Origin of the sequence: Geodermatophilus normandii (assembly GCF_003182485.1) — a bacterium.
GTDB classification, from domain to species: domain Bacteria; phylum Actinomycetota; class Actinomycetes; order Mycobacteriales; family Geodermatophilaceae; genus Geodermatophilus; species Geodermatophilus normandii.
On the sequence record NZ_QGTX01000001.1, the window covers coordinates 1,757,333 to 1,812,768 of the forward strand.

Here is a 55,436-nt window from a genome sequence, read left to right on the forward strand (position 1 = left end):
CGACGCGAGCCAGACGCCCGCGCCGCCGGACACGGAGTAAGGACCCCCCGCCGCTCGCACGCTCGCGACGGGACCCTGCAGGGGCCCAGCGGCTGACAGACTGCCTCCCGCCCGGCACCGGCCGGGCGGGAGGTGCCCGTGACGACGACGTCCCCGCGTTCGGCCCGGACCGTTCCGGGCGACGGCCCCGCGCGGCCGGGCCTGTTGCGGCCGGTGCGCACGGCCACCCGCTACGCGGTGCGTCACGGGCTGCCGGCGGTCTACCTGGCCCGCGCCGCCCGCCGGGGCGACCCGGTCGGCCGCCTGCTGCGCGAGCCGGAGTCGCGCGAGGACCCCTACGACCTCTACGAGCAGCTGCGAGCCCGCGGGCTGCTGTCACCCAGCGCGCTCGGCCCGGTGACCACCTCGCACGCCGTCGCCACCGAGGTGCTGCGCTCCGACGCCGCCGGCGTGGGCTGGGACCGCTCGCAGGCGCCGGCGCTCGTCCGGTGGGCGCTGCGCTTCGGCGACGAGCTGGACGCCACCGGGGTCGCGGAGCCGCCGTCGATGCTGGTCACCGACCCGCCCGACCACACTCGCCTCCGCCGGCTCGTGAGCCGGGCCTTCACGCCGCGCGCCACGCTGGCCGCCGAGCCGATGGTGCAGCGCACCGCCGAGACGCTGCTCGACCGGCTGGCCGGCCGCGACGACGTCGTCGACCTGGTCGGCGCCTACGCCGCGCAGCTGCCGGTGCTGGTCATCGCCGACCTGCTCGCCGTCCCCGCCGAGCGGCGCGAGGACTTCCTGCGCTGGGGCGCCGCGGCGGCCGCCACCCTCGACCCCGGGCTGCCACTGCGCCGATACGTGGCCGCCGAGCGCGCGCTGCGGGCCATGCACGCGTTCCTGCGCGGGCACTTCGCCCGGCTGCGTCGCGACCCCGGCGAGGACCTGGTCAGCCGGCTGGTCACCCTCCCCGGCGACGAGGCCCTGACCGAGCGCGAGCTGCACGCCACGGTCATGCTGCTGCTCGGCGCCGGCTTCGAGACCACCGTCAACCTGCTGGGCAACGCCGTCGTCCTGCTCGACGCCCACCGCGACCAGTGGGACGCGCTGCGCGCCGACCCCGCCGGCTGGGACGGCGCGGTGGAGGAGGTGCTGCGCTCCGACAGCCCGGTGCAGCTGACCGGCCGCAGCATCGTCCGCGACACCGAGGTCGCCGGGATCGGGCTGCCGGCCGGCACGCGGGTCACGCTGCTGCTCGGCGCGGCCAACCGCGACCCCGCGGTGTTCGACGACCCCGCCCGCTTCGACGTCACCCGCGCCAACGCCCGCGACCACCTGGCCTTCTCCGGCGGCATCCACTACTGCCTGGGCGCCGGCCTGGCCCGGCTCGAGGGCGCCGTCGGGCTGCGGGTGCTCAGCGAGCACTTCCCGCGGCTGCGCGTGGCCGGCCGCCCGGTCCGGCGGGACCTGCAGACCCTGCGTGGCTTCGAGACCCTCCCCGTCCGCCTGCGCTGACGGCCCCTCGCAGGCCCCGACGCGGGCTCGCGAGCGCCGGGGGGAAGGGGGGTCCTTCAGCGGTGGGGCGGGAGCATCCCGGCGCCGACCGTGGCGTTGGTGGCCTCGTCGACGAGGATGAACCGGCCGGTGACCCGGTTGCGGTTGTAGTCGTCGACGAACAGCGGCTGCGTGGTGCGCAGCTTCACGCGGCCGATGTCGTTGAGGCCGAGCTCGCCGGCCTCCAGGTCCCGGTGCAGCGTGTTGACGTCGAGCCGGTAGGTCAGCTCCTTGACCATCGCGCGCACCGTGCGGGTCGTGTGCTTGACCGCCAGCCGCTGCCGCGGGCGCAGCGGCTCGTCGGCCATCCAGCAGACGAGCGCGTCGAGGTCCTGCGTCGCCTGCGGCACGTTGCCCGGGCGGCAGAGCAGGTCGCCGCGGGAGACGTCGACGTCGTCGGCGAGGCGCACCGTCACCGCCATCGGCGCGAAGGCCTGCTCGACCGGGCCACGCGGGCCGTCGATGCCGGCGACCGTCGTGGTCAGCCCGCTGGGCAGGACCTGTACCTCGTCGCCGGGGCGGAGGACCCCGCTGGCCACGGTCCCGGCGTAGCCGCGGTAGTCGTGGAAGGCGTCGGACTGCGGCCGGATGACGTACTGGACGGGGAAGCGGACGTCGACGAGGTTGCGGTCGCTGGCCACGTGCACGTGCTCGAGGTGGTGCAGCAGCGAGGACCCCTGGTACCAGGGCGCCCGCTCCGAGCGGCTGACCACGTTGTCGCCGTGCAGCGCCGAGATCGGCACGACGGTCAGGTCGGGGACGTCGAGCCGGGCGGCGAAGGCGCTGAACTCGTCGCGGATGGTCTCGAAGACCTCCTGCGACCAGTCGACGAGGTCCATCTTGTTCACCGCGACCACGAGGTGCGGCACCCGCAGCAGCGAGGCGAGGAAGGCGTGCCGGCGGCTCTGCTCGAGCATCCCCTTGCGCGCGTCGACGAGCACGATCGCGAGGTCGGCGGTGGAGGCGCCGGTGACCATGTTCCGCGTGTACTGCACGTGCCCCGGGGTGTCGGCCAGGATGAACGTCCGCCGCGGGGTGCTGAAGTACCGGTAGGCGACGTCGATGGTGATGCCCTGCTCGCGCTCGGCGCGGAGGCCGTCGGTGAGCAGCGCCAGGTCGACGTAGTCGCCCTTGCTCGCCCGCTCGATCGCGGCGTACTGGTCCTCGTAGACGGCCTTGCTGTCGTAGAGCAGCCGGCCGATCAGCGTGCTCTTGCCGTCGTCGACCGACCCGGCCGTGGCGATGCGGAGGATGTCCTTGCGCGCCGTCGCCAGCTCGGCCGCCTGCTCGGCGGCGGGGGAGTGGACGTCGACGGCGGACTGCTCGGACATGGCCTCCATCCTCCCCCGCCCGTCGGGGCCGCGGCGGCCGGGGCCGGAACGGGGGACGCTGGTGTGAGCAGCGCCACCGGGCGCGGGGAGGAGCGGGCGTGGGCGGGTTCGTGTTCCTCGTGCCGGTGCTGCTGGTCGTCGTCGCCGGCTACGCGGTCGGCTACGTCGTCGCCGAGGCGCTCGGCGTCGCCGCGCCCGAGGCGGTGGCCTGGCCGGTCGGCTTCCTGCTGCTCGCCGTCACCGTCGTCGTGCTGCTCCGCCACCTCCGCCGCCGCCGGAGGGCTAGAAGTAGCCCTCCTTCTTCCGGTCCTCCATCGCGGCGTCGCTGACCTTGTCGTCGCCGCGGGTGGCGCCGCGCTCGGTCATCCGGGTCACCGCGATCTCGGCGATGACGTCGGCGACCGTCGTCGCCTGCGAGCGCACCGCGGCGGTGAGGTTGGCGTCGCCGACCGTGCGGTAGCGGACCGTCTCGCGGAACGTCGGCTCGCCCTCGCGCGGGCGGACGAACTCGTTGACGGCGTAGAGCATCCCCTGCCGCTCGACGACCTCCCGCTCCTGCGCCAGGTACAGCCCGGGGATCTCGATGCCCTCGCGGGCGATGTACTGCCAGATGTCGAGCTCGGTCCAGTTCGACAGCGGGAACACGCGGATCGACTCGCCGAGGTGGATCCGGCCGTTGTAGAGGTCCCACAGCTCGGGGCGCTGGTTCTTCGGGTCCCACTGGCCGAACTCGTCGCGGAAGGAGAACACCCGCTCCTTGGCCCGCGCCTTGTCCTCGTCGCGGCGGGCGCCGCCGAACAGCGCCGTGAAGCCGTGCTCCTCGACCGCGTCGAGGAGCACCGGCGTCTGGATCCGGTTGCGCGAGCCGTTGGGCTCCTCCTTGACCAGGCCGCGGGCCATCGCGTCGGGCACCGAGGCGACGACCAGCTCGACGCCGAGCTCGGCGACCCGCTTGTCGCGGAACTCGAGGACGTCGGGGAAGTTGAGCCCGGTGTCCACGTGCATCACCAGGAACGGGATGCGCGCCGGCGCGAACGCCTTGCGGGCCAGCTCCAGCATGACGATGGAGTCCTTGCCGCCGGAGAACAGCAGCACCGGGCGCTCGAGCTCGGCGGCCACCTCGCGGATGACGTGGATCGACTCGGCCTCGAGCGTCTCCAGCTGGGTGAGCCGGTAGTCGGGGGTCGTCACCGCTCCAGTGTCCGTCACGCCGGTCGGCGGACGGCGGCCAGGAGGTCACCGGCCAGCTCCGGGCGGCACACCAGCAGGTCCGGCAGGGAGGGGTCGGGTCCGTTGTAGCGCAGCGGCGACCCGTCCAGCCGCAGCGCCGTCAGCCCCGCGGCCAGGGCGACGGCGACCGGCGCGGCCGAGTCCCACTGGTACATCCCGCCGGCGTGCACGTAGGCGTCCACCTCCCCGCGCACCACCGCGGTCACCTTGAAGCCGGCCGAGCCCATCGGCACCAGCTCGCCGCCCACCGCCTCGGCGGCCGCACCGGCCTGCGCGGGCGGCCGGGTGCGGCTGACCGCGATCCGGGGCGACCGGGCGACCGCCGGCGGCAGCCCGGGAGCCGGGTCGGTCACCAGCACCTCGCCGACGGCCGGCAGGGCCACGGCGGCGGCGGTCACCGTGCCGCCGGCCCACAGGGCCACGTGCACGGCGAAGTCGGACCGGTCCGTCTCGCCGTACTCACGGGTGCCGTCGAGCGGGTCGACGATCCACACGCGCCCGGCCTCGAGCCGGCTGCGGTCGTCGGCGGCCTCCTCGCTGAAGACGACGTCGTCGGGACGCTCGCCGGCGAGGACGGCGGTGATCGCGTCCTGCGCCGCGGCGTCGCCGGCATCGCCCAGCGCGCGCCCGGTCAGGCCGCCGGCGCGCAGCGCCATCAGCACGTCCGCCGCCGCCCGCGCCGCGGCGGCGGCGACCTCGACGTCCCTCACTCGCCGGCCCCCGGCGCGGTCGCGTCGGTGGGCCGCGACGGCGGCGCGTGCCGGCCGGAGGCGTCGGTGACCCCCGCGAAGTACTCGGCGCGCAGCTCCTGGCGCGGCAGGACGAAGACCGCCCGCGCCTCGACCAGCGGCCGGTCCGGCGCGTCGGGCAGCGCGATCGTGCCGGTGACGACGGACTTGCGGCCGCCGGCCTCGGTCACCCGGGCCCGGCAGACGACGGGGGTGTCCAGCGGCACGGGGCGGCGGTAGTCCAGCTCCAGCCGGGCGGTCATGCCCCACAGGCCCGCGCGGATCGTCGCCGCGCCGAGCACCTGGTCCATCACCAGGCCGCTCATCCCGCCGTGCAGGAAGCCGGGCGGTCCCTCGTAGGCCAGGCCGAAGACCGCCTCGCCGACGACGCCGCCGGGCTCCTCCCGCAGCCGCAGCGGCGGGGCGAACGCGCTGCCGACCCCGGTCACCGGGTTGTAGACGCGGCGGAAGCGCACCGGGTCGTCGAGCGCCGACAGCTGTCCGGGCGGGCGGATCGATGCCGTGAGCCGGCCGGTGACCTCGCGCACGACCGCGGCGGCCGCGGTCAGGTCCGCGGCCGGGACCGACGTGCGCACCGAGGCGTCGACCAGGCCGCGCAGGGCCCCGCCGAGGTCGGCGACGGCGTCCATCAGCACGGCGTCGTACGGGGCTCCTCCGCTGTCAGTGCTCACCGGCGGACGGTAGCCCCGCCGGGGCGGGGGCACCGCCGGGGGCACCGCCGGGCAGACCCCACGGCGCGCCCGCCGGGTCACTGCCGGGGCCACCGCCGGGGGCGCTGCCCGGTGCGCTGCCCGGGCCCCGCCGGGCAGGTCGGGGCCGGAGCGGGGCAGCCGCACCGTGAAGGTCGCGCCGCGTCCGGGGCCGGTGTCGAGGTGCACGTCGCCACCGTGCGCGGCCACGAGCGAGGCAACGATGGACAGCCCGAGCCCGGTCCCCCCGGCCACGCGGCTGCGCGAGGCGTCGGCGCGGTAGAAGCGCTCGAACACCCGGGCGGCGTCCTCGGGCGCCATGCCGGGGCCCTCGTCGGTCACCCGGAGCACCACCCGGTCGCCGCCGTCGCTGGTGTCCTCGCCGATCGAGACCGTGACCGGGGCGGTGTCCGGTGTGTGCACCAGCGCGTTGGTCACGAGGTTGCCCACGACCTGGCGCAGCCGGGCCTCGTCGCCGAGGACCACCGGCACCTCGGTGAGGGAGTCGTCCAGGTGGAGGCTGACCGGCCGGTCGGGCTGCAGGACGCGCGCGTCGTGGACGCTGTCGCCGGCGACCTCGGCGAGGTCGACCGGGGCGATGCTCAGCGGCCGCTGCTGGTCGAGCCGGGCCAGCTGCAGCAGGTCCTCGACCAGCACGCCCATCCGGCCGCCCTCGCTCTCGATGCGCTCCATGAGGCGGGCGACCTCCTCGGGGCCGGCGACCGCGCCCTGCCGGTAGAGCTCGGCGAAGCCGCGGATGGAGGTCAGTGGGGTGCGCAGCTCGTGGCTGGCGTCGGCGATGAACCGGCGCATCCGCTCCTCGGAGGCCCGGGCCTGCTCCTCGGAGGCCTGCTGGGACCGGAAGGCGGTCTCGATCCGGGCGAGCATCCCGTTGAGCGCCTGCGACAGGCGGCCGACCTCCGTGCGGTCGTCGCCCGCGGGCACCCGCTGGGACAGGTCGCCGGCGGCGATCGCCTGGGCGGTGCGCTCCACGCCGGCCAGCGGGCGCAGGCTGCTGCGCACCAGCCAGTAGCCGGCCACGCCCAGCGCCACCAGCACGACCAGTCCGACGACGACCTCGATGGACACCAGGCGGGCGATGACCCGGTCGTCGCGGTCGAGGTCGCCGCCGACGACGATGGTCAGCCCGCCGGGCAGCTGCTCGGCCGTGACGAGCCACTTCGTGTCCCCGTCGCCGGAGGCCACCGTCCGGGCCGTCGACTCACCGGGGCGGCCGCCGCCCTCGCCCCGCGGGCCGCCGAACGCCACCGCGGCGTCGTCGGCGATCTCCTCCACGTCCTCGACGTCGAGGTCGGGCTGCTCGGCCGCCGTGAGCGGGCCGTTGAGCACGATGGGCGCCTCCTCGCCGGGCACCACGCAGGCCAGGTAGCTGTCGGGGTCCACGCCCCGCTGCCGGCCGCCCAGGTAGCAGCCGGCCAGGATGCGCTCGTCGGCCGTCGCGTCGCGGACGGTCTCCTCGAGCTGCTGGTCCAGCTGCGCGACCAGGTACCGCTTGAGCAGCGACGTCGCCGTGACCCCCGTGACGACCAGCGCCAGGGCCACCAGGACGAGCAGCAGCGCGACGAGCGTGATCCGCAGCGGCACCCGCGGGAGGCGGGGGCCGCTGCGGGCGGTCGCTCCGGGGAGCCCGGCGGGCCTGCTCACGCGCCGCGTGGCAGCCGCAGGGTGTAGCCCACCCCGCGGATGGTGTGCAGCAGGCGCGGCTCGGTGGTGTCCACCTTGCGCCGCAGGTAGGAGATGTAGGACTCGACGACGTTGGCCTCGCCGTTGAAGTCGTAGTTCCACACGTGGTCGAGGATCTGCGCCTTCGACAGCACGCGCCCGGCGTTGGCCATGAGGTAGCGCAGCAGCTTGAACTCGGTGGGGGAGAGGCTGACCACCTGGCCGGCCTTGACCACCTCGTGGGACTCCTCGTCGAGCTCGATGTCGGCGAAGGTCAGCCGGCTGGTCTCCACGGCGCGCTGCTGCCCGGCGCTGCGGCGCAGCACCGCCCGGATGCGGGCGAGGACCTCGTCGAGGCTGAACGGCTTGGTCACGTAGTCGTCGCCGCCGAGGGTGAGCCCGGAGACCTTGTCCTCGGCCGCGTCACGCGCGGTGAGGAACAGCACCGGCGTGTGCCGCCCGCTCTCGCGCAGCCGCCGCACGACGCCGAAGCCGTCCAGGCCCGGCATCATGACGTCGAGCACCAGCAGGTCGGGACGGAAGGTCGAGGCCAGGGCCAGCGCCTGCTGCCCGTCGGCCGCCGTCGCCACCTCGAAGCCGGCGTAGCGCAGGCTGGCGGAGAGCAGCTCGCGGATGTTGGGCTCGTCGTCGACCACCAGGAGCCGCGCCTCCGGAGCGGTGGGTCGAGCGCTGCGTGCTCCCGTCACGACAACTCCCGTCGGACGCCTGGCTGCTGTGGTCATGCCCTCAGGTTCTGCGTCGGGGCTGCGGTCGCACTGGACGCTACCTGTGAGTTGCCTGTGGGGAGCCGTTCCCGCGGGGAGGCTCAGGCGGGCGCCATGGCGCGGCCGCGGCGCCAGTAACCGATGGCGTGGTGCTGGGCGCGGGAGAGCCCCCACCGGCCGCGCAGGTCCGCGCGCACCGCCCGGACCGCGGCCGACTCGGCGGCCACCCAGGCGAAGACGTCGTCCCCGGCCGGCCGCTCGAGCGCGGCGACGGCGTCGGCGAGCAGCGTGCTCTCACCCGGCGCGGTGTCGCCGCGGTGCAGCCAGCGCACCTCCACCCCCGGCGGCGCGGCGAGCACCTGCTCCTCCTCGGGGCCGGCCACCTCGACCAGGGCGACGCCGCGGGCGGCCGGGTCGGCCGCGGCCAGGATGCGGCTGATCGCCGGCAGTGCCGTCTCGTCACCGGCGAGGAGCAGCGTGCCGGCGGGGCGGTCCCCCAGCGCGCCGCTGCCGGCCACGCCGAGCAGGGCGCCGGGAGCGGCGGCCCCGGCCCAGGCGGCGGCCGGCCCGTCGCCGTGCAGCACGAAGTCGACGTCCACCTCGCCCCGGGCGGGGTCCTGGCGGCGGGCGGTGTAGCTGCGCAGGCTGATGCCGTGCGACCCGGCGGGCCACACGATCCGCCCGTCCCGCGCCACCGCGGGCCAGCGCGGATCGGGATCGCCCACGCGCGGCACCAGGAGGTTGACGGTCGGCCCCGCCGCGGCGACGGCGTCCGGCGTCCCCGACAGCACGACGCGGCGCACGGACGGCGTGACGTCGGAGACCGAGACGACGGTGAGGACGTCGACGGGCCGGGGACTGCCCGGGAGGTGGGCCTCCCCCTCGGCGGGGCGCCCCACGGGAGGACCGCCCAGGGGCCGGCTGCCGGCGGGTTCTGTCACGGCGGCGAGCGTAGGGACCGGGCGGGCGACGGGCCGACCCGGCCGACCCCGGGGGAATGAGGTCGACCGGGCCGGCGATCGAGGACGGGAGATGTCACGGAGCGTGACCCCTGCTCGACTCTCAGCAGCAGGTTCGCCCCGAGGACCCCCGTCGACACGAACGCTACGTGACCGCGGTGGACCTGGCACTGCCCGATCGGGTGGTGGGCGTCGCCGCGAGGGTGATCTCCGTCGCCCGCGGGCCCGGTACCGACACCGCCCTCGCGGATGTGTGCTCCCTCGGCCGGGCGGGCACGGGGGGTGGACCACTGAGACCGCGGAGGACCGACACATGGCCGACGACTTCTCGAAGGGTGACCACGTCACCTGGAACAGCCACGGCAGCAAGGCCGAGGGCACGGTGAAGAAGGAGATCACCTCCGAGACCGAGGCCGGCGGCCGGAAGGTGAAGGCCAGCCCCGACGAGCCGCAGTACGAGGTGGAGAGCGACAAGAGCGGGAAGACGGCGGTGCACAAGCCGTCCGCGCTGGAGAAGAAGTGAGACGGACCCGTAGAGGAGACACAACGTGAGCGAGACCGACGACCGCTTCGCCGGGGCGTCCTCCCGCAGTGACAAGCACAGCCCCCGGGTCGACGAGGAGCTCGAGCACGAGATCCAGGGGATGCTCAAGTCCGGCCATGCCACCCGGTCCGAGGAGTTCCGCGAGGTGGAGCCGGTCGCCGAGGGTGAACCGGACACCGCGACCAGCCCGAACAGCACGCTCATCGGCGGTGTGCCGGTCGGCATGACCGAGGACGCCGTCGTGGCCCGTGCCGAGCTGGCCCGCTGGCTGGTGCGTGCCGACTTCCCCGCCGACGGGCCCGGTCTCGTCGAGGCCGCGCTCGACCACCGGGCGCCCGACGCCGTCGTCGAGGAGCTCCAGCGGCTCCCGGAGGGGCAGACCTACGAGCGGATCGGCGACGTCGCCCGGGCGCTGGGGTACCCGACCGAGACCTGACCACCGGGACCCGCAGGGGGCTCAGGAGCCGGTGCGCTCCTGGGCCCCCTCGTCGTTCCCGTCCTCGGCTATCTCCTCCCGGCCGCGCCGCCGGAACAGCTTCGAGCCGGGGAAGCCCTTCACCACCTCGCGGATGTCCTGCATCGTGTCGACCAGGTCGTGCACGTCGGTGCCGACGTCGCCGAGGGACTCGAGCACCGGCAGCATGCTCTCGTCCAGGTGGGTCACCAGGGTGGGCAGCCGGTCCACGAGGACGACCAGCGCCTCGACCTCGTGCGGATCGAGCGTCTCGGCCAGCCGGCGGACCGACGGCGCCAGGCGCGCCAGCGGCTCCTCGTAGCCCCCCAGCAGCGGGTCGATCCGCCCGACGAGCCCCTCGGCCCCGCCGACCGCGCCCTCGGCCCGCTCCACCGTCCCCCGCGCCCGGTCGGTGATGGCGGCCACGGCCGTGATCGCGGCGTCGGCCTTCTGCTGGGTCTGCTCGACGGCGCCGATGGCGGCGTCGGCCCGCTGCTGGGTCTGCTCGACGGCGCCGATGGCGGCGTCGGCCTTGTGCTGGGTCTGCTCGACGGCGCCGATGGCGGCGTCGGCCCGCTGCTGGGTCTGCTCGACGGCGCCGATGGCGGCGTCGGCCTTGTGCTGGGTCTGCTCGACGGCGCCGATGGCGGCGTCGGCCCGCTGCTGGGTCTGCTCGACGGCGCCGATGGCGGCGTCGGCCCGCTGCTGGGTCTGCTCGACGGCGCCGATGGCGGCGTCGGCCCGCTGCTGGGTCTGCTCGACGGCGCCGATGGCGGCGTCGGCCCGCTGCTGGGTCTGCTCGACGGCGCCGATGGCGGCGTCGGCCTTGTGCTGGGTCTGCTCGACGGCGCCGATGGCGGCGTCGGCCTTGTGCTGGGTCTGCTCGACGGCGCCGATGGCGGCGTCGGCCCGCTGCTGGGTCTGCTCGACGGCGCCGATGGCGGCGTCGGCCTTGTGCTGGGTCTGCTCGACGGCGCCGATGGCGGCGTCGGCCTTGTGCTGGGTCTGCTCGACGGCGCCGATGGCGGCGTCGGCCCGCTGCTGGGTCTGCTCGACGGCGCCGATGGCGGCGTCGGCCCGCTGCTGGGTCTGCTCGACGGCGCCGATGGCGGCGTCGGCCCGCTGCTGGGTCTGCTCGACGGCGCCGATGGCGGCGTCGGCCCGCTGCTGGGTCTGCTCGACGTTGCCGATGGCGGCGTCGGCCTTCTGCTGGGTCTGCTCGACGTTGCCGATGGCGGCGTCGGCCTTCTGCTGGGTCTGCTCGACGGCGCCGATGGCGGCGTCGGCCGCGTGGAGGGTGGCGCCCGCACCGGCGACCAGGTCGTCGGCCCGTTGGCGGGTGGAGTCCAGTGCGGTCACCGCGTCGTCGACCCGGTCGACGAGGCCCTCCGCCCGGTCCACCACGGCGTCGACCCGGTCCAGCAGCCCCTCGAGCCGGCCCACCGCCGCGGCCACCCGGGGCACCAGGGCCAGCGCCTCGGCGACCCCCTCGCGCAGGCTGTCGACGGCGGAGAAGACGTCGGACGGACCGGGGATCGACGGGAGTCTCACGGGCCGACGCTACGTCCCGACGGGGTGCCCTGCCTGGTCGGAGGGCCGGTGCGCGCCCGGACGGGGGGCTCCGGGACGTACTCGCCCGGCGGGTCCCGGCGCGTGTGACCGGGCGATGGGGCCTGGCGGCCGTATCGTTGAGTGCTGCCGCGCATGCGGGGCGCAACGACACGAACAGCACCACGTGCACGGCACGACACGGACAGCACGGCACGGACCACGACGATGGGATGTCGACACCGGTGGGGGACGAGCGCGGGCGGGACGGGCGGGCCGGGGACCGCGGCGCGCCCGGTCCCGTGACCGTCGAGCAGCTGCTGGCCCGCCAGGGCGGCGCCACGGGCCGCCGGGCCGCCCGGCGCACCGGCGAGGTACCCATCCCGCTCGAGCCCGGTGAGGCGCTGCCGCCGCACCGCGGCCCCCTCCCGCCCGTGCCGGGGTCACCGGCCGCGCCCGCGGTCCCCGGCCGGCGGTCCCCGGCCGACCCGCCCGCCGCGCCCGACGACTCCGCCGGCCCCGACGCGGACTGCCCCCGGTCCCGGGCGGCCCGGCCGGCGTCCAGCGCTCCGCCCCCGTCCCGCCGCTGCCCCCGCTCGGCGGCGTCCACCGGTCCCAGCCGGTGCCGCCGCTGCCCGGCGCTCCCCGGGAGCAGGCCGTCCAGCGCTCCCGGCCGGTGCCGCCGCTGCCGGCCGGGCACCGGTCGGGTCCGGTGCCGCCGCTGCCCGGGACCGCCGCGTCCGGCGTCCAGCACTCCCGGCCGGTCCCGCCGCTGCCCGGTACCCCGGCCTCCGGGATCCAGTACTCCCGTCCGGTACCGCCGCTGCCCGGCCGGCCCGCGCACCCGCCGATCCCCGGTCTCGACGGCCCGGCGATGTCCGGCGCCGGCAGCACCCGGCGCCCGCTCGCCGAACGTCCGCCGCGCAGCCCCGGACGGCGACGGCTCGTCCGCGCCGCCGTCGTCCTCGGCGTGCTGCTCGGCCTCGTCGTCGGCTACCACGCCGGGCTGTACGCCTACGTCGACCGCAGCATCGCCCGCGTCGCCGCGCTCGCCCCCGAGGGCCCGGAGGTCATCGCCCCGCAGCTGCAGGAGGGCGCGACCACCTACCTCGTCATCGGCACCGGCCTGCCCGGCACCGACGGCCCGGCATCGGTGACCACGATGCTGGTACACGTGGCCGCCGCCGAGGACCGCGCCGTCCTGGTCAGCGTGCCGCCGACCGCGCTGGTCGACACCCCCGGCTGCCGGGCCGACGACGGCTCGATGCGCGAGCCGGTGTCCGAGGCCTTCGCGACGTCGCTGCTGGCCGGCGGGCCGTCGTGCATGGTGCGCGCGGTCCAACAGCTGTCCGGGCTGCGCGTCGACCACTACCTCGCCGTCGACCTCGGCCGGCTGCCCGCCGTGGTGGACGCCGTCGGCGGCGTGAGCGTCTGCCTGCCCGCCGCCGGCCCGGCCGACGCCGCGTCCGCGACCCCGCTGCCGGCCGGCACCTCGGAGCTCACCGGCGCCCAGGCCACCCGCTACCTCGCGCCGGGGGACGTCGGTCCCGACGTCACCGGGGTCGCCGCCGCCGAGCGCACGCAACAACTGCTGTCGGCCACGATGCGCTCGGCGATGACCGTGGGGACGCTCGCCAACACCTACGAGCTGACCCGCTTCCTGACCCGCGCCGCCGACGCGCTCACCGTGGACGACCAGACGACGCTCGGCGACCTGCGCACCCTGGCCTCGGCACTCGCGGGCCTCGACGACGACGCCGTGCAGCACGCCGGCCTGCCCGTGGCGCAGGTCGACTACGTGCCGGCCGGCAGCGACCAGGCCTACGTGCTGCTCGACGGCGCGGCCACCCGCTCGCTGTTCGACGGCGTCATCGAGGACAGCTCGGTGCCCGCCGAGCTGGCCACCCCCGTCGCCGCTGCGGCCACCGCGCCCGTGGAGGACCCGGCGGCGGCCGCGTCGCCGGCCGCCGAGAGCGCCGCCGAGAGCCCCGCCGTGGACACCGGCGCGGAGCAGGCAACCGCCGGCGCGGCCGAGCAGCCGCTCACCGTCGCCCCGGCCTCCGTGACCGTCGACGTCCTCAACGGCACCGCCACCGGCGGGCTGGCCGGCACGGTGGGCGACCTGCTGCGCCAGCAGGGCTTCACGGTGGGCCAGGTCGGGAACGAGCGCGGCGCGGTCGACCGGACCGTCGTCCGGCACGGTCCCGGCGTCGTCGAGCAGGCGCGCACCGTGGCCGCCGCCGTCCCCGGCGCGGTCCTGCAGCCCAGCGACGCCATCGGCGACGCCGTGCAGCTGGTGCTCGGCCCCGGCTACTCCGGCGTCGTCCCGGTACAGGTCCCGGCCCCGGCCCCCGCTCCGGCCCCCGCCGCGGCGGTCGCACCGGCGCCGGCCGCGGAGACGACCCCGGCGGCTGCGCCCACGACGCGCGCGGGCCGGGTCGGCTGCGGCTGACCGGCGCGGGCACACAGCGCGCCGATCCGCCCGCACGACGGAGGTGCGTGCACACGACGAGGGCCGCCGCGGCCGTGCCGCGGCGGCCCTCGTCGGACGAGGTGGCTCAGCCGAAGCGGCCGGAGATGTAGTCCTCGGTCGCCTTCTGGTCGGGGTTGCTGAAGATCTTCTCGGTCGGGTTGAACTCGATCAGCCGGCCGGGCTGGCCCACGCCGTTGAGGTTGAAGAAGCCGGTGGAGGTGCTCACCCGTGCCGCCTGCTGCATGTTGTGCGTGACGATCACGATGGTGAACCGCTCCTTGAGCTCGGCCATGAGGTCCTCGATGGCCAGCGTGGAGATGGGGTCCAGGGCCGAGCAGGGCTCGTCCATCAGCAGCACGTCGGGCTCGACGGCGATCGCGCGGGCGATGCACAGCCGCTGCTGCTGGCCGCCGGACAGGCCCGACCCGGGACGGCCGAGCCGGTCCTTGACCTCGTTCCACAGGTTGGCGCCACGCAGCGCGCGCTCCACCAGCTCGTCGGTCTCGGCCTTCTTCATCTTCTTGCTGTTGAGCCGGTTGCCGGCGATGACGTTGTCGTAGATCGACATCGTGGGGAACGGGTTGGGCCGCTGGAAGACCATGCCGATCTGCCGGCGGACGTCGACCGGGTCGGTGTCGGCGCCGTAGAGGTCCTGGCCGTCCATGACGACCTTTCCCTCGACGCGGGCGCCGGGGATGACCTCGTGCATGCGGTTGAGCGAGCGCAGGAAGGTCGACTTCCCGCAGCCCGAGGGGCCGATCAGCGCCGTGATGCTGCGCGGCTCGATCGAGACGTTGACGCCCTCCACGGCCAGGAAGTTGCCGTAGTAGATGTTGAGGTCGGAGACCTCGATGCGCTTGGCCACGTGCAGATCCTCCGGGTCGGGTCGGTCAGCGACCGGTCTTGGGAGCGAAGAAGCGGCTGATCAGGCGGGCGACGACGTTGAGCGCCATGACCAGGATGATCAGTACGAGGGCTGCCGTCCAGGCCCGGTCGAGGAAGGCCTGCGTCGCCGTGCCCGGCTGGGTGAGCTGGAAGTAGGCGAACACCGGGAGCGTCGCCATGCGCCCGTCGAACGGGTTGAGGTTCGTGCCCGTGATGAGGCCGACGGTCACCAGCAGCGGTGCGGTCTCGCCGACCACCCGGGCGACGGCCAGCGTGATGCCGGTGCCCAGGCCGGCGACCGCCGTGGGCAGGACGACCTTGACGACCGTGCGCCACTTGGGCACACCCAGGGCGTAGCTGGCCTCCCGCAGCTCGTTGGGGACGAGCTTGAGGACCTCCTCGCAGGACCGGACCACCACCGGGATCATCAGCACCGAGAGCGCCACGGCGCCCATGACCCCGAGCCGCACGGAGTTGCCGAAGACCAGGGTGAACAGCGCGAAGGAGAACAGGCCGGCCACGATCGACGGGATGCCGGTCATCACGTCGACGAAGAAGGTGATGGACCGCTTGAGTCGGCCGGTGCCGTACTCCACGAGGTAGATGGCGGCCAGCAGGCCGATCGGCACCGAGATGAGCGTGGCCAGCGCCGTGATGATCACCGTGCCGAGGATCGCGTGGTAGGCGCCGCCGCCCTCGCCGACCACCCGGTACATCGAGTTGGTGAAGAAGGTGGCGTCGAACCGGGGCAGGCCGTTGTCGAGCACGGTGTAGACCAGCGAGACCAGCGGGACCATCGCGATCGCGAACGCGGTGGTGACCAGCGAGGTGACCAGCCGGTCGGTCGCCTTGCGCTGTCCCTCGACCGAGCGCGAGACGACGTAGACGGCCAGCGTGCCCAGCACGACGCCGTAGACCACGGTCGTCACGAGGCTGAAGCCGGTGAGCGCCGACAGGGCGGCCCCCAGGGCGACGCCCGCCAGGTAGACGCCGAGCGGAGCGAACCGGGGGAGCCGCCGACGGGACCGGACGGGCCCGGAGGCGTGCCTGGTCGGCTGCGGCGCGGACTGGGTGTCGATGCTCATCAGTTGGCTCCGGAGAAGTCGGCGCGCCGGTTCACGACCCAGCGGGCGAGCATGTTGACCACCAGGGTGATGAGGAACAGGGCCAGGCCGCTGGCGATGAGGGTGTTGACGTCGAGGCCGGTCGCCTCGGGGAACGACAGGGCGATGTTCGAGGCGATCGTCGAGGGGTTCGAGTTGCTGATCACGTTCAGCGTCGCGCCGGCACCGCCGGAGAGGATGATCGCCACGGCCATCGTCTCGCCGAGCGCGCGGCCCAGGCCGAGCATCGCGCCGGCGATGACGCCGGACTTGCCGTAGGGCAGCACGGCCATCCGGATCATCTCCCAGCGGGTGGCGCCCAGGGCCAGGGCCGCCTCCCGGTGCAGCGCCGGCGCCTGGCTGAACACCTCTCGCGAGATGGCCGAGATGATCGGCAGGATCATCACCCCGAGCACGATCCCGACGGTCAGCATCGTGCGGCCGCTGGTGGAGGCCGGGCCGGCGAAGACCGGGAGGAAGCCGAGGGTGTCGGCGAGCCACTGGTGGAAGGGCACCAGCTCCGGCGCGAGGACGGCGATCCCCCAGAAGCCGTAGACGACGCTGGGGATCGCCGCGAGCAGGTCGATCACGTAGCCCATGCCGGCGGCGATGCGCCGCGGGGCGTAGTAGGTGGTGTAGAGCGCGATGCCGACGGCGAGCGGCGTGGCGACGACGAGCGCGATCACGGCACCGAGCAGCGTGCCGAGGACGAGCGGGCCGACGTAGCCGGCCAGGCCCTCGCCGCCGGGGATCTCCTCCGACGGCGCGGTGAGAGCGGGGAGCGCCTCGCTGATCAGGAAGGCGGCGACGCCGGCCAGGACCAGCAGGATGAAGACGCCGGAGCCCTTGGCGGCGCCGGAGAAGAGCCGGTCACCCGCCCTGCGGACGGCGCGCTGCCGTGACGGTGGTTCGGTCGGGGCCTTCGTGGCGGTCACCGCTGCTCCGTGGGAGTCGTTCGTGGGTTCCGGTGCCCGGGTCCGGGCGGTGCGACGGCCCGGGACGTCGGTCGACGTCCCGGGCCCTCGCGGTGGGCCGCCGTCAGGCGGCGGCGGTGATGGCGTCGACGGCGCCCTGGGCCTGCTCGCGCAGGGTGTCGGAGATCTGGGCGTTGCCGGCGTTCTCGGAGGCCGTGGCCTGGCCGTCCTCGCTGATCACGTAGGACATGAAGGCCTTGACGTTGTCGGCCTTCGACTGGTCGTCGTACTCGATGCAGCCGATGTGGTAGCTGACCAGGACGATCGGGTACTCGCCCGACTCCTCGGTCAGCCGGTTCACCTCGATGGCGAAGTCGTACTCGCCGCGGCCCTCGACGGCCGGGGAGTTCTCGACGACGGCGGCAGCGGCCTCGGCGGACGGAGCGACGAACTCCTGGCCGACGGCGACGGCGGCCACCCCGAGGTCACCGGCGCGGCTGGCGTCCGCGTAGGTGATGGCGCCGGGGGTGTTGGTGACGACCTCGATCACGCCGGAGGTGCCCTGGGCGGACTCGCCGCCCGGCAGCGGCCACTCGCCGTCCGGCTCCGACGTCCACACGTCGGCCGCGGCCTGGTGCAGGTAGTCGGTGAAGTTCTCGGTGGTGCCCGAGTCGTCGGCGCGGTGCACCGCGGTGATCGCGGTGTCGGGCAGGGTCGCGTCCGGGTTCTCGGCGGCGATCGCCGGGTCGTTCCAGGTCGTGATGGTGTTGCTGAAGATGCCCGCGATCGTGGCCGGGGAGAGGTTCAGCTCGTCGACACCCTCGACGTTGAAGGCGACGGCGATCGGCGAGATGTAGTTCGGCAGCTCGAAGACCTCGCCACCGGCGCAGCGCTCCGAAGCGGCGGTCAGCTCCTCCTCGTCCAGCGCGGCGTCGGAGCCGGCGAAGTCGGCGGAGCCGTTGATGAACTGCTCGCGACCCGCACCGGAGCCCTCGGGGGCGTAGCTGAACTGCACGTCCGGGTACTCGCCCTCGAAGCCGGCCTGCCACGCCTCCATGGCCGACTGCTGGCTGGTGGCGCCGACGCCGACGAGGTCGCCGCTGAGCGAGGCGGCGCTCGAGCCGCTGCCGCCACCCGAGGAGGCCTCGGACTCGTTGGCGGCACCACAGGCGGCGAGCGCGAGAGTGCTGGTCAGCGCCGTGCTGAGGACGACGGCGCGCGACCTGGTGCTGAGCTTCAACCCAGTGCCTTTCGGAGGAGCCCGGACCTCGTTGCCGGGCAGGGGAGGACCAACGAGAGGGACGGTAGGGAGCACAGGTGGCCGGTCCCGGGTCGCTCGATGAACGGCCGGTGAACGCCCGCGGAGCCTTTCCCGACCGGGTGAGAACGCCGTCACGTCCAGTCGGTGAACCGGCGCGTTTCCGGTGGCGGAGCGTGCCGGGAGTGCGGGAGGAAGGGGCGTTTGCCCCCGGTCAGGGGGTGCGCCGCCAGGAGACGTCGACGGCGTACCGCGTGAAGCCGGTGCGCTCGTAGAGGGTCACCGCGGCGGTGTTGTCCTCCTCGACGTAGAGGAGCACCTCGTCCAGGCCGCGGCCGCGCAGGTGGGCCAGGCCCCGGACGGTGAGCGCCCGGCCGAGCCCCAGCCCCTGGGCGTCGGGGTCGATGCCGAGCACGTAGACCTCGCCGACGGCGTCCGGTCCGGCGTCGCCCGGCGGGTGCACCTTGGTCCAGTGCGCGCCGAGCAGCGTGCCGCCGGCGTCGCGGTCCCCGCGCCAGGCGAGCAGGAAGCCGGCCGGGTCGAACCAGGCCTCGGCCTCGCGCAGCAGCAGGTCCTCGGACGTCCACGCCCCCTGCTCGGGGTGGGCGGCGAAGGCGCGGGCGTTGAGCCGCAGCCAGGCCGCCTCGTCGCGGCCGGGCCGGAAGGCGGCCACCGCGACGCCGTCGGGGAGGGCCGGGCCCCCGGTCAGGTCGGCGTCGCCGAGCGGCCGGCGCATCTGCAGCAGCACGCGGGCCCGGGTGTAGCCGCGCCCGGTGGCCAGCCCGGTCGCGGCCGGCAGGTCGCCGTGGGCCCAGACGCGCAGCGGCCGGTCGCCGGCGAGCTCCTCCAGCCGGGTGAGCAGCGCCCGCCCGGTCCCTCGCCGCCGTGCGGCGGGGGCGACGACGAGCTCGGCCTCGGCGTCCCCGGTGCCGTCGCCGAGCTCGAGCCGGGCGTAGCCGGTCACCGCGCCGTCGGCGTCGGTGGCCAGGACGTCGTGGCCACCGGCCGGGCCGCCGTGCTGCAGCCGCAGCTCGGCCTCCTCCGACAGCGGGCGCACACCGTCGGACACGGCCGCCGCACGCAGCAGCGCGAGGACGGCCGCGGTCCGCGCCGGATCGAGCCGTGCGGAGTCGGAGACGGCGGCGGTGCTCAGGGCAGCGGAGCGGCGTCGCGCGCGCCGACGACGGTGGTCGCGGCCGACTCCTCGGCCTGCGCGCGGGCGGCCGCGGCGGTGGCGTCGGCGACCTGCTGGTCGAGCTTGTAGCCCACGTTGCGGACCGTGCCGATCAGCGCCTCGTGCTCGGTGCCGAGCTTGGCGCGCAGCCGGCGCACGTGGACGTCGACGGTGCGCGTGCCGCCGAAGTAGTCGTAGCCCCAGATCTCCTGCAGCAGCTGGGCGCGCGAGAACACCCGGCCGGGGTGCTGGGCGAGGTACTTGAGGAGCTCGAACTCCTTGTAGGTGAGGTCGAGCGGGCGGCCGCGGAGCTTGGCCGAGTAGCTGTGCTCGTCGATGACCAGCTCGCCGGCCTGAGTGACCCCGCCGTCGACGCCGTCGGCCGGGGTGGCCGCGGCCAGCCGGCGGGCGGTGGCCCACTTCAGCCGGGCGTCGACCTCGGCCGGGCCGGCGGTGTCGAGCAGGACGTCGTCGACGCCCCAGTCGGCCGACAGCGCGACCAGCCCGCCCTCGGAGAGGACGGCGACGAGGGCGGAGGCCACGCCGGTGGAGGACAGCAGCCCGCACAGGGTGCGGGCCTGGATGAGGTCGTGGCGGGCGTCGACGAGCACCACGTCGCCGGAGTCGCCGTCGAGCAGGCTCGACAGCTCGGGCGCCACGACGCGCACCTGGTGGCCGAGCAGCCCCAGGGCGGGCAGCACCTCGGTCGTGGCCTGACGCGCCGCGGTCATGAGCACGAGTCGCATGTCGTCTCCTCGGGGAGGGCGTCGACGGCGCTGTCGAACCGAGACAGCAGGATAACCGACGTGTCGCCGGGACCCGGCGCAGCGCTCGGTGTCGGATCCGGCACGGTCCGGGCGGGGCCGGGACACGCCGCCAGCCGCCCGTCGCTCCGCGCGCCGGGCGGCCGGCGTCTGAGACGATCGGGACGAGCGGGAGACGACGGCACCGGCGGGGCTGCCGGGCGGTCCCGGGCTGGAGGCTGCGTGACCACGGCGCTGGACACCCGGCCCGCCGCCCGGGCGCGGCACGTCGCCGTCGCGGTCGTCGCGGGGGCCGCCGTCGGGCTCCTGGTGCTCGCTCCGGACCTGGTCGGCGAGCACGGCCGGCTGGTCGCCGTCCTGGTGCTGCAGGCGGTCCTGGTGGCCGGCTGGGTGCCCGCCACCGCAGCGGCCGGTGCCGGGGGCGTCACGGTCCTCGGGGCCGCGGCCGCCGTGGGTGCCGACCTCGCCGTCGGCCCGCTCGCCCCCTCCGGTGACCAGCCCGGCCCCGGGCTGCTGCTGGCCGTGGCCGGCCCCGCGCTGATCGCCGCCGTGCTGCACCAGATGCTGCGCCGGCCGCCGCGCACCGACGTGGTCGGCTCGCTCGGCAGCGTCGCGCTGCTGGTCGCCGCCGTCTGCGCGCTGGCCCTCCTGCTGCTGCCCGACGTGCCGGGGGACGAGGGCGACGTCGCCGGCTCGCCGCTGGTCGTCGTCGGCGCCGCGCTGGTCGCCGGCCACCTCGTCGACGCCGTCCTGCCGCGGCCCGCCGTCGCCGACGGGGCCGACCGCGGGGTGCCGGGGCTGCTGGCCGCCGTCGTGGCCGGGGTCGCCGTGGCGCTGTCCGGGAGCGGCACCGCGGAGCTGGTCGACGTCGTCTCCGGCACCACCACCGGCCTGGTGCTCGGCCTGGTCGCCGCGCTGGCCGGGACCGCCGCCTCCTTCGTCCTCGGCGACTGGCGCGGCCGGGGTGCCGCGGCCGGGGGCGTCGCGGTCGAGGCCGTCCTCCCCCTGGCCGTCTGCGCGCCGGTGCTGCTGGCACTGGCCGTCGTCTGAGCCGGTGCGCGCCCTCCTCGTCGTCCTGGCGCTGCTCGTCGTGCTCGCGCTGGTGGCCGACCCGGTGGCCGAGGGCATCGCCGAGGACCGGGTGGCCGAGGCGCTGCGCGACGCGGGCGGCCTGGCCGGGACCCCCGACGTCGACGTCCGGGGGTGGCCGTTCCTCACGCAGGCGGTGTCGGGCACCTACGACGACGTGCGCATCTCCCTGACCGCCGACGAGCTCGGCCGGCCCGAGGGCACCTCCGCCGACGTCCGCCTCCGCGGGGCGCACGTCCCGCTGTCCGACGCGCTGTCGGGGTCGGTGCGGGAGGTGCCGGTCGACCGCGTGGACGGCACCGCCACCCTGTCCTACGCGCTGCTCGCCCAGCAGCTCGGTGGCGACACCACCCTGGCCCGCGAGGGCGACGCCCTGCGCGTCACGCGCACCGTCGAGGTGCTCGGCTACTCGGTGCCGCTGACCGCCGTCGGCACGGTCTCGCTCGACGGCCAGGACCTCGTGGTCGACGTCGAGGACGCGGAGGCGGCCGGCGTCGACGTCCCGGACGTCGTCGTCGACCGGGCCGGCGACCTGCTCGACCTGCGCTACCCCGTCGAGCTGCCGTTCGGGTTGCAGCTCACCGGCCTGCGGCCCGGCGACGAGGGTGTGGACGTGACCGCCGAGGGCACCGGCACGGTGCTGCGCGCGTCCTGACCGCGGGCGGGAATGCGCACCGACCCGGTCGGGTTCGTGCAGGGGATGAGCGGGACCGGAGCGGCGGTGCTCGCCGCGGCGCTGGCCCTGACCGCCGTGGCGGCCTGGTGGCTGCGCACCCGCGACGGCCGGCTGCGGGCGGCGCAGGAGGAGGAGAGCGTGGGCGGACCCACCGCGGTGCTCGAGGGCCTGGGCGTGCGCCCGGCCGACGCCGACCTGACCGTCGTCCAGTTCTCCACCGCGTTCTGCGGGCCCTGCCGGACCACCCGTGCCCGGCTGCAGCACCTGCAGGCCACCCGGCCGGGGCTGGCCTACGTCCACGTCGACGCCGAGAGCTCCCTCGACGCGGTCCGCGAGCTCGACGTCCGGCGCACGCCGACGCTGTTCTACCTGGACCGCCGGGGGCGGCTGCTCGGCCGCAGCAGCGGCGCCCCGCGGCCGGAGGAGCTGACCGCCCTCGTCGACGCCCACACCGGCCCCCGGTCGTGATCGGTTACCCTCGCCGCGTGGGCACCCTGCTGACCTCGCGCCGCACAGTCGACCTGTGCCGCGTCGGCAGCTGCCTGTGTCGGGCCTCCTGAGGGCGGCCCCGCTCCGCCCAGACGCGCCCTGACCGCCGTCCGGAGAGCCCATCGATGTCCCCGAGTCCTGCCCGCACGGTCGACGTGCGCGGCCCGCGCTTCGCCGCGTGGGTCACCAGTGCCGTCCTCGCCGTCGTCCTGCTGACCGCGAGCGGCTGGCTGGCCGCCGCACAGGCGGTCGTCTTCGCCGTCGGTGCGGCCGCCGGCCTGCGGTCGGCCCCCTACGCGGTGCTGTTCCGCACCCTCGTCGCCCCGCGGCTGGGGCCGGCGCGGGAGCGCGAGCCCGAGGCGCCGGTGCGCTTCGCCCAGTTCGTCGGGTTCGCCTCCACCGCCGTGGGCGCGGCGGGGTACCTGCTCGGGGTGCCGGTGCTCGGCGCGCTCGCCACCGGCCTCGCGCTCGTCGCGGCGCTGCTCAACGCGGCCACCGGCCTGTGCCTCGGCTGCGAGCTCTACCTCACCGTCCGGCGGGCCCGTCCCGTCCGCACCGCCTGATCGTCCGTACACCCACCACACGGAGGAACCTCCCCATGAGCCGCAACGACGTGCTCGTCAACGCCGACTGGGCCCAGGAGCACATCGGCCAGCCCGGCATCGTCTTCGTCGAGGTCGACGAGGACACCAGCGCCTACGACAAGGGCCACATCGAGGGCGCGGTCAAGCTCGACTGGAAGCTCGACCTGCAGGACCCGCTGCGCCGCGACTTCGTCAGCAAGGAGCAGTTCCAGGAGCTCCTGTCGGCCAAGGGCATCGCCAACGACGACACCGTCGTCCTCTACGGCGGCAACAACAACTGGTTCGCCGCCTACGCCTACTGGTACTTCAAGCTCTACGGCCACGACCAGGTCAAGCTCCTCGACGGCGGCCGCAAGAAGTGGGAGCTCGACAGCCGCCCGCTCTCGCCCGACCCCGTCGAGCGCCCGGCCACGCAGTACCAGGCGAAGGACGCCGACACCTCCATCCGCGCCTTCCGCGACGAGGTCGTCGCCTCGATCGGCCAGCAGAACCTCGTCGACGTGCGCTCGCCCGACGAGTTCGCCGGCAAGCTGGTCGCCCCGGCCCACCTCCCGCAGGAGGGCGCGCAGCGCCCCGGCCACATCCCGACCGCGGTGAACGTGCCGTGGAGCAAGGCGGCCAACGAGGACGGCACCTTCAAGAGCGACGACGAGCTGCGCAAGCTCTACGCCGACGCCGGCCTCGACGAGTCCAAGGACACCATCGCCTACTGCCGCATCGGCGAGCGCTCGAGCCACACCTGGTTCGTCCTGCGCGAGCTGCTCGGCCAGCAGAACGTCAAGAACTACGACGGCTCCTGGACCGAGTACGGCTCGCTGGTCGGCGTCCCGATCGAGAAGGGTGCCTGACGTGTGCGGAGCCCCTCAGCAGGGTGGTGCCCTCGCCGGCATCGACCTGAGCACCCAGACGGTCATCCAGGGCCAGGTCTGGCACGACGGCGCCCCGGTGGCCGGCGCGTACGTCCGGCTGCTCGACGCCACCGACGAGTTCACCGCCGAGGTGGTGACCAGCCCGGAGGGCGAGTTCCGCTTCTTCGCCGCCCCGGGGCAGTGGAAGCTGCGGTCGCTGGCCCCGGTCGGCCGCGGTGAGCGGGTCGTCGACGCCGAGGTCGGCCTGACCGAGACCACCGTCGTCCTCGACTGATCCGTCCGCACGGTGCCCCCTCCCGGCCTCGCCGGGAGGGGGCACCGGCGTCTCCGGTGTCAGGAGACGCCGGGCGGGAGGCGGTTGGGTCCGGCCTCCGGCGGCCGCGGCCGGTCCTCCGGGTACGCGCGGACGGCGACCAGGGCGACGTCGTCGGGCTGCCCCGGCGGCACGAGCCGGTCGATCAGCCGGTCGCACAGCTCCTCCAGCGGCGTCGTCCCGAGGTCGGCCAGCGCGGTGCGCAGCGCGGCCAGGCCGGCGTCCAGGTCGCTGTCGCGCCGCTCGACCAGCCCGTCGGTGACGAGCAGCAGGGTCGAGCCGTCGGGCAGGTCGCGGACGTGGTCGGAGCGCGGGGCGTCGGGGTCGACGCCGAGCATGAGGTCGGCCCGGGTGGTGAGGAGCTCGGTGCTGCCGTCCGGTGTGAGCAGCACCGGGGGCAGGTGCCCGGCGTTGCTCCACCGCAGCCGGCGGGTGCCGGTGACGGGCACGTCGGGCCGCCGCTCGACGCGCGCCAGCACCGTGGTGGCCAGCGTGCCGACCGCCAGCCCGCGCGCCGCGTGCTCGACCCGGCGCAGGGTGGCCGACGGCGGTTCGTCGGCGGCGTACGCGAGGGCGCGCACGAGCCCCCGGAGCTGCCCCATGGCGGCGGCCGCGCCGCTGTCGTGGCCGACGACGTCGCCGATCACCAGCACGGTGGCGCCGTCGGGCTGGAGGAACGCGTCGTACCAGTCCCCGCCGACCCGGGCGCCGTCGGCGGCCGGCCGGTACCGGACGGCGATGTGCAGGTGGTCGGGCTCGGGCGGCGGGGTGAGCAGCGCCTGCTGCAGCCGGTCGGACAGCGCCCGCTCCACGGCCGCCCGCTCGGTGACCCGGGCGAGCTCGGCGGCCTGCCGCCGGGCGGCGATGCGGTCGGTGAGGTCGCGGAAGGACACGACCACGCCGGTGACCGCGCCGTCCTCGACGGTCGGGACGGCGATCAGCGTCACCGGGACCGGGGTGCCGTCCCGGCGCCAGAAGACCTCGTCCTCCGCGACGACGGTGCGCCCGGTGTGCAGCGCCTGCCACACCGGGCACTCCTGGCGCGGGTAGGGCGAGCCGTCGGGCCGGCGCGCGTGCAGCAGGTCGTGCTGGTCGGTGCCGAGCTGCTCGTCGGCGGCCCAGCCGGTGGTCGCCACCGCCGCCGGGTTGACGAACTCGACCCGCCCGTCGGCGGACAGCCCGTAGATGCCGTCGGCGACGTTGCCGAGGACCCGCTCGGACAGCGCGAGCGCGCGGGAGAGCCGGGTCTCCGCGGCGCGCAGGGCCTCGACGTCCCCGGCCCGCGTGGCGGCCTCGGCGGCGGTGCGCTCGGCGGTGAGCCGGTCGGTGACGTCCATGCCGGTGACGAGCACGTGCCCCGGGCCGCCCGCCTCGTCGGCGACGTGGTCCAGTGCCAGGTCGGCCGTCCGGACCGTGCCGTCGGCCAGCGCGTAGTCCGTGACGGCGCGGACCGGCTGCCCGCCCTCCGCCACCTGGGCCAGCCAGCAGCGCACCCGCTCGCGGGCCGCCGGGTCGGCCGACCACCAGCCGGTCTCCCAGAACCGCTGGCCGAGGACCTCGGCCCGGTCGTAGCCGCACTCCTCGACGGCGAGCCGGTTGGCAGCCAGGAGCGTGCCGTCGGGTGCGCACACCCCTGCCAGCACGAAGGCGGCGTCCTGCAGCACGCGGAACCACGACGGCGCCCCGGCGGTCTGCACGTCGTCTCCCCGCTGGTCGATGACCCCTCCTCCGCTGCGTGCCGGCCCCCGTGGTGACCAGCGTGTCCGACGCGCAGGATCCTCAGCGCCGGGCGGCCCGTCCTGCCCCGTACCCGTACGCCGTCCAGGTCAACGCGAGCACCACGGCGACGCCGAGCGCCGCGCCACCGCCGGCGAAGGCCGCCCACACGGCACCGGACCGGAGGTCCGGCGCGCCCGCGGCCGCGGCCGCGCCGGCGGCACCGGCGGCTGCCGCGAGGACCGTCCACGGCAGCCACCAGTGCGGGCGCGATCCCGCCGACGCCGCCGACGGGGTGCGCCGCCACCAGAGGGCCAGCCAGCCGGCCAGGACCAGCGCCCCGCCCGCGCCGCTGAGGTCCTGCGCCCAGGAGTACCCGGCCTCCCCGGCCCAGGTGGCGGCCAGCGCCGGCACGTGCTCGGCCCCCCAGCGGCCCGGGTGGGTGAACTCGTCCCACAGCACGTGCGTGGCCGCGCCGACGGGGACCGCGGCGAGCACGCGCACGGCCCGGCCGGGGGTGCGCAGCCTCCGGCGCAGCCCGGGCGCCGCCGTGGCGGGCAGCCGGGCCGCCAGCGACCCCGGCGCCCAGGCGAGCGCCGGGGTGGACAGCAGCCCGTGCCAGACCGCCCAGAGCAGCGCGCCCAGCAGCAGGTCGGTGGTGACCACGGCGAGGGCGGTGTGGGTCCGCACGCCGAGGTCGAGCGGCAGGTAGTAGGGCAGGTCGGGAGCCAGCGAGCCGGCGACCAGTGCCGAGGCCGGCAGACCCGTGCGCAGCAGGGGCAGCACGGCCGCGGGGTGGCTTCCCGTGAACGGCACGGGCCCCATCCTCCCCGGCCCGGCGGGTCCCGCGGCGCTCCGCCCGGCGGGCTGCCTACCGTGGCGTCGTGGTCGCCGCCTGGGTCCTCGTCGCGCTCGCGCTGCTGATGGCGGCGGCGTGCGGGGTCGCCGTCCGCCGGCTGGCCCGCCGCCCGCGCGCCCGGCGCGAGCCCGCGCGCGTGCCGCCGTCCCCACCCGGACGCGCCGCCCGCGGGCGCTGACTACCGTGACGGGCATGTCTGCCCCGGACGCCGGCCGGTGACCGGCCCGACCGACCTGCCCGTCGTCGACACCGTCGACGTCCGCGAGGGCCCCGAGGTGGCGCACGGCCTGCTGTCGGTGCTGCCCCTGCTGGGCGAGTGGCACGGCGAGGGCGTGCTCGCCGGCGCCGGCGACTCCGGTGACCGGCGCTTCGGCCAGTGGGTGCGCTTCGCGCACGACGGCCGCGACTTCCTCGCCTACGAGTCGCGCACCTGGCTGATCGGCGACGACGGCCGGGTCGAGGGGCCGGCGCTGCGCGAGTCCGGCTTCTGGCGGCCCCGCGGCGAGGACGACGTCGAGCTGCTGGTCGCCGGCGCCGACGGCCTGCTCGAGCTCTACGTCGGCCGCGCCCGCACGACGACGAGCTGGGAGCTCACCAGTGACGTCGTGGCCCGGACCCCCGACGCGCCGGAGACCACCCGCGCCGTGCGGCTGTACGGCATCGTCGAGGGAGCGCTCATGTACGCCGTCGACCGCGCCGGCGCGGACACGGCGCTGCGGCCCACCATGTCGGCGCGCCTGGAGCGGCTGCGGTGAGCGGACCGCGCAGCACTCCCCGGCAGGTGGCCGACCGCTACGTCGACGCCGTCTGCGACCTCGACCCGATCGTCGCGACGTCGCTGGGCACCCGCCCCGGTGACGACCGGCTGCCCGACCCGAGCCCGGCCGGCCTGGAGGCCGAGGCCGAGCTGACCCGCCGCACGCTCGCCGAGCTCGACGCGGTCCTGGCCGCCGACCCGGCGCTCGACGACGACCCGATCGAGCGCCGCTGCGCCCGCCTGCTGCGCGAGCGCCTGGGCGCCGAACGAGCCGCGGACGAGGCCGGCGAGGGCTTCCGGGCGCTGTCGAACCTGTTCAGCCCGGTGCACTCGATCCGCCAGGTCTTCCTGCTCATGCCCACGGCGACCGAGGACGACTGGGGCGTCGTCGCCCGCCGGATGGCGCGGGTGCCCGAGGCCTACCGCGGCTACCTCGAGACGCTGCGCGAGGGCGCCCGGCGCGGGCTGCTCGTGGCGCCGCGGCAGGTGTCCACCGTCGTCGGCCAGCTCGACGAGTGGCTGCGCGGTCCCTTCTTCGGCGGTCTGGCCGGCTCCGGGCCCGACGCGGTCCGCGGCGAGCTCGACGCCGCCGCGCGCGACGCCGACGCCGCGGTGGCCGAGGTGCGCGACTTCCTGCGCGACGAGTACCTGCCGCGGGCCGAGGGGACGCCGGACGCCGTCGGCCGGGACCGCTACGCGATCGCCGCGCGGCGCTGGAACGGTTCCGACCTCGGCGCCGGGCAGGGCCTGGAGGAGGCCTACGCCTGGGGCTGGTCGGAGTACCGGCGGATCCTCGCCGAGCAGCGGGCGGAGGCGGCGGCGCTGCGGCCGGGCTCGACGCCGCTGGAGGCGATGCGCTGGCTCGACGAGCACGGTCCCTCGGTCGACGGCGTGGAGGCGATCCGGCTGCGACTGCAGGCGATGATGGACGAGGCGATCACCGCGCTGGACGGCACCCACTTCGACCTCGCCGAGCCGGTGCGCCGCGTCGAGGCGATGATCGCGCCGCCCGGCAGCGCGGCGGCGCCGTACTACACCCGCCCGGCGCAGGACTTCTCCCGCCCCGGCCGCACCTGGCTGCCGACGCTGGGCCGCGAGCGCTTCCCGCTGTGGGACCTGGTCTCGATCTGGTACCACGAGGGCGTCCCGGGCCACCACCTGCAGCTGGCCCAGTGGGCGTACGTGAGCCGCGACCTGTCGACCTACCAGACGTCGCTGGGCTCGGTGAGCGCCAACGTCGAGGGCTGGGCGCTCTACGCCGAGCGGCTCATGGACGAGCTCGGGTACCTCACCGAGCCCGGCGCCCGCATGGGCTACCTCGACGCCCAGCAGCTGCGCGCGATCCGGGTGGTCATCGACATCGGCATGCACCTGCGGCTGCCGGTCCCCGACGACGCCGAGGGCGTGCTGGCCGGGCACCGCGGCCGGCCGTGGACGCCGGAGCTCGCGCGGGCCTTCGCCGGCGAGCACCTGGGCAGCGACCCGGCGTTCCTCGACAGCGAGCTGATCCGCTACCTCGGCCTGCCCGGCCAGGCGATCAGCTACAAGCTGGGGGAGCGCGCCTGGCTGGCCGGCCGTGCCGCGGCGCAGCGGGCGCGCGGCGCGGGCTTCGACCTCAGGGCGTGGCACATGGCGGCGCTGTCGCAGGGCTCGCTCGGCCTCGACGACCTCGAGGCGGAGCTCGCGCGGCTCTAGGGCGCGCCGAGCCCGACGAGGGCGCCGAGCTCGGCGACGACGCGGGCGAAGTAGGCGTCGCCGTCCTCGACCGACCCGACGAGGTGGCCGAACAGCTCGAAGCTGACCGTGCCGAACAGCGAGCTCCAGGCCAACAGGGCACGCACGCGGACGGCGTCGTCGATGCCCGGGGCGTCGTTCCCGAGGACCTCGACCGCGGCGTCGCCGAGCAGGCCGGGCTCGCGGCCGCCCGAGCCGTGCAGCAGGCCGGCGCGGGCGGCGTCGCCCAGGACCCGGCCGAGCACGATCCCGACCCGCGACGCGGCCGGGACGGTGTCCCGCGGCGCGGAGTAGCCGGGCACCGGTGAGCCGTAGAGCAGCGCGTACTCGTGCGGGTGGGCCCGTGCCCAGTCGCGCACGGCGGTGCACACCGCCGACCAGCGCCGCGCGGGTGGTGCGGCCGGGTCGTCGGCGGCCTCGGCCGCGGCTCCCAGGGCGTCGTAGCCGTCGATGATCAACCGGGTCAGCAGGTCGTCGCGGCTGGGGAAGTAGCGGTACACCGCCGACGACGCCATGCCCACCTCGCGCGCCACCGCGCGCAGCGAGAGCGCGGCCGCGCCGACCTCGGCGAGCTGGCGGCGCGCGGCCTCGGTGATCTCGGCGGTCAGCTCGGCGCGGACGCGTTCGCGGGCGGTGGGCACGTGCCGATGATGCGCTTGTGAGAGCACCGCACGCAAGCAAGAGCACCGCTCTTGACAGCTCGTTCCTCTGGCGAGATCGTCGTCCTCGAACGAGAGCACCGCTCTCGTCGAACCGGACGAGGAGTCCTCATGGCGCTGCACGTGATCGTGGGCAAGGGCCCGGTGGGCACGACGACGGCGGAGGCGCTGGCCGCACGGGGCCACCGGGTGCGGGTGCTCTCCCGCAGCGGCGGCACCTCCACCGACGGCGTCGAGCACCGCCGGGTGGACGCCGCGGACGCCGGCGCGCTGACCGACGCCGCCACCGGCGCCGCGGCGCTCTACAACGCGGTCAACCCCGCCTACGACCGGTGGGCCACCGACTGGCCGCCGGTGGCCGCGGCGCTGCTCACCGCGGCCGAGCGGACCGGCGCCACGCTGGTCACGATGGCCAACCTCTACGTGTACGGCCGTCCGGCCGGACCGATGTCGCCGGACAGCCCGCTGGCGGCCACCGACACCAAGGGCCGGGTGCGGACCGCGATGTGGCGGGAGGCGCTGGCCGCGCACGAGGCCGGCCGCATCCGGATGACCGAGGCCCGCGCCGCGGACTTCGTCGGGCCGCAGGTCCCCGCCGCGCAGTCGCACCTGGTGCGCCAGCTCCCGGCGCTGCGCCGCGGGCGCCGCGCCTGGGTGGTCGGCGACCCCGACGCGCCGCGCAGCTGGGCCTACCTCCCCGACGTCGCGGCCACCCTGGCCACCCTCGGCACCGACGAGCGGGCGCTGGGCCGGGCGTGGCACGTGCCGAGTGCCCCGCCGCGCTCGCAGCGCCAGGCCCTCGGTGACCTCGCCCGCGCGATGGGGCGGGCACCGGTGCCGGTCAGCGGCATCCCGTGGCCGGTGCTCACGGCCGTCGGCTGGTTCTCGCCGCTGATGCGGGAGGTCGTCGACGTCCGGCACCAGTTCGACCGGGAGTACGTCATCGACGCCACGGCGACCACGGACACCTTCGGCCTGACCGCCACGCCGTGGGACGAGGTGGTCGCCGCGACCGTCGGGGCCCCGGTGCCCGCGCGGTCCTAGCCGCGCGGCGCGACGGGGTTGACCGGGTCGCTGTCGGGCGTGACCGGGTCGCGGGGCCCCGCCGGGGCCACCTCGAGCCGGGTGGCCAGCAGCGCGTCGACGGCGGCCACGCCGGCGCCGACGTAGGTGCTCGTGAGCGCCGGGTCGGTGACGACGCACCAGGCGCGGTCGGCCGGCCACCACAGCGCGGCGCTCTGCTCGCGCGGCTCCTGGGCGAAGTTGGTGGCGGCGCGCTCCACCGGCCCGCGGGTCAGCAGCAGGTCGGCGCGGGGGAGGCGCAGCCGGGCAGGTCGGCGGCGCCGTGGTCGTCCCAGCCGAACCAGCACTCGCCCGGCGTCGTCGTCTGGTCCTGGAGGACCGTCACCAGTTCCCGCGCCACGTGCGCGACCAGGTGCCCCTCGGCGGGGGCGTCGTTCCACAGCCCGGGCTGGTCGGCCTCCCCGAGGTGCTCCCAGGAGCCGGTGATCCCGGGCCACTGCATGAGCCGGTGCGCGGTGGTGCCGTTGGCCGCGGCGACCTCGTCCCAGCGCACGTGCACGTCGTCGTCGCCGTCGTAGCGGACGGCGGGGTGGAAGACGCGGGCGTAGGCGGCGAAGCGGGCCGGGACCAGCGCGGCGACGGTGTCGGGGGAGCGGCGCGGACGGCCTCGGCGACCCAGCGGCCGGCCGGCGCGGTGCGCCCAGCGGTCTGCACGGCCGCCGTTCCTCCCCACGGTGGTCCGGGTTCCGTCCGTACCCGGGGACGGACAACCCCCGGGCTGCTCCGCGGCGCCACCTGGGGCGGCAGCTCACGGGCCGACTGGACAAGTGTCGGCAGCCCGGGGGTCGGATGACTGTCCGGTTCTCGCTCGCCGCCGTGCGACGGACGGGCGATGACGTGCCACCGCTCGGGTTCCACTCCGAACGGCCGGCCCATCTGGACGGCGGCTAGCGGACAGCCACCTCACGAGTCCGATGAGAAATCAATTGTTCGGACCACCTCCCCTCTCGCGTACCTCGACGGTACGTCGCGGTTCCGCGGTCGGCAACGACGTTGTTCAGCCGTCAGCGGAACGCCTGGGCAGCCCCGGGGCGCCGGGCGTGTCGGGGCCGCGCTGGTAGACGTCGGGGATGCCGTCCTCGTCGGCGTCGACCGCCTCCAGGGCCTCGATCCGCCGGTAGCGGCGGTTGCGCAGCCGCAGCACGATCGTCGCGAGCAGTGCCGAGACGACCGTGCCGACCAGGACGCCGACCTTGACGTGGTCGTCGCGCTCGCTGCCCACCCCGAAGGCCAGCTCGCCGATGAGCAGCGACACGGTGAACCCGATCCCGCCGAGCAGCGCCATGCCGACCAGGTCGGGCCAGCCCAACTCGTCGGCGAACTCCGCGCGGGTGAACCGGGTGACCAGCCAGGTCGCCGCGACGATGCCGGCGACCTTGCCGACGACGAGCCCGGCGACGATGCCGAGGGCCACCCGGTCGCCCAGGGACTCCACGAGCCCGGAGAACCCGCCGACGGTCACGCCGGCGGCGAAGAAGGCGAACACCGGCACCGCGATGCCCGCCGAGAGCGGCCGGAACCGGTGCTCGAGGTGCTCGGCGAGCCCGGGACCGGCGTCCGGGCCGCCGGCTGCCTCGCTGCGCACCACCGGGACGGTGAACGCCAGCAGCACCCCGGCGACGGTGGCGTGCACGCCGGACTCGTGCACGAGGACCCAGGTGAGCAGCGCCAGCGGCAGCAGCAGCCACCACGAGCGGACCCGCTTCTGCACGAGGAACCCGAACACCGCCAGCGGCACGAGTGCCAGCGCCAGCCACCCGGCCGCCAGCGACGACGTGTAGAAGAGCGCGATGATCGTGATGGCCAGCAGGTCGTCGACGACGGCGAGGGTGAGCAGGAACGTCCGCAGCGCGCTGGGCAGGTGCGTGCTGATCACCGCGAGGACGGCGAGGGCGAAGGCGATGTCGGTGGCCGTGGGGATGGCCCAGCCGCTCAGGGCGCCGTCGCCGCCGAGGTTGACCAGGACGTAGACCAGCGCCGGCACCGCCATGCCGCCGACCGCCGCCGCCACGGGCAGGACGGCGCGGCGCGGGTCGCGCAGGTCGCCGGCCACGAACTCCCGCTTGAGCTCCAGACCCGCGACGAAGAAGAAGACCGCCAGCAGCCCGTCCGCGGCCCAGGTTCCCAGGGTGAGGTCCAGGTGGAGCGAGGCGGGGCCCATCCGGGTGTCCCGCAGGGCCTCGTAGGCCGCCGACCACGGCGAGTTCGCCCAGACGAGGGCGATCACCGTGCCGACGAGGAGCAGGACTCCGCCGACGGTCTCCTCGCGCAGGACGGCGGCGATGCGGCTGGCCTCGGTCCACGAGCCGCGGGCGAAGACGCGGGTGGAGCCGTGCGGTGCGTTCATGGGACAGCTCCCGGGTGGTGGGTCGGGTCGGACACCGCCGACCAGACTTCCCGGCACACCTGTGACGACCCTAGCGGGCGGCCTCCGTCGTCGCCGTCCGCGAGGGGCCCGGTCCGTAGAGTGGGCGCCGTGGACCCCCGCCCGGCACCGCCCCCGCGGGAGCGGTCCCTCCGTCTCGCGGAGCTGGCCGGCCGCCGCGTCGGGGTCTGGGGCCACGGGCGCGAGGGGCGCGCCGCCGTCTCGGCGGCGCTGGCGGCCGGTGCCGCGTCGGTCCTGGTGGCCGACAGCCGCCCCGTGGACCCGGCGGCGCTGCCGGAGGGCGTGACCGCCACCCCCGACGTCGCCGACCTGGCCGGCTGTGACGTCGTGTTCCGCTCCCCGGGCATCAGCCCCTACCGCGAGGACGCGCGGACGCTGGCCGACCGCACGCTCGTGACCACCGGCACCGGCGTCGCGCTGGCCGAGGCCGCCGCGCGGGCGGTCCCGGTCCTGTGCGTCACGGGCACGAAGGGCAAGAGCACCACCAGCGCGCTGGCCGCCGCCGTCCTCACCGCCGCCGGACGCCCGGCCGTGCACGCCGGCAACATCGGCACGCCGCTGCTCGACGTGCTCGGCGAGGTGGGCGACCGGACGCTCGTCGTCGAGGTGTCGAGCTACCAGGCCGCGGCCGTGCCGGACTTCGCCGGCAGGGGCGCGCTCACCTCGCTGGCGCCGGAGCACCTGGACTGGCACGGGTCGGCGGAGACGTACTACCGCGACAAGCTGCGGGTCTTCTCCTCCTGCCCGCAGCGGTCGGTCGTCGTCAGCGCCCAGGCCCGGCCGATCGCCGAGCAGCACCTCGACGCCGCCCAGCTCGTCGACCCCGCCGAGGTGCTGCCCGCCGGCCTCGCCGCGCGCGTGCAGCCGCTCCACCTGCCGGGCGCGCACAACCGCAGCAACGTCGAGGTGGCACTGGCCGCCTGCGCGCTGCTGGGGCTGGACCTCGCCGCCCGCGCCGACGACGTCACCGCCGCCGTCGCGGCCTTCCGCGCGCTGCCGCACCGGCTCTCGCCGGTCGCCACGCTCGGCGGCGTCACGTTCGTCGACGACACGCTGAGCACGACGCCGGTCTCGGTGCTGGCCGCCCTCGACGCGCTGGCCGGCCGCCCGGTCACGCTCATCGCCGGCGGCCAGGACCGGGGCCTGGACTACACGGGGCTGGCCGCGGCGTTGGTGTCCCGTCGGGAGGAGGTCGCCCTGGTGACCGTCCCCGACACCGGGACCCGGCTGGCCGACGACGTCCGCCGGGAGGCAGCCGGTGCCGCCGTGCGCCTGACCGAGACGGAGTCGCTGGCCGAGGCGGTCGCGGCGGCGATCGCGGGCACCGCACCCGGCGGCGTCGTGCTGCTCTCGCCCGGCGCCCCGAGCTACAACCGCTTCCGCGACTACGAGGAGTTGGCAGCCACCTATGAGCAGATCCTCGTCGACGCCGGCGCCGAGCGTGTCGGGCCGGCCTGACGTCGGCGCCTTCGTCGTCGCCGGCCGCTCCCTGGACCGCTCGACCGGCGAGGCGGCCTTCACCTACCGGCTCGGCGACGACGAGTTCACCGAGCGGCTCGCCCTCGACCCGGCGCTGCTGACCGGCCCGGTCCCGGCGCAGCTCGACGCCGCGCTGGACCTCGTGCACCTGGTCACGGGCACCAGCTACTACAAGCTCGCCGCGCCCGGCCGCGTCACCGTGGAGCGGCCGGTCACCGCCGCGCAGCTCGCCGTCGCCCGGGCCGCCTACACGCACGGGCTCGGCGAGTTCGCCGCGGTCAACCGCCTGCCCGTGCCGCACCGCGTCGAGTTCGACGTCGAGGTGCGCGAGCCGGGCCCGGCGCCTGCCGGCGGCACGCGGGGGGCGCTGCTGCCGGTGGGCGGCGGCAAGGATTCCGCGCTGGCGCTCGTCGTCATCCCCGACGGCACGGCGCTGGCGGTCAACCCCACCGGCGCCCAGCGCGACGTCGCCCGCGCGGCCGGCGTCCCGCTGGTCGAGGTGCGACGCAGGCTCGACCCGCTGCTCGCCGAGCGGACGGCGCAGGGCGGCCTGAACGGGCACGTGCCGGTGACCGCGATCAACTCCTCGATCGCCACGCTGGTCGCCGTCCTCGGCGGCTACGACCCGGTGGTGTTCGCCAACGAGCGCTCGGCCGACGAGGAGACCCTCACCGTCGACGGCGCCGGCGTGAACCACCAGTACTCGAAGTCCTACGAGTTCGAGCGGTTCTTCGCCGCGGCCGCCGCCGAGGTGGGCACCGGGTACTTCAGCCTCACCCGGCAGCTGTCGGAGCTGGCCACGGTGGCCGCCGTCGCCGCGCTGCCGCTGCGGGCGGACATCCTCAGCTGCAACCGCTCCTACACCCAGCGCCACCTGGGCGGGCAGGCCGAGCAGCGCTGGTGCCTGCACTGCGACAAGTGCCTGTTCACCTTCCTCTGCTTCGCCGTCTTCCTGACGCCGGCCGAGGCGCAGGGGATGTTCGGCGGCAACCCGCTGGCCGACCCCTCGCTGGCCGACGGGTTCCGGAAGCTGTGGGCGACGGAGAAGCCGTTCGACTGCGTGGGTGAGCGTGCCGAGAGCGCGGCGGCGATGGCCCACCTGGCGGCCAGCCGGTCGTGGGGCGACGCCGCGGTGGTGCGGGAGCTGGGCGCCGAGGCCGCGGCCGCGGCGGAGGTGACCGGCGCGACCGTCGCGCGGTTCCTCCCGCCGCGCGGCGAGCACGCCATCCCCGAGCGCCACCTCCAGTCCCTGCAGCGGGTGCTGGCCGGCGCCCGCAGCGCCGTCGCCTAGCGGCCCCTCCCGGGGGCCGCAACTAGGCTCGGCCGGGTGACGACCGAGCAGGGGCCGGCCCCGCTGGCCGAGCGTCTCCGGGCCCGGGGCCTGCGGCTGACGCCGCAGCGCCAGCAGGTCCTGGCCGCCGTCGCCGAGCTCGACCACGCCACGCCGGAGGCCATCGGAGCCCGGCTGCGCGAGCAGGCCGGGCCCGGCGGCGCGGCGCCGGACACCTCGACCGTGTACCGCACGCTGGAGCTGCTCGAGCGCCTCGGCCTGGTATGGCACACCCACCTGGGCAAGGGCGCGCCGGTCTACCACGCCTCCGAGCACCCGCACCTGCACGTCGTCTGCGCCTCCTGCGGGGAGATCTCCTCGGCCGACCCGGCACTGCTGGAGGAGGCGGCGGAACGTCTGGCCGCCGACCTGGGTTTCACCCTCGACGTGGGGCACGTGGCGCTGTCGGGCACGTGCCGCCGGTGCCGGGACGCAGGGACACCGCAGGAGTGACGGAGCAGACATGACCACCTCACCGCTGGCCGCACGACCGGGGGCCGTCGTCGCCGAGGGCACGACCGTCGCCGCCCACCACGGCGACCCCCTGCGCGAGCAGCGCCTGCTCGCCGAGGGGGCCGGGCTCGTCGACCGCAGCGACCGCGACGTGCTCACCGTCCCCGGCGCCGACCGGCTGACCTGGCTGCACAGCCTGACCAGCCAGCACCTCGAGCGGCTCGCCGACGGCACCGGCACCGAGGCGCTGGTCCTCTCCCCGCACGGCCACGTCGAGCACCACCTGGTCCTCGCCGAGCTCGGCGGCACCACCTGGGCCGACGTCGAGCCGGGCACGGGCGCGGCGCTGCAGACCTTCCTCGACCGGATGCGGTTCATGCTCCGCGTCGAGCCCGCGCTGGTCACCGCCGACCGGGCGCTGCTGTCCCTCGTGGGCCCGCGCGCGCCGGAGGTGCTGGCCGCCGCCGGGCTGCCCGCGCCCGAGGCGCCGTACGCCGTCGCCGCACTGCCCGACGGCGGCTGGGTGCGCCGGATGCCGCCCCTCGGCGACGGCGGGGCGACCGCCTTCGACCTGCTCGTGCCCCGCGCCGACCTCGCCGACCGGGCCGACGCGCTCACCGCCGCCGGCGCCGGCTCCGCCGGGCTCGACGCCTACGAGGCCCTGCGCGTGGAGGCCCGCCGGCCGCGGCTCGGCGTCGACACCGACCACCGCACCATCCCCAACGAGCTGGAGTGGCTGACCAGCGCCGTCCACCTCGAGAAGGGCTGCTACCGCGGGCAGGAGACCGTGGCGCGGGTGCACAACCTCGGCCGCCCGCCGCGGCGGCTGGTCCTCCTGCACCTCGACGGCGTCAGCGAGGACCTCGCCGCCCCCGGCACGCCGGTGCTGTCCGGCGCCCGCGAGGTCGGCCGCACCGGCACGGTGGTGCGTCACCACGAGCTCGGCGTGGTCGCACTCGCGCTGGTCAAGCAGTCGGTGGCCCCCGACGCCGAGCTGACCGTGGGCGGCGCGCGGGCGTCCGTCGACCCCGACGACGCCCCCGCGGCGCTCGACGACACCCGGGCGGCGGCCCGCGACCGGGTCCGCGCGGTCCGGTCTGCCACCATCGGGCGGTGACCTCCGTGAGTCCCTCCCCGACGCCCGCCGGCGGCGCGGCCGTCGACGCGCTGCTCGACCCCGGCTTCCTCGAGGGCGTGGAGTCCCGCTCCATGGGCGACGTGCGGGGGCTGCGGCGGCGCGCCGAGCAGGAGGAGGTCAACCTCTCCTACACCCGGCGGCTGCTGCAGGGCCGGCTGGACATCGTCCGCCGGGAGCTGCAGCGCCGGGCCGAGCACGACGGGCGCTCGCTGGTCGACCTGCTGCCGGAGATCCTGTCGGAGAAGGGCCGCGGCCCCGCGCACGGCCTGGGCCGGCACCAGACGGTGCAGCCGGCCGCGCCCGAGGTCTACGAGTCCTGGGTGCACGGCCTGACGCCCGACGTCGACCTGTCCGACGTCGCCGGCCTCCCCGACGCCGACCTCGAGCGGGCCGCCCGCGCCCTGGCCGCCGCCGAGGGGTCGCTGTCGGAGCGGCGCCGCGGCGTGCAGCAGGTGATGGACGCCCTCGCCGGGGAGCTGGCCAGCCGCTACCGCAGCGGCGAGGCCGACGTCGCCGCGCTCCTGGCCGACGAGGGCCGCCATTAGCGGGTGGCCCGACGCGCCCGTCCTCGTGGAGGTCTGGCGCTCGGGGTTCCTGGAGTCCGTGCACCGGGGCGCGGTCGTCGTCCTGGGGCCCGACGGCGCCGTGCGCTGGTCGGCCGGCGACGTCGCCCGCCCGGTGTTGCCGCGCTCGTCGAACAAGCCGGTGCAGGCCACGGCCTACCTCGCCGCCGGCTGGCAGCCGCGCTCGGGCGAGGAGCTCGCCATCGCCGCCGGCTCGCACGCCGGCGAGGACGGCCACCGCGACGTCGCAGCCGGGATCCTCGACGCCGCCGGCCTCGGCCCCGACGCGCTGGGGTGCCCGGCCGCGCTGCCCGGGCACGAGCCGACCCGCGCCGCCTGGACGGTCGCCGGCCGCGCGCCCGAGCGGCTGGCCTTCAACTGCTCCGGCAAGCACGCGGCGATGCTGGCCGCCTGCGTCGCCGCGGGCTGGCCTCCCGGGGGCTACCTGGACCGCGACCACCCGCTGCAGCAGGCCATCGAGGCGCGGCTGGGCGAGGCCGCGGGGGAGCCGGTGGCCGCCGTCGTCGTCGACGGGTGCGGCGCGCCCCAGCACGGGCTGTCGCTCACCGGGCTCGCGCGCGGCCTGCGCTCGCTGGTCGACGCCGACCCCGGAAGCCCGGAGCGGGCCGTCGCCGACGCGATGCGCGCCCACCCCTGGTACGTCGCCGGCACCGACCGCGACGACACGCTCCTGATGGAGACCGTCCCCGGCCTGCTGGTCAAGGGCGGGGCCGACGGCGTGCACGTCGCCGCGCTGCCCGGGCGCGGCGCGGTCGCCTACAAGCTCGACGACGGCGGGGACCGCGGGCGCGCGCCGGTGCTCGCCGCCGCGCTGCGCCGTCTCGGGGTCGACGCCGACGCGCTCGCCCGGTGGAGCGTCCTCCCCGTGACCGGCGGCGACGGCGTCGTCGGCGAGGTCCGGCCCTCGGCGGTCCTCACCGGCTGACCGGCGAGCGACACGCCGGGTGTGAGGGGTCTCACGGGCCGGTGCTAGCAGCCGCGCTTGCAACTGCTAGCACCCCTGGTTACCGTTGGGTAGTGCAGACCCCCGGCGAGTTCGTGAGCGGTCAGGTGAGGTCGGTCCGCGAGAAGGTGGACCTCCTCGCCGGCAGCGTCGCGGAGACCGTCGCGGCCGAGGCCCAGCAGGTCTCGGCGGTGCGCTCGCAGGTGGGGGAGTACATCCGGGAGCAGCGCAGCGCCGCCCGGGTGTCCCTGCGCGAGCTCGCCCGCACCGCGGGGGTGAGCAACCCCTACCTGTCCCAGGTGGAACGGGGGCTGCGCAAGCCGTCGGCGGAGATCCTCGCCGCCATCGCCCGGGGTCTGAAGATCTCCGCCGAGTCGCTCTACGAGCAGGCGGGGATCCTCGACCGGCGGGCCGGCAACCCCGACACGGTCGCGGCCATCCGGTCCGACGACCAGCTCTCCGAGCGGCACAAGGCCGTGCTGATCGAGCTGTACGAGACCTACGTCCGCGAGTTCGCGGCCACGAGCACCGCCGCGCGCCCCGCCCCGAGCACGACCCCGGGCGTCGCGCCCGGAACCGACCCGAACCCCTCCAAGGAGTCCGCATGACCACCGCCACCACCCTGCTCGAGCAGGTCGCCGAGCGCGGCCGCCGTCCGCTCCTCGTCGCCGTCGGCGCCGGTGACCTCGCCGTCGAGCAGGCCCGCACCGTCCTGGCCACGCTGCGCACCCGCGCCGAGGCCCTCCCGGGCGAGGCCCAGGTCCAGGTCGACCTGGCCGCCAAGGAGGCCCGCGCCCGCGCCGAGCAGGCCGTCGCCCAGGCCCGTGAGAACAGCCGCCAGCTGGCCGTCGCCGTCCGTCCCGACACGGTCGTGAGCACCGTCGCCGGTCTGGTCGAGCAGGCCCGCACCCAGGCCACCGCCGCCGTCGAGCAGCTGGCCGAGCGCGGCGCCGACGTGCTGCAGGAGCTGCGTCGTCAGCCCGGCGTCCGCCGCTTCGTCGTCCGCGCCGAGCAGGCCGTCGACACCGTCGAGGACGTCGTCGAGGACGCCATCCAGGAGACCGCCGAGGCCGTGAACGAGGCCTCCAACGAGGTCACCTCGCTGGTCCAGAAGGCCGCCGGCAAGACCAGCAAGGCCGCCGTCAAGGCCGAGAAGGCCGTCGACCAGGCCGCCGAGCAGGCCAAGTCCGTGATCGAGGAGACCGCCGAGGCCGCCGACGAGGCGACCGCGAAGGCCGCCCGCAAGCCGGCCAAGCGCACCACCGCGGCCCGCGGCAAGGCCGCCACCGGCACCTCGACCCGCGTGTCGCGCGCCCGCACCACCAAGAGCACCGACTGAGCGAGGCCCCCCTCCTCCCCGCCCCGCGCACGCTCGGGCGGTGACCTGGAGGGGGCCACCGACCAGGGCCCCGGAGCTGCACCAGCGCTCCGGGGCCCTGTCCTGTCCTGGCACGTGGTCCCCGTCGAGGGGAGCCCGACGCCGTCCCCGGCGGGTACCCTCCCCGGCATGGGGTTCGACTTCGCCCTCGTCGAGGGCCTGCGGCTGGTGATGCTCGCCGTCGCCGCCTGGGCGTTCGTCGACGCCGTGATCCGCCCGGCCGCCGGTTACGTCGCCGTCGGCAAGCTCACCAAGCCGGCCTGGGCGGCGATCACCGCGCTGTCCGCCGTGATCCTGTACCTGCAGGGCCCGATGAGCTTCCTCGGGCTGCCCGCGGTGATCGCCACCGTGGTCTACCTGGTCGACGTGCGCCCCGCCGTCCGCGGGGTCCAGCGCGGCAACAACAGCTGGTGAGCCGGCCCGCCGCGCGGGCGGCGGGTCAGTAGCGGTCGTCCCGGGGCATCAGCACCCACAGGACCAGGTAGGCGATGAACTGCGGGCCCGGCAGGACGCAGGAGACGACGAAGGCCAGCCGCAGACCCCCGGTGGAGATGCCGTAGCGGCGCGCGATCCCGGCGCACACGCCGGCGATCATCTTGTTGCGCGAGTCGCGGGTCAGCCGGCTGGGAACGGGTGCGGGATACGTCATGCACCGACAGTAGGCGCGGCCGGTGGCCGTGGACATCGGGGAAGACCCTGGTCAGCGGCCGAAGACCCCTGGGGGTGGCTCCGGTGAGGGTGCGGCGTCGGCGTCGTGCACCGGCCGGGCGTTCCCGGCGAACCGGCTGAGGTCGTCGCCGGCCACCACCCGCGCGGGCATCGGGTCGCCCGCGCAGCGCCGGGTCAGCGCCGCCACCGGCAGCTCCGCGTCCGAGGCCACCGCCACGAGGTTGCCGAACCGCCGACCGCGCAGCGTGCCCGGCTCGGCCAGCACGCCGACGTGCCGGAAGACCGCGGACAGCGTGGCCACCTGGCCCCGGGCGAAGCGCAGCGGCGGGCCGTCGGCGACGTTGGCCGCCAGCACCCCGCCCGGCCGCAGCACCCGGCGCGCCTCGGCGGCGTACTCGACCGTCGTCAGGTGGGCGGGGGTGCGGGCGCCGGCGAAGACGTCGCTGACGACGACGTCGGCGCTCGCCGTCGGGAGGGCGGCCAGCCCGGCGCGGGCGTCGCCGGCCCGCACCCGCACGCGCGCTCCGCGGGGGAGCGGCAGGTGCGTCCGGACGAGGTCGGTCAGCCGCTGGTCGAGCTCCACGACCCGCTGCCGCGAGCCCGGGCGGGTCACCGCCACGTAGCGGGCCAGGGTGAGCGCACCGCCGCCGAGGTGGACGACGTCGAGCGGCTCGCCCTCCGGCGCGGCGAGGTCGAGCACGTGGCCCATCCGGCGGACGTACTCGAACTCCAGGTGGGTGGGCTCGTCGAGGTCGACGTGGGACTGCGGCGTGCTGTCGACCATCAGCACCCACGAGCCGTCGCGGTCGGCGTCACCGAGCAGCTCGGCGGTCCCGCCGTCGACCTCGGTGGGACCCGGCGGGAACACCTCCGGCCGCGGGCGCCTCACCGCGGCGCCACGGCCGACCAGCGCACGCTCAGCTCCCCGTGCCGCCAGCGCCGGCTGCTGCCCACCAGCGGCCACCCGTCGTCGGCGAGTGCCTGCACCGCGGCGACCCAGCGCTGCCGCGGTCCGAAGGTCGACAGGCCCGCCGCCGACGCCCACGCGGTGTCGAGGGCGCGCAGCAGGTCGTGCACCGGCTGCCCGGGCACGTTGTGGTGGATGAGCGCCTTGGGCAGCCGCTCGGCGAGGTCGGACGGCCGGTCGAGGTCGGAGACCCGGGCGGCCAGCGTGAGGGTCAGCGGCCCGTCGGCGTCGAGCGCCACCCAGGTGGAGCGCCGTCCCCACTCGTCGCAGGTGCCCTCGACCAGGAGCCCGCCCGGCCCCAGCGCGGCGCACATCGTCTCCCACGCCCGCGCGGCCGACGCCTCGTCGTACTGCCGCAGCACGTTGAACGCCCGCACCAGCACCGGCTGCAGCCCGGCCAGCTCGAACCCCCCGACCCGGAAGTCCACGCGGGGCGGGTCGCGGTCCGCGGCGACGGCGGCGACGCGCTCCGGGTCGATCTCCAGGCCGACCACCTCGAGCCCCCGCACCTCGGCGCCCAGCCGGTCGGCCAGCTCGAGGGTGGTGACCGCCGAGGACCCGTAGCCGAGGTCGACCACCAGCGGGCGCGCGGCGTCGCGCAGCCGCGGGACCTGGGTGGCCACCAGCCAGCGGTCGACGCGGCGCAGCCGGTTGGCGTTGGTGGTGCCTCGCGTGGGCAGGCCCAGGGCCCGCGCCCGGCCCGCCGCCAGCCGGGGATGGGCCTTCTTCGGGGCCAGCTCAGCCCGGCGCTTGTGCCCGCTGCCCGCCTCGCTCACCGGTGCCGAGGGTAGTCGGCGTCCCCGGCCGGCCCGCGCCGCGCGGCTACCGTGGACGGGTGCTCGTCCGATCCGACGCCCGTCTCGCCGACCTCACCACGCTGGGGGTCGGCGGCCCCGTCGAGCGCCTGGTCGAGGTCACCGACGCCGCCGAGCTGGTCGCCGCCGTCCGGGAGGCCGACGAGGCCGGCCGGCCGCTGCTGGTGCTCGGCGGCGGCTCCAACCTGGTCGCGCCCGACGACGGGTGGGCCGGCGACGTCGTCGCGGTGCGCAGTCGCGGCGTCGAGCGGCGCGGCGAGGTCCTCGAGGTGCAGGCCGGCGAGGACTGGGACGACCTGGTCGCGCTCACCGTCGAGGCGGAGCTCGCCGGGATGGAGGCGCTGTCGGGCATCCCCGGCTCGACCGGCGCCACCCCGGTGCAGAACGTCGGCGCCTACGGCCAGGAGGTCGCGCAGACGGTCACCGCCGTCCGCGTCTACGACCGCGCCGAGAAGCGCGAGCGGACCCTGACCAACGCCGAGTGCGCCTTCGGCTACCGCGACAGCCGGCTCAAGCGCGAGCCCGGCCGGTTCGTCGTCCTCACCGTCACCTTCGCGCTGGACCCGGGGCCCCTGTCCCGGCCGGTCGGGTACGCGGAGCTCGCCAAGCGGCTGGGCGTGGAGCTGGGCGGCCGGGCGCCACTGGCCGACGTCCGCGCGGCCGTGCTCGACCTGCGCCGGGGCAAGGGCATGGTCGTCGACCCGGCCGACCCCGACACCCGCAGCGCCGGGTCGTTCTTCACCAACCCCGTCGTCCCGGCCGCGCAGACCGTCCCCGGCTGCCCGAGCTGGCCGGCCGGCGACGGCATGGTCAAGCTCAGCGCCGCCTGGCTCGTGCAGTCGGCCGGCTTCGGCCGCGGCACCCGCGCGGGCCGGGTCGGGACGTCGTCGCGGCACAGCCTGGCGCTGACCACCGAGCCGGGGGCCACCGCCGCCGAGCTCATGGACTTCGCCGGCCGCGTGATCGAGGCCGTCCGCGACCGCTTCGGCGTCACCCTGGTCCCCGAACCCACCCGGCTGTGACACGGTCGCCCTACCGGGCTCCACCGCGGTCAGGTGCCGTCCCCGGCCTGCGCTGAGCCCTGCCCGCCGCTCCTCGCGGAGGCCTCCGGCCCCCACTCGTCCCGGCGCCGCTGCCGCGGAGGCGTCGCGTCGGGAGGAGGTCAGTCCGACTCGCGGTGCACCTTGTGCTGGGCGGCCTGGGCCCGGGGGCGGACGACGAGCAGGTCGACGTTGACGTGGTGCGGGCGGGTCAGCGCCCAGGCGATGCAGTCGGCGACGTCCTCGGCCACCAGCGGCTCGCGCACGCCCCGGTAGACGGCGTCGGCCTGCTCCTGGCTGCCGGTGCGGTTGAGCGAGAACTCCTCGGTGCGCACCATCCCGGGCGCGATCTCGATGACCCGCACCGGCTCGGCGACGAGCTCCAGCCGCAGCGTCCCGGCCAGCGTGTGCACGCCGTGCTTCGCCGCGGTGTAGGAGGCGCCGCCCTCGTAGCTGACCAGGCCCGCCGTCGACCCGACGAACAGCACGTCGCCGGCGCCGGAGGCCTGCAGCGCGGGGAGCAGCGCCTTCGTCAGCCGCACGGTGCCCAGCACGTTGACGTCGTAGGTGCGCGCCCACGAGTCCAGGTCGGCCTCGGCCACGGGCCGGGTGTCGAAGGCGCCGCCGGCGTTGTTGACCAGCACGTCGACCCGCGGCAGCGCCGCCGTGAACGCCTCGACCGACGCGGGGTCGGTGACGTCGAGGGGCAGGGCGCGGGCGCCGATCCGCTCCGCGAGCGCGGTCAGCCGGTCCATCCGCCGCGCGCCCAGGACGACGTCGAAACCCTCCGCGGCCAGCCGTTCGGCGGTGGCGGCACCGATGCCGCTCGAGGCACCCGTGACGACGGCGGTGCGCCCGGACCCCGGCAGGGAGCGGGCGGCGGACGGTGAGAGATCGGCGACACCGGGCATGTGGTCATCCTGACGCTGTTGCAGGATGGAGAGTCGACAGGGGTGCCGCGACGGTGCCCGGCACGGGCGAGGCAGGAGGTCGGAGTGCCTGCTCGCCGCTTCCTCCCCGCGCGCATGCCCCGCCGGGTGGCGACGATCTCGGTGCACACCAGCCCGCTCGACCAGCCCGGTGCCGGCGACGCCGGCGGCATGAACGTCTACATCGTCGAGGTCTCCCGCCGGCTGGCCGCCCGCGGCATCGCCGTCGACGTCTTCACCCGCGCGACCTCCAGCGACCTGCCGCCGGTGGTGGAGATGAGCCCGGGCGTGACCGTGCGGCACGTGAGCGCCGGCCCGTTCGAGGGCCTGGGCAAGGAGGAGCTGCCCGGTCAGCTGTGCGCGTTCACCGCGGGCGTGCTGCGCGAGGAGGCCCAGCACGAGCCGGGCCACTACGACGTCGTCCACTCGCACTACTGGCTGTCCGGCCAGGTCGGCTGGCTGGCGCGCGACCGGTGGAGCGTGCCGCTGATCCACACCGCGCACACCCTCGCCAAGGTGAAGAACGCCGCGCTGGCCGACGGCGACCGGCCCGAGCCCCGCGCCCGCGTGATCGGCGAGGAGCAGGTGGTGGCCGAGGCCGACCGCCTGGTGGCCAACACCGAGGAGGAGGCCCGGCAGCTCGTCGAGCACTACGGCGCCGACCCGCGCCGCACCCTCGTCGTCCCGCCGGGCGTCGACCTCGAGCGGTTCACCCCCGGCGACCGCGCCGCCGCCCGCCGCGCGCTCGGTGTGCCCGCCGACGCCGTCGTCCTGACCTTCGTCGGCCGCATCCAGCCGCTCAAGGCGCCCGACGTGCTGCTCACCACCGCCGCCCGCATGCTCGACGACGACCCGGCGCTGCGGTCGCGGCTGCAGGTGCACGTCGTCGGGGCGCCCAGCGGCTCGGGGCTGGAGGCGCCGCGGCAGCTGGAGGAGCTCGCGGCGTCCCTGGGCATCGCCGACCTGGTGCGCTTCCTGCCGCCGCAGCCGCCCGAGCGGCTGGCCCTGCACTACCGCGCCGCCGACGTCGCCGTCGTCCCGAGCCACAACGAGTCCTTCGGCCTGGTCGCGCTGGAGGCGCAGGCCTGCGGGACGCCGGTGGTCGCCGCGTCGGTCGGCGGGCTGCGGACGGCGGTCCGCGACGGCGTGTCCGGCGTCCTGGTCGAGGGCCGGGACCCCGCCGCCTACGCGGCGGCCGTCCGCGCGGTGCTCGAGCGCCGGGAGCTCATGGGCGCCGGGGCACGCCGGCACGCCGCCGCCTTCTCCTGGGACCGCACCGCCGACGCGCTGGTCGAGGCCTACGCCTCGTCGGCCGCGGAGATGGCCGCCGCCGAGATGGCCGGTGCCGCGCGGCGGGCGCTGTGGCCGGTGACCGGCGTCGCGCTCGGGACGCAGGTGGCCTGGTGACCGAGGGGACCGGCGAGGCGCGCGCCGCCCGCGCGGACGTCGTCGCCGCGCTGGACGCGGTCATCGACCGGACCCTGCGCGACGCCGAGCTGGTGCACGAGCACCCCGCGCCCGGCCGGTGGCTGGTCGACCTGCCCGGTACCCAGAAGCTCAAGACCGTGTGCGGGCTCATCGTGGGCGAGCACGCGCTGCGGGTGGAGGCCTTCGTCTGCCGCCAGCCCGACGAGAACCGCGAGCAGCTGTGGACCTACCTGCTCCAGCACAACGCGCGGATGTACGGCGTCGCCTACTCGGTCGACCGCGTCGGCGACGTCTACCTCACCGGCCGCGTCCCGCACGCCGCGGTGACCCCCGAGGAGCTCGACCGGCTGCTCGGTGCGGTCCTCAGCTACGCCGACGACCACTTCAACACCATGCTCGAGATCGGCTTCGGCACCTCGATCCGCCGCGAGTGGGACTGGCGCGTCAAGCGCGGGGAGTCGCTGCGCAACCTCGAGGCCTTCGCCGCCTTCGCCCGGGCGGGCCGGACCGAGCCCGCCGACGGCGGGGGAGCGCCCGCGCCGGACGACGGGGGATGACCACCACCGGCCGGGCCGCGGCGGCACGGGCGGTCGAGGAGCGGCCCGGCTACGCGCGGCGCTGGTGGGTGCTGGCCACGATGACCGTCTGCCTGCTCGTGGTGATCACGGGCAACACGACGCTCAACGTGGCCATCCCGACCCTGCAGCGGGAGCTCGGCGCCACGCAGGGCGAGCTGCAGTGGGCCGTCGACGCCTACATCGTCGTCTTCGCCGGGCTGCTGTTCTCCTGGGGCGTCATCGGCGACCGCATCGGCCGCCGCCGCGTCCTGCTCATCGGGCTGTCGGTGTTCGCCGGGGGCTCGGTGATGGCGGCCTTCTCCGACAGCCCGCTGGAGCTCATCGCCTGGCGGGCGGTCATGGGGATCGGCGGCGCGGCGGTGCAGCCGACGACGCTCGCCGTCATCACCAACGTCTTCCCCGCCGGCGAGCGCGGCCGCGCCATCGGCATCTGGGCGGCCACGGCCGGGCTCGCCGTCGCCGGCGGGCCGCTGGCCAGTGGCGCGGTGCTCACGCACTTCTGGTGGGGCGCGATCTTCCTCATCGGCGTGCCGGTCGCGGTGCTCGGCGTCGTCGGCACGCTGGCGTTCGTGCCGGAGTCGCGCGACCCCGACCCCGGCCGGCTCGACCTCCCCGGCGTGCTGCTGTCGATCGCCGCCCTGGCCGGGCTGGTCTACGGGATCATCCACGGCGGGTCGGGGGTGGGCTGGGCGACGCCGGGGGTGCTGGTCCCGCTCGTCGGCGGCGCGCTGCTCATGGTGCTGTTCGTCTGGCTGCAGCGGCGCTCCGCGCACCCGGCGCTCGACGTCTCCCTGTTCCGCAACCCGGCGTTCTCCGCCGCCGCGGCCGCGCTGGGGCTCAACTTCTTCGCCCTGATGGGCGCCACCTTCTACCTCGTCTACTACCTGCAGGGCGCCCGCGGCTACGACCCGCTGCAGTCCGGGGCCGCGCTCATCCCGGTGGCGCTGGGCATGGCGGTCATGGCGCCGCGCAGCTCGCGGCTGGCCGAGCGGTTCGGCGCCAAGGCCGTCTGCGCCACCGGCTTCGTCCTCATCACGCTGTCGTTCCTGGGCTTCCAGCTGCTCGACGAGGCCGCCCCGCTGTGGCTGCTGCTGACCACGCTGACCGTGCAGGGGCTCGGCATGGGCGCGGTGATGGCGCCGGCCACCGAGTCGATCATGTCGGTGGTGCCGCGCGAGAAGGCCGGCGCGGGCGCGGCGGTGAACAACACGGTGCGCCAGGTCGGCGGGGCGCTGGGGGTCGCCATCCTCGGATCGCTGCTGGCCACCGCCTACGCGGCGGACCTCGGCCGCGCCGTCGACGTGCTCCCCGCCGACGCCCGCGGCGAGGCGAGCACCTCGATCGCGGCGACGCTGGAGGCCGCCCGGACGACGGCGGAACAGGCGCGGGCGGCCGGCGAGCCCGGAGCCGCCGCGGCCGCCGACGCCCTCGCCGACACCGCCCGCGAGGCCTTCGTCTCGGCGATGCACCTGACCGCGGTCGGCACCGCGGCGGCCGCGGCGATCGCCGCCGTCGTCGTCCTGGTCTGGATGCCCGGCCGCCGGCCGGGGGCGCAGGAGGCCGCCTCCGCCTAGCGTGGAGGGGGTGCAGGAGCCGCCCGTCGCGCAGGAGAGACTCGGCCGCGCGCTGATCGGCGTGGTGGCCGCCTCCGGGCTGGTCTACCCGCTGCTGCTGTGCGCCGTGCAGCTCGTGCTCACCCAGCTGTTCGTCGTCGACGTCGCCGCCACCGCGCTGTGGCTGGCGGTCGCGCTGGCCTGCAGCGTGGCGCTGGTGGCCGCCGTCCGCTGGGGTGCCTCCCGCCGGGTCCGGAGCCCCTGGCTGCTGGCCGGGCTGGCGCCGCCGGTGCTCTACGAGGCCTGGGTGCTCTGGCCGCTGCTGAGCTGATGGCACCGTGCGCGGTGGCGTCGGGCAGGATGGGCGGCGTGACGACGTCTGCGGCTGGCGCGCCCGGCACCCTGGTCCTGCTCCGCCACGGCGAGAGCGAGTGGAACAAGGCCAACCTGTTCACCGGCTGGGTCGACGTCGAGCTGTCGGAGAAGGGCCGTGCCGAGGCCGCCCGCGGGGGCCAGTTGCTCGCCGAGCACGGCCTGCTCCCCGACGTCCTGCACACCTCGCTGCTGCGGCGGGCGATCACCACCGCGGAGCTGGCCCTCGCCACCGCCGACCGGCAGTGGATCCCGGTGCGCCGCTCCTGGCGGCTCAACGAGCGGCACTACGGCGCGCTGCAGGGCAAGGACAAGGCCGCCACCCTCGCCGAGTACGGCGAGGAGCAGTTCATGGTCTGGCGCCGCTCCTACAGCACGCCGCCGCCGCCGATCGAGGCCGGCAGCGAGTACTCGCAGGACGCCGACCCGCGGTACGCGTTCCTCCCGCCGGAGGTGCGCCCGGCGACCGAGTGCCTGGCCGACGTCGTCGTCCGGATGCTCCCGTACTGGTACGACGCGATCGTGCCGGACCTGCGCAGCGGCGCCACCGTCCTGGTGGCCGCGCACGGCAACAGCCTGCGCGCGCTGGTGAAGCACCTGGACGGCATGGGCGAGGACGAGGTGGTCGGGCTGAACATCCCCACCGGCGTCCCGCTGCGCTACGACCTCGACGCCGACCTCCGGCCGCTGAAGCCCGGTGGTGAGTACCTCGACCCCGAGGCCGCGGCGGCCGCCATCGAGGCGGTCAAGAACCAGGGCAAGAAGTAGCCCTGCACGACGAGGGCCTCCCCACCGCGCGGTGGGGAGGCCCTCGTCGTGTGCGGGGTCAGTGGGGCAGCGCGACCATGTCCCGCTCGCCGGTGACCAGGAAGACGACGCGGCGGGCGACGCTGACGGCGTGGTCGGCGAAGCGCTCGTAGTAGCGGCCGAGCAGCGTGATGTCGATGGCCGACTCCATGCCGTGCGGCCAGCCGGGGCTGAGCAGCTCGGTGAACAGCTGGCGGTGCAGCTGGTCCATGAGGTCGTCGTCCTTCTCGAGCCGGGCGGCGCCCTGGACGTCGAGCTTGGCGATCACGGTGCCGACCTGGGCGACCAGGCTCTGCGCCACGTGGCCGGCCTCGAGGAAGATCGGCCGCACCTCGGCGGGGACGGCGGACTCGGGGAAGCGCATCCGGGCCAGCTTGGCCACGTGCACCGCGAGGTCGCCCATGCGCTCGAGGTCACCGACGATGCGCATCGCCGTGGTGACCGTGCGCAGGTCGGTGGCGACCGGCTGCTGGCGGGCCAGCAGGGTGAAGCAGCGCTCCTCGATGCTCTCGCGCACCGCGTCGATGTGTTCGTCCCCGGCGATGACCAGGTCGGCGAGGGCCACGTCGGCATCGAGCAGGGCGGTGGTGGCCTTGCTCATCGCCGATCCGACCGAGTTCGACATCTCCACCAGACAGGCGTTGATGTCCTCGAGCTCTTCGCGGTAGTGCTCGCGCACGGGTCCTCCTCGTTCCCGGCCGTCCACCGGGTGCCACCGGCCGGACACCGCCTGCTCGATGCGCCGGCCTGACGCCCCGAGGGTAGGTGCTCCCGGGACACCCGAGCGGAGCCCGTCGGTGAACGGGGGGACACCCGGGCGTGAACAGTCGCTCCGTGCCGTTCCGACGCCACTCACACGGGGGATGACGGCGGTCCCGGGCGGCCTAGCATCGGCCCCGTGAGCCCGCTGGTCGCCCTCGTGACCGGTCTCGTCGTCGGCGCCCTCGGAGTGGCCGTCGGGGTGCTGCTCGCCCGCCGCGGTGCCGAGCGCGCCGACCGGGCCGGCGACGACGGAGGGCGCGACGCCGCCGCCGAGGCGCTGCTCGCCCGCCGGCTGCTCGACCTCATGGACCCCGCGGTGCTCCTGCTGGACAAGGACGACGCCGTCGTCGTGGCCAACCCGACCGCACGGGGGCTCGGGATCGTCCGCGACCGCCGGCTCGTCGTCCCCGCGCTGCAGGACCTGGTCCGCGAGGTCCGGCGCTGGGGCAACCGGCGCTCGGACGTCTCGCTGCCCGGCGAGGTCGTCGGCGGCGGCACGCGGCTGGTCGGCGCCCACGCGATCCGGCTCGAGACCGCGTCCGGCGACGCCGCACCGTCGGCCGTGCCCGGCCCCGTGGCGCTGGTCCTGCAGGACGTCACCGAGGCGCGGCGGGTCGAGGCGGTCCGGCGCGACTTCGTCGCCAACGTCGGCCACGAGCTCAAGACACCGGTCGGCGCGCTCGGCCTGCTTGCCGAGGCCATGCAGGGCGCCGCCGACGACCCCGAGACCGTGCAGCGCTTCGCCGCGCGGATGGCGCACGAGGCCGACCGGCTCGCCCGCCTGGTCCGCGAGCTCATCGACCTGTCCCGCCTGCAGGGCGCCGAGCCGCTGCCGGAGCTGGCGCCGGTCGACGTCGACACCGTCCTCGCCGAGGCCGTCGACCGCACCGGCCTGGCCGCCGCGGCCAAGGGGATCACGATCGCCGTCGGCGGTGGCCGGGGCATCCTGGTGCGGGGCGTCGAGGCGCAGCTGGCGACGGCGGTGACCAACCTGCTGGCCAACGCGGTCGCCTACAGCCCCGAGAACACGAAGATCGCCGTCGGGGCGCGGGCGCGCGGCGGGTTCGCCGAGATCGCGGTGACCGACAGCGGCATCGGCATCCCGCGCGCCGACCGCGAGCGGGTCTTCGAGCGCTTCTACCGGGTCGACCAGTCGCGGGCCACCAGCACCGGCGGCACGGGGCTGGGCCTGGCGATCGTCAAGCACGTGGCCAGCAACCACGGCGGCTCGGTCAGCGTGTGGAGCGAGGAGGGCCTCGGCTCGACCTTCACGCTGCGCATCCCCCTGGCGGTCGAGGACCGCCCCGAACCTCCCGACGCGGCGTCCGACGCCGACGGGGTCCTCCAGGAAGGACGGTCATGACCCGAGTGCTCGTGGTGGAGGACGAGGAGTCCTTCTCCGACGCGCTGTCCTACATGCTCGGCCGCGAGGGCTTCGAGGCGGTCGTGGCCGCCACCGGTCCCGAGGCGCTCGCCGAGTTCGACCGCGCCGGGGCGGACATCGTCCTGCTCGACCTCATGCTCCCGGGGCTGCCGGGCACCGAGGTGTGCCGGGCGCTGCGCTCCCGCAGCAACGTCCCGATCATCATGCTCACGGCCAAGGACTCCGAGGTCGACAAGGTCGTGGGCCTGGAGCTCGGGGCCGACGACTACGTGACCAAGCCCTACTCGGCGCGCGAGCTCGTCGCCCGCATCCGGGCCGTGCTGCGCCGGCGCGGCGACGTCGAGGTCTCGGCCGAGGGCGCGCTGGAGGCCGGCCCGGTGCGGATGGACGTCGAGCGGCACGTGGTCGCCGTCGACGGCGAGCCGGTGGCCCTGCCGCTCAAGGAGTTCGACCTGCTCGAGCTGCTGCTGCGCAACGCCGGCCGCGTGCTCACCCGCGGCCAGCTGATCGACCGGGTGTGGGGCTCGGACTACGTGGGCGACACCAAGACGCTCGACGTCCACGTCAAGCGGCTGCGCGCCAAGATCGAGCCCGACCCGGCCAACCCCAAGCACCTCGTGACCGTGCGCGGCCTCGGGTACAAGTTCGAGCAGTAGCCGGCGAGGCCGGCCGGGGCGTCACTGGCCCCGGCCGGTCTCCTCCTGCAGCTCGTCGATCTTGATCGAGGCGTCGGCCTTGGTGATGTCCTCCGGGACGTCCTCGCCGGCCTGGCGGGCCAGCGTGTGCAGGTAGCTCTTCTGCGCCCCGGTGGCGGGCTCGTCGCCGGTCACCCAGTCCGACGGGTCCTTCTCCGCGGTGGGGTCGCCGGCCTGACCGGTGTTCACGTTCGATTCGCTCATGTGTTCGAGTCTAGGCGGAGGTGAGCTCCGCCGCAGGTCGAGCGGCCTGCGCGGCCCGCTCGGCCCGGGTGGCCTCCCAGCGCCGGCCGGTGCGGTAGACGTGCACGCTCCCGCAGGAGGGGCACTCCACGGCCAGCGCCACGTGGGTCGGGTGGTTGGCGACCGACCGGATCCGCCGGTCGGCGACCAGCTCGTCGGTCCGGGTCACGGGGCAGGTGATCAGCAACATGGGACGAGCGTGCTCGGGAGCCGTCGAGGCGACGAGTGGCAGAGGTGACACGGATCGCGTCGTTCCTGCCATACTGCCGCCATGACCCTCGGCACGGTGGAGGACCGCCCGCTCGTCGTCAGCCTGCTCGCCGGGGACGGCGTCCTCGGGGCCTTCGGCCTCGGGGTCGCCGCCGAGGTGTTCGGCTACGACTACCGCCGCCTCGGCATGCCCCGCTTCGACTTCGCGGTGGTCACCGACCGTCCGGGGCTCGTGCGCACCGACACCGGGCTGACCCTCCACGTCGAGCACGGCCTCGAGCGCCTGGCGGTCTCCGACATCGTGCTGGTCACCGCGTGGGAGGACCTCTCCCGACCCGTCTCCTCACCGGTCCTCGATGCGTTGCGCGCCGTGCACGCCCGCGGCGGCCAGATCGTCAGCCACTGCACCGGTGCCTTCGTCGTCGCGGCGGCGGGCCTGCTGGACGGGAAGCGGGCCACCACCCACTGGCGCTACGCCGGTGAGCTGGCCGCCCGCTACCCGGCCGTCGACGTCGACCCGCGGGTCCTCTACGTCGACGAGGGCACGATCATCAGCGGCGCCGGCACGGCCAGCGGCGTGGACGCGCTCCTGCACCTCGTCCGCCGGGAGTGGGGCGCCGCGGCGGCCAACGGGCTGGCCCGCGAGATGGTCGTCCCCCCGCACCGCGACGGCGGGCAGGCGCAGTACATCGACGAGCCGGTCGCCCGGTGCGAGGACGACCTGCTCGGGCTCGTCCTGGACTGGGCGCGGGCGCACCTGGCCGAGGACATCAGCGTCGAGACCCTCGCCCGGCGCGCGCTGATGAGCCCGCGCAGCTTCGCCCGCCGGTTCAAGGCGACCACGGGGACGACGCCGCACGCGTGGCTGCTCGGCCAGCGGCTGGCGGCGGCCGAGGCGCTGCTCGAGGAGAGCGACGCCCCGGTGGAGGAGATCGCCCGGCTGGTCGGCTTCGGCACCGCCGCCGGCTTCCGCGAGCAGTTCAGCCGGCGCCGCGGCGTCTCCCCGCGGGCCTACCGGCAGACCTTCCGCACCGGCAGCGCACCGGTCGAGGTCGTCCCCGCCGGCGAGGGGACGGCCGCCTAGTCGACGGACGCGCGGGCGCCCTGGCGGGCGGACGTCAGCCCAGCGGTATCGGCCGCGCGACGCCGACGAGCGAGTCGAGGCGGCCGGCGTTGCTCGGCGCCAGCGGGCTGCGCACCACCTGCGTGAGCGCGAACCCGGCGCGGGCCAGCACCATCGCGTGCGTGCGCGGGGTGAAGTGCCAGATGTGCTCGGCCGGCTTGAGCGTCCACCAGCGGCTGCCGAGCAACCGGGCCGGCAGCGACGAGACGTAGGGCGTGGAGAACAGCACGACGCCGTCGTCGGCGACCAGCGAGCGCGCCGTCCGCCAGAAGTCCAGCGGGTCGGGCACGTGCTCCACGGTGTCCCAGGCGCAGAGGACGTCGAACCCGGGCTCCAGCGGCGCGTCGGCGAGCTGGCCGCAGAAGACGTCGAGGCCGAGGGCCCCGGTGGCGTGCTCCGCGCCGGTGCGGGATAGCTCCACCCCGCTGGTCGTCCACCCGGCCCGGCGCGCGGCGTCGAGGAAGAGGCCGTAGCCGGCGCCGACCTCGAGCAGCCGGCCCCCGGCGGCGCGGCCGCGGACGCGGTCCAGCAGCGCCAGCCGGCCGGCGGTCCAGGTGCGCTGCAGGAGCATCGCCGGGTCGAACCGGCGGTCCTGCGACGACCCCCCGCCGTCCGCCCCGCCCTCCACGCCGCCGCCGTACACGCCGCCCTCGAAGTAGCCGACGTCGTCGTAGAGCCGTTGCAGCGCCTCCGGGCGCAGCCGCGGGCTGACGAACACCAGGCCGCAGGACGGGCAGCGGACGACGCCGAAGGGCGTGAGGTCGTGCACGAGCCGGCCGGGGATGCCGCACAGGCAGCAGTCGACCGCCTCGGTGTCCTCGGGGGTCCACGTCGCCGGGGCAGAGGTTGCCGGGCCACTCACGCCGGTCAGCCTACGGAGCCGCCGGCGATCCCCCCGGTACCGGTCCGTGCTGCGCCGACCGGCGGGTCGGCGGCGCCCGAGGCGCCGTCGGCACGGGTCTCGCCGAGCTCGGGGTAGCGCTGCGCCAGCAGGGCGGTGATCCTGCGGCGGACGGCGGCCGAGACGAGCCCGGAGCCCTCGGGGCTGCCGTCGGTGCCGAGCAGCTCGCCCGGGACGACGACGTAGCGGTCCGGCGCGGCGTCGGCCCGGTCGAGGAAGGCCGCGCGCACCGCGTCGGCGTCGGCGTCGGCGGGACCTGCGGTGACGGGGGAGTCCACGACCACGGTGAGGTCGGGCAGCAGGCCGCGGGTGGCCCACAGCGACGTGCGGTAGATGCGGTCGGCGTCGAGGCCCTGCCCGGCGCCCTGGAAGGCGATCGAGGTGTCCACGTAGTGGTTGCACACGACGACCTCGCGCCGCTG

The 55,436-nt window shown here is 75.9% G+C and carries 62 protein-coding genes (2 of these 62 running past the window's edge); 34 read left to right on the top strand and 28 right to left on the bottom strand.

The window, feature by feature from the left end:
* Positions 1-40: the 3' end of a hypothetical protein gene (locus JD79_RS22555; protein WP_170149159.1), read on the top strand. The gene continues 131 nt to the left of window position 1, outside the view; only the last 40 of its 171 coding nucleotides appear in the window; its start codon lies beyond the left edge, outside the window; the stop codon is at positions 38-40.
* Positions 41-138: 98 nt separating this feature from the next.
* Complete coding sequence (locus JD79_RS08650) at positions 139-1,497, top strand: cytochrome P450 (RefSeq protein WP_211307912.1); 1,359 nt, start codon at positions 139-141, stop codon at positions 1,495-1,497.
* Positions 1,498-1,553: 56 nt separating this feature from the next.
* Here JD79_RS08650 and JD79_RS08655 read toward each other — a convergent pair whose 3' ends face one another.
* Entirely contained in the window at positions 1,554-2,867 is a 1,314-nt protein-coding gene (locus JD79_RS08655; protein WP_110007561.1) for a sulfate adenylyltransferase subunit 1, read from the bottom strand.
* A gap of 98 nt (positions 2,868-2,965) precedes the next feature.
* On the opposite strand from JD79_RS08655, the gene JD79_RS08660 reads away from it, so the two are divergent.
* Positions 2,966-3,196: a hypothetical protein gene (locus JD79_RS08660; RefSeq protein WP_110005190.1), complete on the top strand. Its 231-nt coding sequence runs from the start codon at positions 2,966-2,968 to the stop codon at positions 3,194-3,196.
* Here the strand turns inward: JD79_RS08660 and cysD are convergent.
* The 5 genes from cysD to JD79_RS08685 form a co-directional block, all read right to left on the bottom strand.
* Positions 3,150-4,058: a sulfate adenylyltransferase subunit CysD gene (gene cysD / locus JD79_RS08665; RefSeq protein WP_110005191.1), complete on the bottom strand. Its 909-nt coding sequence runs from the start codon at positions 4,056-4,058 to the stop codon at positions 3,150-3,152. The two genes, JD79_RS08660 and cysD, sit on opposite strands and share 47 nt — an antisense overlap.
* 14 nt (positions 4,059-4,072) lie before the next feature.
* The gene (locus JD79_RS08670) at positions 4,073-4,807 is read right to left on the bottom strand and encodes an inositol monophosphatase family protein (protein WP_245899950.1); all 735 of its coding nucleotides are present in this window, start codon (positions 4,805-4,807) and stop codon (positions 4,073-4,075) included.
* Positions 4,804-7,200, bottom strand: coding sequence for an ATP-binding protein (locus JD79_RS23655; RefSeq protein ID WP_146220413.1), 2,397 nt, complete (start codon positions 7,198-7,200; stop codon positions 4,804-4,806). Before JD79_RS23655 ends, JD79_RS08670 begins: the two co-directional genes overlap by 4 nt.
* Positions 7,197-7,925, bottom strand: coding sequence for a response regulator transcription factor (locus tag JD79_RS08680; protein ID WP_110005193.1), 729 nt, complete (start codon positions 7,923-7,925; stop codon positions 7,197-7,199). The genes JD79_RS23655 and JD79_RS08680 overlap by 4 nt, the downstream gene beginning before the upstream one ends.
* Positions 7,926-8,044: 119 nt before the next feature.
* Entirely contained in the window at positions 8,045-8,884 is an 840-nt protein-coding gene (locus JD79_RS08685; RefSeq protein WP_245899951.1) for a siderophore-interacting protein, read from the bottom strand.
* Positions 8,885-9,215: 331 nt separating this feature from the next.
* Between JD79_RS08685 and JD79_RS08690 the strand changes: the two genes are divergently transcribed.
* Positions 9,216-9,425: a hypervirulence associated TUDOR domain-containing protein gene (locus JD79_RS08690; RefSeq protein WP_110005195.1), complete on the top strand. Its 210-nt coding sequence runs from the start codon at positions 9,216-9,218 to the stop codon at positions 9,423-9,425.
* Between the two features lie 25 nt (positions 9,426-9,450).
* Positions 9,451-9,882: a DUF2795 domain-containing protein gene (locus JD79_RS08695; RefSeq protein WP_110005196.1), complete on the top strand. Its 432-nt coding sequence runs from the start codon at positions 9,451-9,453 to the stop codon at positions 9,880-9,882.
* Positions 9,883-9,903: 21 nt separating this feature from the next.
* Here JD79_RS08695 and JD79_RS08700 read toward each other — a convergent pair whose 3' ends face one another.
* Positions 9,904-11,451 carry a coiled-coil domain-containing protein gene (locus JD79_RS08700; protein WP_110005197.1) on the bottom strand — a complete coding sequence of 516 codons (1,548 nt, stop codon included), beginning with the start codon at positions 11,449-11,451 and terminating at the stop codon, positions 9,904-9,906.
* Between the two features lie 619 nt (positions 11,452-12,070).
* Here JD79_RS08700 and JD79_RS08705 point away from each other — a divergent pair.
* The gene (locus JD79_RS08705) at positions 12,071-13,900 is read left to right on the top strand and encodes an LCP family protein (protein ID WP_110005198.1); all 1,830 of its coding nucleotides are present in this window, start codon (positions 12,071-12,073) and stop codon (positions 13,898-13,900) included.
* Positions 13,901-14,006: 106 nt separating this feature from the next.
* On the opposite strand, the gene pstB is transcribed toward JD79_RS08705, so the two are convergent.
* The 6 genes from pstB to JD79_RS08735 form a co-directional block, all read right to left on the bottom strand.
* Positions 14,007-14,786: a phosphate ABC transporter ATP-binding protein PstB gene (gene pstB / locus JD79_RS08710; protein ID WP_110005199.1), complete on the bottom strand. Its 780-nt coding sequence runs from the start codon at positions 14,784-14,786 to the stop codon at positions 14,007-14,009.
* A gap of 25 nt (positions 14,787-14,811) precedes the next feature.
* Complete coding sequence (pstA, locus tag JD79_RS08715; protein ID WP_110005200.1) at positions 14,812-15,891, bottom strand: phosphate ABC transporter permease PstA; 1,080 nt, start codon at positions 15,889-15,891, stop codon at positions 14,812-14,814.
* On the bottom strand, positions 15,891-16,844 hold the full coding sequence (gene pstC, locus JD79_RS08720) for a phosphate ABC transporter permease subunit PstC (protein WP_110005201.1): 954 nt from the start codon (positions 16,842-16,844) through the stop codon (positions 15,891-15,893). The genes pstA and pstC overlap by 1 nt, the downstream gene beginning before the upstream one ends.
* 103 nt (positions 16,845-16,947) lie before the next feature.
* Entirely contained in the window at positions 16,948-18,063 is a 1,116-nt protein-coding gene (gene pstS, locus JD79_RS08725) for a phosphate ABC transporter substrate-binding protein PstS (protein WP_110005202.1), read from the bottom strand.
* A 232-nt stretch (positions 18,064-18,295) separates the two neighbouring features.
* On the bottom strand, positions 18,296-19,234 hold the full coding sequence (gene mshD, locus JD79_RS08730; RefSeq protein ID WP_110007564.1) for a mycothiol synthase: 939 nt from the start codon (positions 19,232-19,234) through the stop codon (positions 18,296-18,298).
* The gene (locus JD79_RS08735; RefSeq protein WP_110005203.1) at positions 19,231-20,001 is read right to left on the bottom strand and encodes a winged helix-turn-helix transcriptional regulator; all 771 of its coding nucleotides are present in this window, start codon (positions 19,999-20,001) and stop codon (positions 19,231-19,233) included. The genes mshD and JD79_RS08735 overlap by 4 nt, the downstream gene beginning before the upstream one ends.
* Before the next feature lie 240 nt (positions 20,002-20,241).
* Here JD79_RS08735 and JD79_RS08740 point away from each other — a divergent pair, with 240 nt between their 5' ends.
* From JD79_RS08740 to JD79_RS08765, 6 genes are all read left to right on the top strand, one after another.
* Positions 20,242-21,069, top strand: a complete 828-nt coding sequence (locus JD79_RS08740) for a hypothetical protein (RefSeq protein WP_110005204.1) — start codon at positions 20,242-20,244, stop codon at positions 21,067-21,069.
* A 4-nt stretch (positions 21,070-21,073) separates the two neighbouring features.
* The gene (locus JD79_RS08745) at positions 21,074-21,763 is read left to right on the top strand and encodes an LmeA family phospholipid-binding protein (RefSeq protein ID WP_110005205.1); all 690 of its coding nucleotides are present in this window, start codon (positions 21,074-21,076) and stop codon (positions 21,761-21,763) included.
* A gap of 12 nt (positions 21,764-21,775) precedes the next feature.
* The gene (locus tag JD79_RS08750; RefSeq protein ID WP_245899956.1) at positions 21,776-22,252 is read left to right on the top strand and encodes a thioredoxin family protein; all 477 of its coding nucleotides are present in this window, start codon (positions 21,776-21,778) and stop codon (positions 22,250-22,252) included.
* Between the two features lie 146 nt (positions 22,253-22,398).
* A complete protein-coding gene (locus tag JD79_RS08755; RefSeq protein WP_110005206.1) occupies positions 22,399-22,836 on the top strand; it encodes a DUF4395 domain-containing protein in 438 nt (145 codons plus the stop codon).
* A gap of 35 nt (positions 22,837-22,871) precedes the next feature.
* Positions 22,872-23,705 carry a sulfurtransferase gene (locus JD79_RS08760; protein ID WP_110005207.1) on the top strand — a complete coding sequence of 278 codons (834 nt, stop codon included), beginning with the start codon at positions 22,872-22,874 and terminating at the stop codon, positions 23,703-23,705.
* Position 23,706: 1 nt separating this feature from the next.
* Positions 23,707-24,000 carry a DUF1416 domain-containing protein gene (locus JD79_RS08765; RefSeq protein ID WP_110005208.1) on the top strand — a complete coding sequence of 98 codons (294 nt, stop codon included), beginning with the start codon at positions 23,707-23,709 and terminating at the stop codon, positions 23,998-24,000.
* A 59-nt stretch (positions 24,001-24,059) separates the two neighbouring features.
* On the opposite strand, the gene JD79_RS08770 is transcribed toward JD79_RS08765, so the two are convergent.
* The gene (locus tag JD79_RS08770; RefSeq protein ID WP_245899957.1) at positions 24,060-25,736 is read right to left on the bottom strand and encodes a SpoIIE family protein phosphatase; all 1,677 of its coding nucleotides are present in this window, start codon (positions 25,734-25,736) and stop codon (positions 24,060-24,062) included.
* Positions 25,737-25,818: 82 nt separating this feature from the next.
* The gene (locus tag JD79_RS08775) at positions 25,819-26,571 is read right to left on the bottom strand and encodes a DUF4184 family protein (protein WP_170149160.1); all 753 of its coding nucleotides are present in this window, start codon (positions 26,569-26,571) and stop codon (positions 25,819-25,821) included.
* Positions 26,572-26,639: 68 nt separating this feature from the next.
* Here JD79_RS08775 and JD79_RS22570 point away from each other — a divergent pair, with 68 nt between their 5' ends.
* Genes JD79_RS22570 through JD79_RS08785 form a run of 3 tightly spaced genes read left to right on the top strand, consistent with a single transcriptional unit; the run spans position 26,640 to position 29,066 of the window.
* Positions 26,640-26,792, top strand: coding sequence for a hypothetical protein (locus JD79_RS22570; RefSeq protein WP_170149161.1), 153 nt, complete (start codon positions 26,640-26,642; stop codon positions 26,790-26,792).
* A gap of 37 nt (positions 26,793-26,829) precedes the next feature.
* Complete coding sequence (locus tag JD79_RS08780; protein ID WP_110005211.1) at positions 26,830-27,369, top strand: heme-binding beta-barrel domain-containing protein; 540 nt, start codon at positions 26,830-26,832, stop codon at positions 27,367-27,369.
* Entirely contained in the window at positions 27,366-29,066 is a 1,701-nt protein-coding gene (locus JD79_RS08785; protein WP_110005212.1) for a DUF885 domain-containing protein, read from the top strand. The genes JD79_RS08780 and JD79_RS08785 overlap by 4 nt, the downstream gene beginning before the upstream one ends.
* On the opposite strand, the gene JD79_RS08790 is transcribed toward JD79_RS08785, so the two are convergent.
* Positions 29,063-29,746, bottom strand: a complete 684-nt coding sequence (locus JD79_RS08790) for a TetR/AcrR family transcriptional regulator (RefSeq protein ID WP_110005213.1) — start codon at positions 29,744-29,746, stop codon at positions 29,063-29,065. The genes JD79_RS08785 and JD79_RS08790 overlap by 4 nt on opposite strands.
* Positions 29,747-29,875: 129 nt before the next feature.
* Between JD79_RS08790 and JD79_RS08795 the strand changes: the two genes are divergently transcribed.
* Positions 29,876-30,808 carry an NAD-dependent epimerase/dehydratase family protein gene (locus JD79_RS08795; protein WP_110005214.1) on the top strand — a complete coding sequence of 311 codons (933 nt, stop codon included), beginning with the start codon at positions 29,876-29,878 and terminating at the stop codon, positions 30,806-30,808.
* Here JD79_RS08795 and JD79_RS23660 read toward each other — a convergent pair.
* From JD79_RS23660 to nhaA, 3 genes are all read right to left on the bottom strand, one after another.
* Positions 30,805-31,047 carry a hypothetical protein gene (locus tag JD79_RS23660; RefSeq protein WP_110005215.1) on the bottom strand — a complete coding sequence of 81 codons (243 nt, stop codon included), beginning with the start codon at positions 31,045-31,047 and terminating at the stop codon, positions 30,805-30,807. The genes JD79_RS08795 and JD79_RS23660 overlap by 4 nt on opposite strands.
* A gap of 11 nt (positions 31,048-31,058) precedes the next feature.
* Positions 31,059-31,520: a hypothetical protein gene (locus JD79_RS23665; RefSeq protein ID WP_110005216.1), complete on the bottom strand. Its 462-nt coding sequence runs from the start codon at positions 31,518-31,520 to the stop codon at positions 31,059-31,061.
* A gap of 324 nt (positions 31,521-31,844) precedes the next feature.
* Complete coding sequence (gene nhaA, locus JD79_RS08810; protein WP_110005217.1) at positions 31,845-33,194, bottom strand: Na+/H+ antiporter NhaA; 1,350 nt, start codon at positions 33,192-33,194, stop codon at positions 31,845-31,847.
* Between the two features lie 129 nt (positions 33,195-33,323).
* Between nhaA and murD the strand changes: the two genes are divergently transcribed.
* The 9 genes from murD (at position 33,324) to JD79_RS08855 (ending at position 40,952) form a co-directional block, all read left to right on the top strand.
* Positions 33,324-34,691, top strand: coding sequence for a UDP-N-acetylmuramoyl-L-alanine--D-glutamate ligase (gene murD, locus JD79_RS08815; RefSeq protein ID WP_170149162.1), 1,368 nt, complete (start codon positions 33,324-33,326; stop codon positions 34,689-34,691).
* The gene (locus JD79_RS08820) at positions 34,642-36,003 is read left to right on the top strand and encodes a MurL-like N-terminal domain-containing (protein ID WP_146220415.1); all 1,362 of its coding nucleotides are present in this window, start codon (positions 34,642-34,644) and stop codon (positions 36,001-36,003) included. The genes murD and JD79_RS08820 overlap by 50 nt, the downstream gene beginning before the upstream one ends.
* Positions 36,004-36,039: 36 nt before the next feature.
* Positions 36,040-36,495, top strand: coding sequence for a Fur family transcriptional regulator (locus tag JD79_RS08825; RefSeq protein ID WP_110005220.1), 456 nt, complete (start codon positions 36,040-36,042; stop codon positions 36,493-36,495).
* Positions 36,496-36,505: 10 nt separating this feature from the next.
* The gene (gene ygfZ / locus JD79_RS08830; RefSeq protein ID WP_110005221.1) at positions 36,506-37,612 is read left to right on the top strand and encodes a CAF17-like 4Fe-4S cluster assembly/insertion protein YgfZ; all 1,107 of its coding nucleotides are present in this window, start codon (positions 36,506-36,508) and stop codon (positions 37,610-37,612) included.
* Positions 37,609-38,178, top strand: coding sequence for an RsiG family protein (locus JD79_RS08835; protein ID WP_245899959.1), 570 nt, complete (start codon positions 37,609-37,611; stop codon positions 38,176-38,178). Before ygfZ ends, JD79_RS08835 begins: the two co-directional genes overlap by 4 nt.
* A gap of 25 nt (positions 38,179-38,203) precedes the next feature.
* Positions 38,204-39,142, top strand: a complete 939-nt coding sequence (locus JD79_RS08840; protein ID WP_110005222.1) for an asparaginase — start codon at positions 38,204-38,206, stop codon at positions 39,140-39,142.
* A 92-nt stretch (positions 39,143-39,234) separates the two neighbouring features.
* Positions 39,235-39,768 (top strand): helix-turn-helix domain-containing protein, encoded by a 534-nt coding sequence (locus tag JD79_RS08845; protein WP_110005223.1) that lies wholly within the window; start codon positions 39,235-39,237, stop codon positions 39,766-39,768.
* Positions 39,765-40,499, top strand: a complete 735-nt coding sequence (locus JD79_RS08850; RefSeq protein ID WP_110005224.1) for a hypothetical protein — start codon at positions 39,765-39,767, stop codon at positions 40,497-40,499. The genes JD79_RS08845 and JD79_RS08850 overlap by 4 nt, the downstream gene beginning before the upstream one ends.
* A gap of 168 nt (positions 40,500-40,667) precedes the next feature.
* Positions 40,668-40,952, top strand: a complete 285-nt coding sequence (locus tag JD79_RS08855) for a DUF2516 family protein (RefSeq protein ID WP_110005225.1) — start codon at positions 40,668-40,670, stop codon at positions 40,950-40,952.
* Positions 40,953-40,977: 25 nt separating this feature from the next.
* On the opposite strand, the gene JD79_RS08860 is transcribed toward JD79_RS08855, so the two are convergent.
* The 3 genes from JD79_RS08860 to JD79_RS08870 are packed head-to-tail and all read right to left on the bottom strand — an operon-like array spanning position 40,978 to position 42,950.
* Positions 40,978-41,187: a PspC domain-containing protein gene (locus JD79_RS08860; protein WP_093578286.1), complete on the bottom strand. Its 210-nt coding sequence runs from the start codon at positions 41,185-41,187 to the stop codon at positions 40,978-40,980.
* A 51-nt stretch (positions 41,188-41,238) separates the two neighbouring features.
* A complete protein-coding gene (locus JD79_RS08865) occupies positions 41,239-42,096 on the bottom strand; it encodes a spermidine synthase (RefSeq protein ID WP_211307913.1) in 858 nt (285 codons plus the stop codon).
* The gene (locus JD79_RS08870; protein ID WP_110005226.1) at positions 42,093-42,950 is read right to left on the bottom strand and encodes a class I SAM-dependent methyltransferase; all 858 of its coding nucleotides are present in this window, start codon (positions 42,948-42,950) and stop codon (positions 42,093-42,095) included. The genes JD79_RS08865 and JD79_RS08870 overlap by 4 nt, the downstream gene beginning before the upstream one ends.
* A 59-nt stretch (positions 42,951-43,009) precedes the next feature.
* Here JD79_RS08870 and JD79_RS08875 point away from each other — a divergent pair, with 59 nt between their 5' ends.
* On the top strand, positions 43,010-44,011 hold the full coding sequence (locus JD79_RS08875; RefSeq protein ID WP_110005227.1) for a UDP-N-acetylmuramate dehydrogenase: 1,002 nt from the start codon (positions 43,010-43,012) through the stop codon (positions 44,009-44,011).
* A gap of 140 nt (positions 44,012-44,151) precedes the next feature.
* Here the strand turns inward: JD79_RS08875 and JD79_RS08880 are convergent, their stop codons facing one another.
* Positions 44,152-44,940, bottom strand: a complete 789-nt coding sequence (locus tag JD79_RS08880; protein WP_110005228.1) for an SDR family oxidoreductase — start codon at positions 44,938-44,940, stop codon at positions 44,152-44,154.
* Between the two features lie 84 nt (positions 44,941-45,024).
* On the opposite strand from JD79_RS08880, the gene mshA reads away from it, so the two are divergent.
* Genes mshA through JD79_RS08905 form a run of 5 tightly spaced genes read left to right on the top strand, consistent with a single transcriptional unit; the run spans position 45,025 to position 49,657 of the window.
* Positions 45,025-46,365 (top strand): D-inositol-3-phosphate glycosyltransferase, encoded by a 1,341-nt coding sequence (gene mshA / locus JD79_RS08885; protein WP_245899960.1) that lies wholly within the window; start codon positions 45,025-45,027, stop codon positions 46,363-46,365.
* Complete coding sequence (locus tag JD79_RS08890; RefSeq protein WP_245899961.1) at positions 46,362-46,943, top strand: type III secretion system chaperone family protein; 582 nt, start codon at positions 46,362-46,364, stop codon at positions 46,941-46,943. Before mshA ends, JD79_RS08890 begins: the two co-directional genes overlap by 4 nt.
* The gene (locus JD79_RS08895; RefSeq protein WP_110005230.1) at positions 46,940-48,538 is read left to right on the top strand and encodes an MFS transporter; all 1,599 of its coding nucleotides are present in this window, start codon (positions 46,940-46,942) and stop codon (positions 48,536-48,538) included. Before JD79_RS08890 ends, JD79_RS08895 begins: the two co-directional genes overlap by 4 nt.
* A gap of 10 nt (positions 48,539-48,548) precedes the next feature.
* Positions 48,549-48,848: a hypothetical protein gene (locus JD79_RS08900; RefSeq protein WP_146220416.1), complete on the top strand. Its 300-nt coding sequence runs from the start codon at positions 48,549-48,551 to the stop codon at positions 48,846-48,848.
* 38 nt (positions 48,849-48,886) lie between these two features.
* Entirely contained in the window at positions 48,887-49,657 is a 771-nt protein-coding gene (locus JD79_RS08905) for a phosphoglyceromutase (RefSeq protein ID WP_425454169.1), read from the top strand.
* A 58-nt stretch (positions 49,658-49,715) separates the two neighbouring features.
* Here JD79_RS08905 and phoU read toward each other — a convergent pair whose 3' ends face one another.
* The gene (phoU, locus tag JD79_RS08910; RefSeq protein WP_110005233.1) at positions 49,716-50,375 is read right to left on the bottom strand and encodes a phosphate signaling complex protein PhoU; all 660 of its coding nucleotides are present in this window, start codon (positions 50,373-50,375) and stop codon (positions 49,716-49,718) included.
* Positions 50,376-50,594: 219 nt separating this feature from the next.
* Here phoU and JD79_RS08915 point away from each other — a divergent pair, with 219 nt between their 5' ends.
* Positions 50,595-51,821 carry a sensor histidine kinase gene (locus JD79_RS08915; protein ID WP_110005234.1) on the top strand — a complete coding sequence of 409 codons (1,227 nt, stop codon included), beginning with the start codon at positions 50,595-50,597 and terminating at the stop codon, positions 51,819-51,821.
* Entirely contained in the window at positions 51,818-52,498 is a 681-nt protein-coding gene (locus JD79_RS08920; RefSeq protein ID WP_110005235.1) for a response regulator transcription factor, read from the top strand. Before JD79_RS08915 ends, JD79_RS08920 begins: the two co-directional genes overlap by 4 nt.
* A 21-nt stretch (positions 52,499-52,519) precedes the next feature.
* Here the strand turns inward: JD79_RS08920 and JD79_RS08925 are convergent, their stop codons facing one another.
* Together JD79_RS08925 and JD79_RS08930 are read right to left on the bottom strand one after the other, a co-directional pair.
* A complete protein-coding gene (locus JD79_RS08925; protein ID WP_110005236.1) occupies positions 52,520-52,741 on the bottom strand; it encodes a DUF3072 domain-containing protein in 222 nt (73 codons plus the stop codon).
* Positions 52,742-52,751: 10 nt separating this feature from the next.
* The gene (locus tag JD79_RS08930) at positions 52,752-52,970 is read right to left on the bottom strand and encodes a hypothetical protein (RefSeq protein ID WP_110005237.1); all 219 of its coding nucleotides are present in this window, start codon (positions 52,968-52,970) and stop codon (positions 52,752-52,754) included.
* An 81-nt stretch (positions 52,971-53,051) separates the two neighbouring features.
* Between JD79_RS08930 and JD79_RS08935 the strand changes: the two genes are divergently transcribed.
* Positions 53,052-54,074: a helix-turn-helix domain-containing protein gene (locus JD79_RS08935; RefSeq protein ID WP_110005238.1), complete on the top strand. Its 1,023-nt coding sequence runs from the start codon at positions 53,052-53,054 to the stop codon at positions 54,072-54,074.
* A 34-nt stretch (positions 54,075-54,108) separates the two neighbouring features.
* On the opposite strand, the gene JD79_RS08940 is transcribed toward JD79_RS08935, so the two are convergent.
* Positions 54,109-54,975, bottom strand: a complete 867-nt coding sequence (locus tag JD79_RS08940) for a class I SAM-dependent methyltransferase (protein ID WP_110005239.1) — start codon at positions 54,973-54,975, stop codon at positions 54,109-54,111.
* Between the two features lie 5 nt (positions 54,976-54,980).
* On the bottom strand, positions 54,981-55,436 hold the end of the coding sequence (locus tag JD79_RS08945) for a bifunctional MFS transporter/dTMP kinase (RefSeq protein ID WP_110005240.1). The gene runs 1,728 nt beyond the window's last position; 456 of the gene's 2,184 nt are visible here — the last part of the coding sequence; its start codon lies beyond the right edge, outside the window; the stop codon is at positions 54,981-54,983.

Bases quoted from the DNA above. Each gene is read 5' to 3' on its own strand.
- JD79_RS08655 (WP_110007561.1), bottom strand. From the start codon at position 2,867: ATGTCCGAGCAGTCCGCCGTCGACGTCCACTCCCCCGCCGCCGAGCAG.
- JD79_RS08760 (WP_110005207.1), top strand. From the start codon at position 22,872: ATGAGCCGCAACGACGTGCTCGTCAACGCCGACTGGGCCCAGGAGCAC.
- JD79_RS08935 (WP_110005238.1), top strand. From the start codon at position 53,052: ATGACCCTCGGCACGGTGGAGGACCGCCCGCTCGTCGTCAGCCTGCTC.
- JD79_RS08860 (WP_093578286.1), bottom strand. From the start codon at position 41,187: ATGACGTATCCCGCACCCGTTCCCAGCCGGCTGACCCGCGACTCGCGC.
- JD79_RS08820 (WP_146220415.1), top strand. From the start codon at position 34,642: ATGAGCAGATCCTCGTCGACGCCGGCGCCGAGCGTGTCGGGCCGGCCT.
- JD79_RS08750 (WP_245899956.1), top strand. From the start codon at position 21,776: ATGCGCACCGACCCGGTCGGGTTCGTGCAGGGGATGAGCGGGACCGGA.
- pstA (WP_110005200.1), bottom strand. From the start codon at position 15,891: ATGAGCATCGACACCCAGTCCGCGCCGCAGCCGACCAGGCACGCCTCC.
- JD79_RS08795 (WP_110005214.1), top strand. From the start codon at position 29,876: ATGGCGCTGCACGTGATCGTGGGCAAGGGCCCGGTGGGCACGACGACG.
- JD79_RS08920 (WP_110005235.1), top strand. From the start codon at position 51,818: ATGACCCGAGTGCTCGTGGTGGAGGACGAGGAGTCCTTCTCCGACGCG.
- JD79_RS08850 (WP_110005224.1), top strand. From the start codon at position 39,765: ATGACCACCGCCACCACCCTGCTCGAGCAGGTCGCCGAGCGCGGCCGC.
- JD79_RS08930 (WP_110005237.1), bottom strand. From the start codon at position 52,970: ATGTTGCTGATCACCTGCCCCGTGACCCGGACCGACGAGCTGGTCGCC.
- JD79_RS08855 (WP_110005225.1), top strand. From the start codon at position 40,668: ATGGGGTTCGACTTCGCCCTCGTCGAGGGCCTGCGGCTGGTGATGCTC.
- JD79_RS08735 (WP_110005203.1), bottom strand. From the start codon at position 20,001: ATGCGACTCGTGCTCATGACCGCGGCGCGTCAGGCCACGACCGAGGTG.
- JD79_RS08895 (WP_110005230.1), top strand. From the start codon at position 46,940: ATGACCACCACCGGCCGGGCCGCGGCGGCACGGGCGGTCGAGGAGCGG.
- nhaA (WP_110005217.1), bottom strand. From the start codon at position 33,194: ATGAACGCACCGCACGGCTCCACCCGCGTCTTCGCCCGCGGCTCGTGG.
- JD79_RS08925 (WP_110005236.1), bottom strand. From the start codon at position 52,741: ATGAGCGAATCGAACGTGAACACCGGTCAGGCCGGCGACCCCACCGCG.
- JD79_RS08755 (WP_110005206.1), top strand. From the start codon at position 22,399: ATGTCCCCGAGTCCTGCCCGCACGGTCGACGTGCGCGGCCCGCGCTTC.
- JD79_RS08880 (WP_110005228.1), bottom strand. From the start codon at position 44,940: ATGCCCGGTGTCGCCGATCTCTCACCGTCCGCCGCCCGCTCCCTGCCG.
- ygfZ (WP_110005221.1), top strand. From the start codon at position 36,506: ATGACCACCTCACCGCTGGCCGCACGACCGGGGGCCGTCGTCGCCGAG.
- JD79_RS08690 (WP_110005195.1), top strand. From the start codon at position 9,216: ATGGCCGACGACTTCTCGAAGGGTGACCACGTCACCTGGAACAGCCAC.